The sequence below is a fragment of the Phyllobacterium sp. 1468 genome, from assembly GCF_031455525.1.
Lineage (GTDB): Bacteria > Pseudomonadota > Alphaproteobacteria > Rhizobiales > Rhizobiaceae > Phyllobacterium.
In genome coordinates, this window is the sequence record NZ_JAVDSX010000004.1 from 1 (window position 1) to 57,671 (window position 57,671).

The window sequence follows — 57,671 nt, forward strand, 5'->3', positions numbered from 1 at the left end:
CAAGCACCCTGGCAAAAAGGCTCCGTTGAGAACATGAACAAACGTGTGCGACGCTACCTGCCGCGCGACACAGATCTGCTGTCACTTCCACACCAGTCAGTCCGATCCATCTGCGAGCGACTTAACGCAACCCCACGAAAGTGTCTCGACTACAAAACACCAACCGAAGTGTTCAGAGACCAGCTTGTTGAAATCATATCGCCACCACTATAGCCTACCCTCGCCCGCCGTTGCATTTGAAGTAGAACCCACAGCCCGACAATTCATTGCCGCGTTGAGCGGGATTCTATCCGAACCATTTTCCGCTGATTGAGAGGGTTGCACCAATGTCCCGTATCCTGTTGAACAGGCGTAGTTTTCTTGCGTCGACCGCGAGTGCCGGAGCGATGACGGTTTTGCCTGAATGGGCTCGTGCGCAGAGTGCTACGTCTGTAAAAGGCGGGCGTCTCGTCGTTGCCGGGGATAGCGAACCGGCCAACCTCAATCCCGCTATCGTCGCTTCAAACGGTGTGTTCTTCGTCGCTAGTAAGGTCATCGAGCCGCTGGCCGAACAGTCCTATGATGGAAAGGATGGTCTTGATCCGCGACTTGCAACCTCATGGGAGGGATCGACCGATGGACTCACCGCGACGTTCAAGCTGCGCGAAGGGGTCACCTGGCACGATGGCAAGCCGTTCACCTCGGCGGATGTGGCGTTTTCCGCAGTGGAAGTCTGGAAGAAGCTACAAAATCTCGGGCGGGTGGTGTTCAAGAACCTCGAAAGTGTCGAGACGCCGGATGATCACACCGTTGTCTTCAAATTTTCACGCCCGACGCCATTCCAGCTTATCCGCAACGCCCTGCCTGTGGTCACCTCGGTCGTGCCAAAGCACCTTTATGAGGGCACAGACATCGCCAAGAACCCGGCCAATCAAAAACTCGTCGGCACCGGGCCGTTCAAGTTCGGCGAATACAAGCCTGGCGAATATTACCTCCTCAAGCGCAACGATGCCTATTGGGAGAAGGATGAGCCGCTCGTCGATGAGATTGTCTATCAGTTCCTGCCGGATCGTGCGGCGGCAGGTAATGCGCTCGAAGCCGAGGAGATCCAGCTAGCGGCTTTCTCCGCCGTTCCGCTCGCGGACCTCGAACGCATCTCCAAGGTACCGGGGCTGAAGGTCTACTCTAACGGTTATGAAGGACTCACCTATCAGTTGATTGTCGAAATCAACCATCGCCGCAAGGAACTCGCTGACGTCAAAGTGCGTCAGGCGCTAGCGCATGCGATCGATCATGATTTCGTCGTCAAAACCATCTTCCTCGGCTATGCCAAATCTTCGACCGGGCCGGTGCCAGCCTACGACAAGACATTTTTCGAACCCGATGTGACGAAATACACTTTCGACCCTGCGAAAGCAGAGTCCTTGCTGGATGAGGCTGGCTACAAACGCGGTGCGGACGGAAATCGCTTCAAGTTGAAGCTGTTGCCCGCGCCTTTCTTCAATGAAACCAAGCAATTCGGTGATTATCTTCGCCAAGCGCTGGCCAAGATCGGCATTGATGCACAGATCGTCAGCAACGACACGCCAGCCCACCTGAAGGCGGTCTACACGGATCATGATTTCGACATTGCCGTCGCGACGCCGGTCTATCGCTCCGACCCGGCAATCTCGACGACGATCCTGTTTGAGAGCGGTCTGCCAGCGGGCGTCCCCTTCTCCAACCAGTATGGTTATACAAACGCGCAAGTCGACAGGCTGATCAAGGATGCCGCCTCGGAGATCGATGCCGGCAAGCGCGCCAGCCTATATAAGGAGTTGCAGAAGAAGGTGGCCGACGACCTGCCGCTCATCAATGTCGCCGAGTTCTCCTTCATCACCGTGGCGCGCGACAGCGTGCAGAATGTCTCGAACAATCCGCGCTGGGCTGTATCGAACTGGTCGGATATGTGGTTGAAGGAATAATCTGTTCTCAAACCGGCAGGTCATCCATAAACGGATTGAGATATCGGACACCGAGCGGGCCGAAAATCCTTGATATTGGCCGTCAGTACCGTCATGTCGTTGGCAGAAGCGATGGATGCGATCGCGTGTATATTTCTGTTGACAGGGACAAGTTGCGGGAACATCAAAAGCTTCGTCTGACGCCGGAGTTCTCCTTGCCGCCCCTCGTTTCCTTTTTCCTGAGACGTCTCGCAACGGCGCTTCCGGTTCTCGCGGTGGTGCTGGTTGGAAGCTTCCTTGTGCTTGAGGCTGCTTCCGGCGATGCGGTGGATGCCTATGTGGCGCGATCCGGCAGCATGGATGCGGAACAGATCGCACAACTGCGCCAGGAATGGGGCCTGGACCAGGGGCCGGCTCACCGCTTCAAGGCCTACGCATCGGCGCTCGCCCGAGGCGATCTTGGTTGGTCCACAGCCTTCGAACGGCCCGTTGCCTCGGTCATTTTGGAGCGACTACCGATTACGTTGCTGCTCATGGGCGTGGCCACGGCGCTGGCCTTCGTGCTCGGGTCGCTGCTGGGCGTCATTGCAGGAGCATATCTTGGATCGTTTCGCGACCGTTTTTTGTCGACCAGTTCGCTCGCACTTTATGCGGTTCCGGGCTTCTGGCTAGGTCTTGTGCTCATCGTGATCTTCGCTGTCGATCTGCGCTGGCTGCCGAGCGGCGGCATTGAATCAGTCGCATCCGGTAAGACGGGCCCAGCGCGCGTGGCCGACATCGGTGCCCATCTGATACTGCCGGTCGCGTCGCTCGCCATGGTCTATCTTGCGCTTTATTTGCGCCTGATGCGCGACCGGATGAGCGAAATCTGGCGCGATCCCTTCGTCAACGCATTGAAAGCGCGTGGGTTGAGCCGGAGGCGGATCGTTTGGCGGCATGTGGCACGCAACGCCGTCTTGCCGGTCGTTACCATGCTCGGCTTGCAGGCAGCGGCGATGCTGGGCGGCAGCGTCGTGGTGGAGAGTGTGTTTGCTATTCCGGGCTTCGGCCGATTGGCGGCAGAAGCAGTAGCACGCCGCGATACACCCTTGTTGCTCGGGGTCATCCTGGGCAGTGCCATCACCGTGATCATCGTCAACCTCCTCGTCGATCTCGCCTATGGCAAGCTTGATCCACGCGTGAGGGTCGGGCGATGACGTTTTGGCGGATGCTGAACCTGGAAGGACGCGCAGGCGCGATCATGCTCGCGGCTCTGGTCGCGATGGCGCTGCTGACGCCATGGATCGCGCCCGGCGATCCACTGGCGATTACCGGCGAGCCTATGCTGCGACCCTTCGCATCCAGTGCACACATATTTGGTACCGATCGTCTTGGCCGCGACGTGCTTGCCGGGCTATTGCATGGCACGCGCACAACACTGCTCGTCGCTTGTTTCTCGGCGGCCGTTGCGTTGATCGTCGGCAGCATCATTGGCACGCTGGCCGGATATTTGGGTGGTCTTGCCGACACGGTGCTGATGCGCATGACGGAGGCGTTCCAGACGGTACCCAGCTTTCTGTTGGCCCTCGCGGCAGTCAGTGTCACTGGCCCGAGCGTTCCGACGCTGATCTTCGCCATCAGCCTTGGAACGTGGACGCAAGCGGCCCGGGTAACGCGGGCCGAGGTGCTGTCATTGCGCGAGCGCGATTTTGTTGCCGCCGCGCGCACACTTGGTATGCGCCCGCTCGAAATCGCCTTTCGCGAAGTGCTTCCCAACGCCTTCGGACCAACGGCATCGCTCGCGGCCATTTCCGTCGCTGCCGCGATTCTCATCGAAGCTGCACTATCGTTCCTCGGATTCGGCGACCCCAACCGGGTGACCTGGGGCAGCATGATTGCCGAGGGCCGCACAGTCTTGCGTGCAGCGCCTTATCTTTCGATCGTTCCGGGAGTAGCACTGGTGGTCACGGTTCTCGGCGTACATTTGCTGGGGCGAGGGCTGTCACGGACCGAAAGATTGCAGCCATGACAGAAACTTATCTGCGTGTCCGGAATCTTCGTGTGAACTATGATCAGACCGCCGCCTTGCATGATGTGTCTTTCGATCTTGCGAGGGGCGGTAGGCTGGCAGTGATTGGCGAGAGCGGCTCGGGAAAGTCCACGCTCGCCATGGCCATTGCAGGGCTGTTGCCCGGATCGGCGAGAACAGAGGGCGCAATAGAATTTCCGGGATTCTCGCATGTGCCAAAACTCGGCAAGGACATTGGCGTGCTGTTTCAGGACCCGAGTGGCAGTCTCGACCCGGTGATGAACATAGGCGACCAAATCGCGGAAGTGGTGATGACGCATGAGGGTACAGATTGGATATCGGCGCGGGTCCGGGCGGTGGAACTGCTCGACCGCGTGCGCATCCCGAAAGCCCTGTCGCGGCTCAACAGCTATCCGCACGAGCTTTCCGGCGGGCAGAAGCAGCGTATCGCGCTTGCCGCTGCCTTGGCGGGCAATCCCTCGCTGCTCATCGCCGACGAGCCAACCAGTGCTCTCGACACGGTCGTCCAGAGACACATCGTCAATCTGCTCGATGAACTGGTGCGCGATAGTGGCCTGACGCTGCTGTTCGTCACGCACGATATCGCGCTGGCTTCAGAGCGGGCCGACGAGATTGCCGTGCTTTACAAAGGTGAGCTGGTAGAAGCGGGCTCCACCGCCAAGGTGCTTGGCCAACCGGAGCATGCTTATACGAAAGCTTTGATCGGTACGCATATTGCGCTGGATACGCCCCGCCGCAAGCGGTTAGCCGAGATCGATGCGAGCAAGCTGCAATGACCGAAGGCGCGCGCGCATTGCCGGTATTGGAGGTCGACAATCTTGCCAAGCGCTTTGGAGATCGTGGCGCGGCAGGGCTGAAGGATGTGACTTTCGCTGTCGCGCAGGATGAGACCTTGGCGATCGTGGGCGCTTCGGGTTCCGGCAAGACGACGCTGGCGCGGCTGATCATGCGGCTTGCAAACCCGGAGGCGGGTTCGATCCGACTTCATGGCCGGGATGTCACGCGGTTGCATGGCGAACCCCTGCGGCGCATGCGTCCTCGGTTCCAGATGGTGTTTCAGGATGCGTTGGCTGCGTTCAATCCGCGGGCCAGTGTCCGCCGCATTCTCGAAGATCCCCTGCGCATCCATGGACTTGCCGAGCCTAAGGACTTCGACGCATCCATTGACACTGTTCTCGAACGCGTTGGGCTTGGCACCGAGTTCAGACAACGTTTGCCGCTCGAACTTTCAGGTGGCCAGCGCCAGCGGGTCGCTATCGCCAGGGCGATCCTGACCAGGCCCGATCTCATCGTACTCGACGAACCTGTCTCGGCCCTTGACGTTTCAGTACGCGCGCAAATCCTGAACCTACTCCTTGATCTGCAGGACGAGACGGGTGTTGCCTATCTCTTCATTTCCCACGACCTTGCCGTCGTGCGGGCGTTCGCCGATCGCATGATCGTCATGGAAGAAGGCCGTATCGTAGAGGACGGCACCACGGAAGGGGTGCTGGCCGCGCCACAAGCGAAAGCGACGCGGATATTGATCGACGCCGTCCCCCGATTGATCAGATGAGACCGTACTGTTCCGCCTTGTTGCGCAGGAAGGGCAGGCCATTTCCCATGACTTCTGCCTCATCCTTGGCGACCGGACGCCATACCGCCAGACCGTAGGCAACTTCCGGCGGCATATTGATGAAGCTTTCCATGGCCAGTCCACCCTTGAAACCTATGGCCGCGAGTGCCGCATAAATCTCGTCCCACGGGCAATTGCCGTAGCCCGGCGTTCCCCGGTCGCTCTCGGAAAGGTGGATGTATTTCAGGTGTTCGCGCGCATCGAGGATGCCATTGGCAGCGCCTTTTTCTTCGATGTTCATGTGGTACGTGTCGAGGTGGACGAAGATGTTGTCGGCACCAACGCGCTCGATCATCTGCACGGCCTGCCAGCCAGTATTGATCAAATGGTTTTCGTAGCGGTTGACCGCCTCTACGCCAAGCTCGATGCCAAGGCTCTTGGCATGTTTCGCCGCGGCTGTGAGCACGCGTGCGATGTTTTCATATTCGCCTTCCGTGGGCGGCACGCCTGTCCGCTCGCCGATGCCGCCAAAGATGACGCCTGAAAGCGCGACGGCGCCCATCTCGGCGGTCTTGTCGATGGCAACCCTGAGGTGTTCGATTGCAGCGTCCGGACGAACGGAGGCCCAGGCCGATTCAGGCAGGCCGAGCGAACAGACTGCCGGCAGTTCATGCTTGTCCAGAAGCGCGCGCGTATGTGCGGCGTCGACGGCGGGAGCGTTAAGCAGCGCAATCTCGATGAAATCCATCTTGTATTTCACCGCTGCCGCAATGGCCTTCTCGGCGCCGGCGCGATCCCAGTTCATCGTCCACATGCTGGTGTGAACGCCAAATCCGTGAACAGACATTTTCCTATCCTTTTCTGCGATTGAAAATCATAAGCTGAGCGGCGAACCAACGCAGGATCATGACGGCGATCAGGAGAATTCCCCAGACTGCCGTTGCCAGATGCTGGTTGGCTCCCATGAGGTTGAGTCCCGATGAAAGAAGCTGGAGCACCACCAGGGCGACGAAAACCGGGATCACACGTCCAAACCCGCCGAACGGATTGACGCCGCCAAGGAAGCAGGCGAGCACGGTGATCAACAGGTAAGACTCGCCATGGCCGACGCGTACGGAATTGAAACGCGCCAGCATGATGATGCCTGCGACCGCGGACATGGCGCCAGAGAGGGTGTAGACGAGCACCAGCACCTTGCGGGTGTTGACGCCGGAATAGCGCGCTGCGTCGATGTTGGAACCAATCATATAAGTGTTGAAGCCGAGCTTCAGCCGCGTCAATAGAACATGCCAGACGAGGACGCACACGATGAATATCAGCAGCGGTATGGGAATACCTGCAAGGCTGCCGTGACCTATTGGCTGCAGGAAGGCGGGAAAGCCCGAAATATCGCCGCCACGGGTCAGGAACTCGCCAAGACCTCGAACAAAAATCATCATCGACAACGAGACGAGAATAGGGTGCGCGCGGGTATAGGCGATGACCAGCCCCATCACGACCCCGGTCGCGGCGCCAACGGCGATTGCCAGGATGCATCCAAGGATGAACGAAGCCATGCCAGCGTCCACGCCACCATTGGCCTGAAGCACCCAGGCGACAGTGAGACCCGCGAGGTTCGCCGTGAAGGTAATGGCAAGGTTGAGGCCGCCTGTCAAAACCGGCAGCAGCATCGCAAGAGTGAGCAGGCCGAGTTCAGGCAGCTGGAACGCCACCGATCCGAACGTTGCAGAGCTGAGGAATTGCGGAGACGCGAGACTGAAGAACAGCATCACGGCCACAAAGGCTAAGCCCGGGCCCGCTATCTCGGGGCCTAGAAGCTCTTTTATGCGGTTGACGGCCGTATTCATCGGCGGGCTCCTCGCATGAACGGCAGCAACTTTTCGATGCTTGTGTTCGACAGCGTGATGGCGATCAGGATGATCGCGCCGACGATCATCTTGAAGGCGAAGGGCGATACGCCAAGAAGGTTCAATCCATTCTGGGTGATGGCGATGAGAAGGACACCGAGGACGCAGCCCAGAACCGATCCCTTGCCGCCGCCAAGCCTTGCGCCGCCAAGAACGACCGCGGCCAATACGTCGAGTTCCCGCCCGTAAAGAGCATTGGGCACGACCTCCTGCGCGTAGTGGGCCTGGATCAAACCGGCGATTCCAGCCATCATTCCGAGCCAACCGAACGCGATGAATTGCATGGCGCCGATATTGATGCCGAAGCGGCGAGCGCCCTCCGGATTATCCCCGAAGGCGTAGAGCTGCCGCCCGGTCGTGGTCCGGGTTATGAACAGCCATGTCGCAACGACACAGATCACCATGACGAGGACGGGCAAGGTTATCTCCGCCCATGTTCCGTCGGCCATCTCGTGTTCGAACAACACCACCCTGTCAGTCAGCCAGTCCGGCAGATCGTAGATCGATACGCCCTGCGTGAAGAACATCAAAAGTCCGAAATAGATGTTGAAGGTGGCGATGGTCGCGACGATCGAGATGATGCGGAAACGGTGGATCAGGAAGGCGTTGAAGGCCCCGAGCAATATGCCGAGGCTGCCGGCGATAAGGAGCCCGCTGATCCAGCCGCCGCCACCGATGTAACCGAGGATCAGCGCCGTGACATATTGCACAACGGACGCGGCAACCGCGAACGAGATATCGATGCCGCCCGCAATCAGCACGACCAGAAGCCCGACGGCGAAAATGATGTTGACGGAACTCGTGTTCAACAGATCGAAGGCGTTGCCCAGGGAGAAGAAACTGTCCGTGGCCAGCGAAAGCACCACGCAGATGGCCGCTATCACCGCGAGCAACGCGAACTCGGTCGCGTGGGATTGAACGAGCTTACGCATAGACGGCGGCCTCGATGTCCTGAAGGCTGCACGACTGCGGATCGAACCATCCAGCAATCTGGCCTTGCGCCATGTGCAAGACCCGGTCCGCGTTGAAATAAACCTCAGGAACCTCATCCGAGATCAGGATAATGGCGAGGCCGCTTTCGGCGAGCTTCGCCACGATTTCGAAGATGCCGGCACGCGCGCCCACATCGACGCCGACGGTCGGCGCATCGAGGATGAGGAGCTTCGGATCGGTGGCCAGCCATTTGGCGATCGCAATCCGCTGCTGGTTGCCGCCCGAGAGGGTCGAGACCGCATCGCTTTGCCGGCCGATCTTCACACCGAGATCGGCGATCCACCGCGCAACCAGCTGGCGTTTTCGGTCATCGGACAAGAGCCCCCCGGATTTGATGCGATCAAGCGAGGCGATCACCAGATTGTCGGCGATCGATTGCGGCTGAATAAGCCCAAGCGACAGGCGGTCTTCGGAGAGATAGGCGATGCCCGCCTTGATTGCGTCGCGGTTGGATGAAAAGCGCACCGGCTTTCCGTGCAAAGAGACGGATCCGGACTTGGGTTTCAGCATGCCAAAGAGCGCGAGCGCGAGTTCCGTGCGTCCTGCACCGAGCAGGCCGGTTATGCCGAGCGTTTCACCGCTCCGCACGTTGAATGAAATATCGTGAAACTGACCGGGGCGCGAAAGCCTCTTGACCTCGAGAACGATCGGATTATCGCGAACAGACTTTGCCCGCACCTGCTGATCGAAATTCTTGCCGGTCATGAGCTCTGTCACACGTGATTGCGTCATGCCTTGCACGGGGTAAACACCCACCAGGGCGCCATCACGCAATACAGTGAGACGGTTGGAGATTTCCAGCACCTCAGCCAGACGATGGCTAACGAATACGACTGCGACACCCGACGCCGACAATGAGCGGACGATCTCAATCAGATGATCGGTTTCGGACTGCGTCAGCGAAGCTGTCGGTTCGTCCATGAAAACGAGCTTCGCTTCGCCCACAAGCGCGCGGGCAATAGCCACGATCTGGCGTTGCGCAATCGAATAATCTTTCAAAGGTGCATCGACATCCAGCACGACACCGAGGCGCTTGAGCGCTTTGACCGCGATATCACGCATAGTGCGGTAGTTGACGAACCGCGGCCAGCGGCCAATCACGGTCTGGAAAGCGATGTTCTCCGCAACGGTCATTTCAGGAAACAAGGCAAGATCCTGCCAGATCACCTGAATTCCGCTGGCTTGGGCAGTGACGGGAGACATATGCGAATAGGTTTGCCCGTCATATTCGATCGCGGCGCCGTCCTCCGGACGATAGACGCCGGTTATGATCTTGATGAGCGTACTCTTGCCGGACCCGTTTTCTCCCGCAAGACAATGGACTTCTCCCGGCAGCACTTCGAAGCTCACATTCTTGAGCGCCTTGATGCCGCCAAAGGTCATATTGATGTTGTGCAGCGACAAGAGCGGCTTCACACCACCAACCGTGCTCGGAATATCTGCCATTACAGGTGCCTGTCAAAATCGGAGACTTGACGCTGCCGGCGTAGTCACACCGGCAGCAGAACCAGTGCTGATCAAAGACCCATCTTGGCCAGATCGGCCACGGTTTCCTTGTTGATCGGCACCAGCTGGTCGACGATGATATTGTGGTTCTCGACGTCAGGGTGGATGACACCGAGACCTTCGATATCGTCACCATCTTTCAGTTTTTCACCCTTCATCAGCTTGTCAGCAAGCGTGACAAAGACTTCGCCTGCCTGCTTCGGGTTCCACATGAAGCCGCCGGAAATGGCGCCGGACTTGATAAGCTTCTGTCCTTGACCTGGCGAAAACGGTCCCAGCACGAAGATTTCACCAGTCTTGCGCCGTTCTTCGATAGCCCGTCCCGCACCGATCGGCCCCTGGCTGCCGAACGCCAGAAAGCCCTTGAGATCGGGATGTGCAGAAATGAGGTCGAGCGCAGTCGAGCGGCTCTTGTCCACATCCTCGGCAACACCGTAGCGCTCGCCAACGAGCTTCATGTCCGGATAGTTCTTCTTGATATATTCGTTGGCAGCATCAGCCCACGCATTGTGCAGTGGAACAGTCAGCGATCCAACGAAAACGGCATATTCTCCCTTGCCGCCCATCTTTTCGGCGAGAAGCTTGGCATGCGCTTCACCGAAGCCTGTCGCGGAGGCGAGTTCGAAATCCCAATCAGCGCCTTTTTGGCTCGGCGACTCGTGGGTGATCACGATGATGCCTTTTTCCTTGGCCTTGCTGAGCACCGGCTCCAGAACTTTCGCATCGTTCGGCACAACGCCGATGACCTTCACGCCTTGCGCAATCAGATCTTCGATCGCGCGAACCTGGAGCGCCGGATCGGCACTTGTCGGCCCGACCATGAAGGCGTCGACGCCAAGCTTTTTGCCCTGTTCCTTGATGCCTGCATCCATGGCGTTGAACCATGGAATACCACCGATCTTGACGACGATACCAACCTTGCCACTGTCGGCGGCAAGGGCCGTGAACGCGCCTGCCAATGACAGCGATGCCGCAACAGCGGCGATTACAAATCTTTTCATTGTTTCCTCCTCCATGTGCTCCCCACGGGAGCTTAGCATCCAATCGGGCGGCGGTCATGAGCAGAACCGGAATGGCCCTGGAGAACCTTCGCTCGATCACCGCCTCCTCACACTGCGATGTCCGCGCCACCGGCGTTGCATTTTTGCACAATCGATGGTGCAATGAATATCATTTAGTTTGCCACTTTCGTCAAGCGGTGTTTGGCGCTAGAGCAGCCGGAGGAGAAATCATGGAACATCTGCCGAAGAAAAAGGCGACGATCTACGACCTTTCGGTGCTTTCCGGAAGTTCGCCATCAACGGTCAGCGCGGTTCTCAACGGCAGCTGGCGCAAGCGGCGGATCAAGGAAAGCACGGCTGCGCTGATACGCGAACTGGCCGACCAGCATCAGTACACCGCGAATCTTCAAGCTCGGGGGCTGCGCAGTTCGAGGTCTGGCCTCGTCGGCCTTTTGTTGCCTGTTCACGATAACCGGTATTTTTCGTCGATGGCACAGTCATTTGAAGCGCATGTTCGCAGCCGTGGACTGTGTCCGATCGTCGTCAGTGCGTGCCGTGATCCGGATGAGGAAAGAAGAACGGTGGAAACGCTGATTTCCTATTCCGTCGACGAGCTGATCGTGGCCGGCGCCACCGATCCCGACGGTGTCCATGCCGTTTGCATCGGATCCGGTCTCAAACACGTCAATATCGATCTGCCAGGCAGCAGGGCGCCCTCTGTGATCAGCGATAACTATCAGGGCGCGCGCATGCTGACGGAGGCGATAATTCGCCACTTCAGCGATGATCTGAAACTTGGCCCCGATGAACTCTATCTGTTCGGCGGGCGCGACGATCACGCGAGCCGGGAACGTATTCGCGGATTTCGCGCCATCAAACGCGAGTTGATGCAGGGCGATTCAGACAAATGCATAGAGCCGACCGGCTACTCCCCCAACATGGCGCAGGTTGCTTTCGAACGCTTCTACGAGCGGGAAGGGAAGCTGCCACGAGGATTGTTCATCAATTCGTCAATCAATTTCGAAGGCCTTCTGAGGTTCATGGCCCAGCACCCGAACGAGGCGTTCGTCGACATCGTCGTTGGCTGTTACGATTACGATCCGTTCGGATCGTTTCTGCCGTTCCCGGTCATCATGATCCGTCAAGATATCGAAGGGATGATCACAAAGGCGTTCGAGATCATGGCGGAGAACCGTCCGTCGGTGCAGACTTACCTCATTCAGCCGGAACTTGTGCCGCCGCGCACAGCGCTCAAAGGGCCCCTCGACGCCATCAAGGATATCGCGTAGACCTCACCGGAGGATATCAAAACCACCGGCTGCGCGAAACGAACGACGCCCCACCGAAGCGGGGCGTCAAAGTCTTGATGGAAAAGTGTTTGGGCAGGACGTCGCGCGGCTACAAAATACCCCCGATATCGGGAAACTACCTGCAACGCGCCGTATAAATATGACCGCGACTGTTACGGTATTGACAGTTGCCGTTTCGCAGATTTCGAACCAGCAGTCCGCCAAGGGCGCCAGCCCCCGCGCCAATCAAAGCCCCTTTGCCGCCACCGGCGATTCCGCCGATTGCCGCGCCTGCCACCGTGCCAATACTGAGATCTTTTTCTGTCGTCGTGCAGGCCGAAAGCATAAACAATGCCGCCACAGCGGCAATCAATGTTCGCATATCAACAATCCCCCTTTGCGATTCCAAAATTTGCTTGGCCCCCACGCTGGAATAGCGAAGCCGTCGATATCTTACGTCGCAAAAACCACGTTAGGCAATAGCGCTGGAATCCGCAGCGCAGTGGGCGGCGTCGGGCGATCCGCGTCCAGTTGAGACGTTAAAGGTTAAGGTGGTTAAGAGGTCACAGCATTGACGACCGGCCAATGGCGCGGTCCACACAGGCGCATAATGACCAATCGTAGCGTGGGGTGATTTCACTGGTCGGAGTGAGAGGATTCGAACCTCCGACCCCGTCGTCCCGAACGACGTGCGCTACCAGGCTGCGCTACACTCCGTGACCAGTACGCGGGGTATATAACGTCCGGTTTCAGCACCTGCAAGTTGTTTCCTGCACCCCTTTTTTATTTATGGCGGCCGGAACTTGAGGTCACCTGTGAAACTGCCGATTTATGCACTGTGATCGGGTAGCAAAGTCTAGTATCCATTCGAAAAGCAAAGTTTGAGGCACAAGAGCAGCGGGAATGCGATCGATGGCGGCAAAAAAGCAGAAAATCATCAGCTTTGTCATGAGCGGTGGTGTCGGTTCGCGGCTCTGGCCACTGTCGCGCGAAGATTTCCCCAAACAATTCCACAATATTTCCGGGCAGGGCTCGATGCTGCTGCGCACAGTCAAGCGAATGGGCGCCCGGATCGAAGGGAGTGCCGTCCCGGTTTATCTGCTGGCGTCGGAGCGTCATTCGGACCACATCAACCAGGATCTGGCTGGGGTGGACCTCGGCGGCGGCAGGCCTATCCTTGAACCTATGGGCCGCAATACCGCGTCCGCAGTGGCACTGGCAACGGAGATAACGTTGCGCGAGCACGGCGATGAACTCGTGCTCGTGGTTCCGTCCGATCACGAGATAACCACCGATCGGGATTTCTGGAACACGATCGAATCCGGTATCAGCGCCGCCAATGACGGCCGGATCGTCGTCTTCGGTATCCAGCCCGATCGCGCAGAAACCGGATACGGCTATATCGAAACCAGTCTGCAGACCGGCGATATTCGCGACGTCGTGCGTTTTGTCGAAAAGCCAAACGAGGCGACGGCGAAACAATATCTGGAATCGGGGAATTTTCTCTGGAACGCCGGCATTTTCTTCTTTCGGGCCAGTGTCATGCGCGACGTCTTCAAGTCGCATGCCGCCGAAATCTGGGACAGCGCGATTGCCGCGCTCGATAAGGCGGATACAAACATATCCGGCACCTATCTGCCGCATGACCTTTACGCCGCCGTGCCATCCATTTCAGTTGATTATGCCATCATGGAACGAGCGTCGGACATTGCACTCGTTCCGGCACAATTCCGCTGGAATGATCTCGGTTCCTGGCAATCCCTGCTGGATGTCGGTTCCGTTGATGGCAACGGCAACGTGATTGTCGGCGATGTGGTGGCGATCGATTGCGAGCATAGCTATCTGCGCAGCGATGGCCGTCTGCTTTCCGCCGTCGGGCTGCGTGACACGGCTGTCGTCGCCACGGCGGATGTCACGTTCGTTGCGCCGGTGAGCGAGAGCCAAAATGTTCGCAAGATCGTCGAACAACTGGAAAAAACCGGCCGGCTGGAGACCAAATTCACGCCGGCACAGGACCGGCTTCCGCATGTCGGAGCCTACAGCAACAGGGTTCGTCACTGGCTCTTCGACGAAACACTGCCGCTATGGTCCACGGTGGGTGTCGATGACAGACACGGTGGTTTCCACGAGGCGCTTTCCTTTGACGCGATTCCCATCAAGAAGACCAAGCGCATGCGTACGATGGCCCGGCAGATCTACGCATTTGCCGTGGCGCATGAGATGGGCTGGGATGGACCTGCCAACGCGCTGATCGACCACGGGATCAGCTACATTAAGAGGGGCCGTACGGATCGCGGCGGCTGGACAAAGACATTCAACGAAGACGGCAGCGTTTTGGATCCCACCGAGGATGCCTACGATCAGTCGTGCGTATTGCTCGCGTTGGCCCATGCGCACAAGGCGGGGCACAAGGAGGCATTGGCGCTTGGTACCGAAACCTTTGTCTTTATCGACGACTATCTGGCCGACGCCCGGCTGACGGGTTTCCTTGAGACACCGGGCAATACGGGCCTGCGGCGGGCCAACCCGCACATGCATCTGCTTGAAGCCTTCCTTGCCTGGCATGAAGCGACCGGCAATCGCGACTATCTTCAAAGGGCCGCGCGAATCGTCGATCTGTTTCGGCACCACATGTTCGATGCCGAAACCTGGACGCTGGGCGAATATTTCAGCAATGACTGGTCGCGCGCACCCGGCGAACAGGGGGAATGGACGGAACCGGGCCATCATTTCGAATGGGCTTCGCTCCTGTCCGACTTTGCTCGGATTACGGGTCAAAAAGATGTCATCCGATATGGGCGCAAACTCTATGCGTCGGCGATCGCGAACGGTCTCAACCGCTCGACAGAACTTGCCTACAATGCTGTGTCCCGTCACGGTTTGCCGCTCGACACCAATTCACGCAGCTGGCCGCAGACCGAAGCCGTCAAGGCCGCCATTGCGCTTGATGGCAATGGCGGTCCGGACCTGAAGCCGGAAGTAGAGGCCCGGGTAGGGCGCCTTTTCCGCTGGCACATAGAGCCGGCACCAAAGGGGCTGTGGGTCGACCTCATCGATGAAACGGGAAAGGCCAAAGCCGAAGACGTTCCGGCTTCGATCTTCTATCATCTGGTGTGCGCGCTAACGCAATACGTGGCTTACGTCGGTAAGAAGCCTTAGCAGCCTGACGCTATGAAAGGCTCTAGTAAGGGCTCTCCACCTTGCCGGTTTCGACGTAGACCGACTTGATCTGGCTGTAATGATAAAGCGCGGCAAGGCCGTTCTCGCGGCCAACGCCGGATTGCTTGAAGCCACCGAACGGCATTTCTACCGGCGCAAGATTATAGGTATTGATCCAGCAAGTGCCGGCCTTGAGTTGGCTAATCACGCGGTGCGCACGCGACAGGTCATTGGTGAATACCCCCGCCGACAGGCCGAACTCCGTATCGTTGGCGCGGGCAATGACTTCGTCCTCCTCCTGAAAATCAAGGACTGCCATGACGGGTCCAAAGATTTCCTCGCGCGCGATGACCATGTTGTCGGTTACATTGGTGAAGATGGTCGGTTCGACGAAGCATCCCCCCTCGAAACCCTGCATCTTCGGAACGCCGCCACCGAAATGTAGCGTCGCACCTTCGGCTTTGCCCTTGTCGATATAGGATACGACCTTGTCGCGCTGGGAAGCGTTGACCAGCGGTCCGAGGTGAATGTCCGGATCGAGCGGATCCCCAAGGCGAATGGCCTTGGTGCGTGTGGTCAGACGGTCAAGGAACTGAGCTTTGATGCCGCCCTGTACGAAAACCCGCGTCCCGTTGGAGCACACCTGGCCGGTTGAATAGAAATTGCCAAGGAGTGCACCGCCGACTGCATTTTCCACGTCGGCGTCGTCGAAAATGATCAACGGAGATTTGCCGCCAAGTTCCATGGTCGCGTGCTTCATATGCGATCCGGCCTGGGCCAGCACGCGCTTGCCGGTCGGGACCGAGCCGGTCAGCGAGACCTTGGCGACGAGCGGATGATCCACCAGCTGCGACCCGACATCGCCAAAACCCTGCAACACGTTGAACAGGCCGTCGGGCAAGCCAGCTTCCTTGTAGACTTCAGCTAAGGCAAGGGCCGACAGCGGTGTGTTTTCGGACGGCTTGAAGATCATGGCATTGCCGGCAGCAAGCGCCGGTGCCGATTTCCAGCCTGCACCCTGAATCGGGTAATTCCACGCACCGATTCCGACGCAAACGCCCAAAGCTTCGCGGCGTGTGTAGGCATAGGATCCGCCAAGTTCAATCATCTCGCCATTGAAGCCGGCAATGATGCCGCCATAGAATTCCAGCGCATCGGCAGCGGATGCGGGATCGGCAACCAGCGTTTCCTGAATAGCCTTGCCGGTATCGAGCGTTTCAAGTTCGGCGATTTCGGCATTGCGCGCGCGCAGGATATCGGCGGCGCGGCGCAGGATGCGGCCGCGTTCGACCGGCTTCAGCGCCGCCCAAGCCGGTTGCGCGGCGGCGGCAGCCTGCACCGCCTGCTCGATCAGCGCCGGTGTCGCGCCAAAGAGCCTCGCGATGATTTCGCCCGTTGCAGGATAAATAACATCAAGCAGCTTGCCGTCCTTGTCCTCGACGAAGCGGCCATTGATGAAATGCGATGCCTTTGGCTGCGCGCGCATGGTGTTCTCCTGTGTTCAAATAGTTATCAAGCATAGGCGCTGTGCTTGGTTGGACAAGCTCACCCTGAGGGAGCAATTGCATAAATAAATACCAACGGCTTTGTCTTTGGCTCCCTGCCTCGACAACATCCCTCATGGTGAGCTTGTCGAACCACGCACAGCAGCGATGCAAGCAGAAAAAGTCGAAGCATGGCTATTCATCTGTCACTCACCTGCCAGCGCGGATTGATCCACGGCTCCTGGTTGGAACGAGGCAGGGGATCGCGGTCAAGAATATGATCGGAAGCCTTTTCGCCGGCCATGATCGAAGGGCCATTGAGGTTACCATTGGTAACGCGCGGGAAGATCGAGCTATCCGCAACACGAAGACCTTCGACGCCGATCACCCGGCACTGCGGATCGACCACCGCCATAGGATCGCTTGCAGAGCCCATTTTGCAGGTACCGCAGGGATGGAAAGCGCTCTCTGCATGTTCGCGCAGGAAATCGTCGATTTCTTCATCCGACTGCACATGGGAACCTGGTGAAATCTCCTTGCCGCGATAGGGATCTAATGCCGCCTGTCCGAAGATCTCGCGCGTCAACCGTACGGCGTGGCGGAAGTCCGCCCAGTCGTCGGGATGCGACATGTAGTTGAAAAGGATTTTGGGTTTCTCGAATGGATCAGATGAGCGAAGCGTCACGCTCCCGCGCGACTTCGACCGCATCGGACCAACATGCGCCTGGAAACCATGACCCTTTACCGCGGCCCGGCCGTCATAGCGGATAGCCGCCGGCAGGAAATGATATTGGATGTCCGGGTAGTCGACACCGGGTTTCGAACGGACGAAAGCTGCGGATTCGAAATGGTTGGTTGCACCATGGCCCGTCTTGAAAAACAGCCATTCGGCGCCGATCATGGCCTTCGAGAAGAGCCCGAGTTTGGAATTGAGCGTGATCGGTTTCAGACTTTCCTGCTGGATGTAGACCTCCATATGGTCCTGCAGGTTTTGGCCGACGCCGGGCCGGTCGGCAACGACGTCGATACCATGCTCTTTCAAATGGGAGGCGGGACCTATACCCGACAGCATCAGCAGCTTGGGTGAGTTGATGGACGAAGCGGCGACGATCACTTCGCGCCGGGCGCGTATCATCTCTGTCCTGCCGCGCCGGGTAATTTCGACACCGACCGCCCGACCGCCCTCAATGATTACACGCCGGGCGAAACCATTGACCAGATTGACGTTTTTGCGTTTGAGCGCCGGGCGAAGATAGGCATTGGCCGCGGACCACCGGCGGCCATTGTGGATGGTTTGCTCCATCGCCCCGAAGCCTTCCTGCTTCGAACCATTGTAGTCTTCGGTGACTTCGAAACCCGCTTGTTGGCCAGCCTCGACAAAGGCGTGGAATAATGGATTGTCCCGGCGCCCGCGTTGTATATGCAAGGGGCCATCCGAGCCCCGCCATCCCGGCTCGCCGCCATGCGAATGTTCCATACGTTTGAAATAAGGCAGCACGTCTGCATAGGACCAGCCGCTCGCGCCGCTTTCCGCCCAATGGTCGAAATCATGTGCATGGCCGCGCACATAGACCATGCCGTTGATCGAGGAGGAGCCGCCGATGACCTTGCCACGCGGCGTGACCAGACGGCGTCCGCCAAGGTGCGGCTCGGGTTCGGACATAAAGCCCCAATCATAGGTGCTCATATTCATCGGGAAGGACAGTGCCGCCGGCATCTGGATGAATGGGCCGATATCCGTACCGCCGAATTCGATGACGATCACCGAATATTTGCCGTCTTCCGACAGGCGGTAAGCCATCGCGGAACCCGCAGAACCAGAACCGATGATGACGAAATCTGCTTCCATAGTGCTTGTCATGCTCATTCGCCCCGCGGATAGCGGGCGTTCTCTTCCAGAACGTTCAGGTCCATATGATTGCGCATGTAACGCTCGGAGGCCTTCTGCAGGGGCTGATAGTCCCACGGATAATATGAGCCGTTGCGGAGCGCTTCATAGACCACCCAGCGCCGCGCCTGACTTTCGCGCACCGCTGCATCGAACTGAGCCATATCCCAGCGTTCCCGGGCTTTCGCCGTGAAATCTGCGACCAGCTTGGCATGTACCGGATCGGTCGCGAGGTTCGTCATTTCATCTGGATCCGATTCGAGATCAAAGAGTTGCGGCGGGTCGATCTCGCAATGCACGAACTTGTAGGCGCCTTCGCGGATGCAGACGAGCGGCGTGTTCGAGCCTTCCGCCGCGTACTCCATCAGAACGGGACCGACGCGCGTCTTGCCTTGCATGACAGGCGTCAGATCCTCGCCATCGGTCCATGGCAGGATTTCGGCGATGTCGATCCCTGCAAGCGCGCCGAGTGTCGGATTGATATCGAGTGTCGACACCGGCTCCAAGATCAATTGGGGAGCAATACCTTTACCCGCAATCATCAGCGGAACGCGCGCGGACCCTTCGAAAAAATTCATCTTGAACCAAAGGCCACGCTCGCCCAGCATGTCCCCGTGGTCTGACGTGAACACGACGATCGTGTCGTCCAGCATTCGTGTGGTCTGCAGGACATCGAAAATTTCGCCGACTTTGTCGTCGATATAGGAGATATTGGCAAGATAGCCCTGACGCGCCCGCCGAACCTGGTCTTCTGTGATGTCAAAGCAATCATGCTCGCATGCTTCGAGCAGCCGCTTTGAATGCGGGTCCTGTTCTTCAAATGGAAATGCACCGACCTTCGGATCGAGCGCAGGCGACCCTTCATAAAGGTCCCAATATTTGCGCCGCGCCACATAAGGATCGTGCGGATGCGTGAAGGAGACTGTCAGGCACCATGGCCGGCGCGATGCATCATCCGATTCACGCGACAGCTGGTACAGCTTTTGCCGTGCGTGGAACGCCACCTCGTCGTCATATTCCATCTGGTTGGTGATTTCGGCAACGCCCGCGCCGGTGACCGAGCCAAGATTGTGATACCACCAGTCGATGCGTTCTCCCGGCTTGCGATAGTCCGGTGTCCAGCCGAAATCGGCCGGGTAAATGTCTGTTGTCAGGCGCTCTTCAAACCCATGCAGTTGATCCGGGCCTACGAAATGCATCTTGCCGGAGAGGCCGGTATAGTAGCCAGCACGGCGCAGGTGATGTGCGTAAGTCGGGATATCCGAGACAAACTCTGCCGCATTGTCATAGACCCGGGTGCGCGATGGCAGCTGACCCGACATCAGCGAAGCCCGGGCAGGGGCACACAGCGGCGAGGCAGTGTAGGTATTGGCGAAGCGGGCCGAACGCTTGGCCAATGCCTTCAGGCGCGGAGCATGGATGAATTCCGCCGGACCGTCAGGAAAAAGTGTTCCATTCAGCTGATCAACCATTAAAATAAGTATGTTCGGTCTCATACAGGCTCCGGCAGGCAAAATTCGTCTCTATAGCATTTTCCATATGGTAATGATGGTCGCTGTTTCAGTTACGCCATTGCGCACCGCATGACGACCGATATTTCTGGCTGATACCATCTGTGCATGCAATCACCTTGAATCACTCGGTTTTCATGGTTAGCTCAAGAGAAAGAGATTTTGGAGGAATGGAAATGACTGCCTGTATCGTTGGATGGTCGCATCTGCCGTTTGGAAAACTGGAAGGCGAAACCGTCGAAAGTCTGATCATCAAAGCTGCGGTAGGGGCGCTTGATCATGCAGGCATCGGTCCCGAAGACGTCGACGAGATCGTGTTGGGCCATTTCAATGCTGGTTTCTCTCCCCAGGATTTCACCGCCAGCCTGGTTTTGCAGGCGAGTGATGCCTTTCGCTTCAAGCCCGCGACGCGTGTTGAAAACGCTTGTGCTACCGGCTCGGCGGCGGTGCATCAGGGCATCAAGACTATTCGTGCGGGCAACGCCAAGGTCGTACTTGTCGTGGGTGTCGAGAAGATGACATCGACGCCCGGTCCGGAAATCGGCAAGAATTTGCTCAAAGCGTCTTACCTTCCGGAAGAGGGCGAGATTCCCGCTGGTTTCGCCGGAGTCTTCGGCCAGATCGCAGCGGCCTATTTCCAGAAATACGGTGACCAGTCCGATGCGTTGGCAATGATTGCCGCCAAGAACCATAAGAACGGCGTGAACAACCCCTATGCGCAGATGCGCAAGGATCTCGGCTATGAGTTCTGCCGGCAGGAGAGCGAGAAGAACCCATTCGTTGCCGGCCCATTGAAGCGTACCGATTGTTCTCTCGTCTCTGACGGCGCGGCAGCGCTGGTCCTGACCGATACGCAGACTGCCTTGAAGATGAAACGCGCTGTGGCATTTCGTGCGGCTGCCCACGTTCAGGATTTTCTGCCGATCTCCAAGCGCGACATCCTGCTGTTCGAGGGCTGTTCGGAGGGCTGGAAGCGCGCGCTCGACCAGGCAGGCGTGACCCTTGATGATTTGTCCTTCGTCGAAACGCATGATTGCTTCACCATTGCCGAACTGATCGAGTACGAAGCCATGGGACTGGCGAAGCCGGGCGAGGGTGCCAAGATTGCACTTGAAGGCCAGACAGCGATGGACGGGCGCCTGCCGATCAACCCTTCCGGCGGGCTCAAGGCCAAGGGGCATCCGATCGGAGCTAGCGGCGTCTCGATGCACGTGCTGTCATCGATGCAGTTGACCGGGGAAGCGGGTGGCATACAGGTGCCGGGCGCCAAGCTCGCAGGCATCTTCAACATGGGCGGCGCGGCAGTCGCCAATTATGTTTCGGTGCTGGAGCGGATCAAATAAGCAGCTTATAAAGCCTTCGACCCCGGCTGATTCCGGTCAACGCTTGTAGAGATGATGGTTTGATGAGCAATCCGGTTCTGGTTGAAGTTTTTCGCGGCGAAACGGTGGAGAGCCGCCATCGCGGCGCGGTGATCGTGACCGATGGCGATGGCAGGATCGTGTTCTCGCTGGGCGATATGGAGCGGCCGACCTTTCCACGCTCCGCGATCAAGGCCATTCAGGCGCTGCCGCTGGTCGAGAGCGGCGCCGCGGACGCCTATGGCTTCGGCAACGAGGAACTCGCCATGGCCTGTGCATCGCATTCGGGCGAGCCGCAACATGTGGCGAAGGCCGCAGATATGCTGGGCCGCGCCGGGCTTGATGTTTCGGCGCTGGAGTGCGGCTCGCATTGGCCGGCGCAGCAGCCCGTGCTGATTGCACTGGCGAAAAGCGGCCAGGAGCCGACGCCGCTGCATAATAATTGTTCCGGAAAACATGCAGGGTTCCTGTGCACATGCCGGCATCTTGGCATCGAAACCCAGGGCTATTCGGCTCTCGGCTCGCCCGAACAGGATATGGTACGCGATGCGATGGAAAGCGTTACTGGCGCTCCGCACACGCTGGATCGTTGCGGAACGGATGGCTGTTCCATCCCCACCTATGCCATTCCATTAAGAAACCTGGCGCATGGCTTTGCCCGCATGGCGACGGGAGTGGGGCTCGAGCCGGCCCGCGCCGCCGCTGCACGGCGCCTTGTCGACGCGGCGATGGCAGCACCATACTATGTCGCGGGTACCCATCGCGCCTGTACGGTTTTAATGGAGGTGGCGCCAAACCGTATCTTCGTAAAGGGCGGTGCCGAAGGTGTCTACGCCGGTGCCTTGCCAGAACTCGGCCTCGGAATCGCTATCAAGTGCGATGACGGGAACGCGCGCGCATCCGAGGCAATCATCGCCACGGTTCTCGCCCGGATCTATCGCAACGAGGACGAACTGGAGTCGAAGCTCGACCGGTTTGCCGATCGCGAAATGCGCAACTGGAACGGCATTACGTATGGTGTCATCAGCCCGACAGAAGCGCTGACGGACGCCGATATCAATTGACGATATTCCGCTCGACAGTAAGGTTTGGATAGATGTCGGCGCTCTTCTGGGTCAAATCCTTGACCGTGACGTCAGTCCAGCTATGACCAACAATGCCGCCATTCCTGGAACCCTGGATAATGTTGTCAGAAATGATGGCCGATCCGGCGCCCTCGACGACACTGACATAGATACCTTCGCCTGACGAGCGGACGATGTTCCCAGTCGCAATCACATTGCGCATGTAAGCGCCCCAGCCGAGCTGTATCCCGTAAAGTGGGGCGTTTTCTACCACATTGCCGGTAACCGAGATGTCGGCTTCAACGCTGATGCCGATGCCGAAGGTGCCGGGATACGGGCCCTTGGTCGAGAGGTTGCGCACCAAATTGCCGCTGCAGGTCCCGAGCCGCCCGCCGCTGTCGAAATTGACCATCGATATACCGTTTGCAGCACCATCGACGAGATTGTTGGCGATGACCGCGCCTTCGAAAGCGAACTCCGAATAAATCGCGGTTTCGCCGCTCGCACTGCAGTTGTTCCCGGTGATCTGCAAATTGCTGGCGCTATTGCCGCGGATCGCGGTGAAGGCGCTGTCGTTGATGATATTGTTGGAAACGACGACATTGTTGGCGCGAAAGATATTGATGGAGTTGCCGTTCTGACCGGTGCCGCCCGCATCCGCCCTGGTTTTGCCAATGCGGTTGCCCGTAACGATCGTGCCGTCTCGGCCTTGCTCGTAACGCTGAACGAGAATGCCGCCATTGCCGCTATCGTGGATCTCGTTGCCGGTGATCTCCAGTCCGGTGGAGTCCGCAGCAAATATCGCCGCATCGCTGGCGCCGGAGATACGTGTACCCTCAATACGCCCACCGCATTTGAAAAGGTCCACGGCATTCTTGCGCGCACCGATAATCTGGCAATCGTCCAACACAAGATGAGCAACGTTGCTGGCTTCGAGGAGGCCCCGCACGCTCTCGCCTAGCGGCCTGCCGTCACCGTCGATTACAAGTCCGTTGAGCTGAATATGGCTGGACCTATCGGCCCTTATCAGGCCAGATTTTCCTCCGAACAGAAGACGCGACTTGCCGGAAATACCCAGTAGATTGACATAGGCGGGAAACTGCAGCCCTGAAACAATATAGACCCCAGGTGGTAGGAATATCTGCTGACCGGACGAACTTGCTTCGGTCAGCAACGCATTCAGCTTGGTCGTCTGATCGTCCGGGCCTCCAGGGATCAACCCGAATTCCACACCGTTGATTGTTCCTGATGTGCTCTGGGCTTGCGTGGCACGCGGCAGAATGCCGGCGCCGGCAAGCGAGGCCAGACCGGTCAGGACGAAGCGTCGGTTGATCATATTGTTATCCGCGGAAGAGAATGAGAGGGGTGCTTGAGGATTGCACTTGCTGTGAGGCCTAGCAAGGCCTACCTTCGTTCGATGAGCAGAGCCTTCACAAAGGAAGACGACAGCAACGCCTCGATCGATGTCGGCGAGCGCCCCATAAGCCCGCACCGGAATCTGGTAACGGAGAAGGGCCTCGCGCACATTGATGCCGAACTCGCGGCGGCGCATGAGGTGCTGGCGAAAGGCAATGCAGAGGCTGACCGCGATCTGATTGCGCGGGCCTCGCGCGATCTGCGATACTGGAACGCACGCAGGGAATCGGCCGAAGTCTCACGCCCCGATCCGCATAGCGATGTGGTCCGGTTCGGCATGACAGTCACAATCGCCGATGAAGACGACAAGTCGCAAACCTGGGCAATTGTCGGCGAGGACGAAGCGGATGCGAGCCATGGCAAGATCTCGCATGTGTCACCCATGGCGAAGGCGATGTTCGGTAAATCCGTTGGCGACAGTTTCGTGCTGAATGATCGCGAGTGGGAGATAACGGCGATCGATACCGCACCTTGAAGTTGACTCCTGCTTTGAGCAGAGGGCATCAAGAGATTCAATTTAAAGCGTTTTTTGTACTTGCTCAATGTATGCGCGGAAGAAGGCTGCCGCGCCGCACAGTAACGTTCATTGCCTTAACTCCGATGTTATAAAGAAAGGAGCATGCAAAGCTGGAGTTTGTGGTCTTACAGCCAGCCCTTTTTGCGGAAGATCAGGAGCGGGATAACCGCTGAGGCAATCATCAGCGCGATAGCCATCGGATAGCCCCAGACCTCATTGAGTTCGGGCATGAAATGAAAGTTCATGCCGTAAATCGATGCGACCAGTGTCGGCGGCATGAAGGCCACAGCAGCGACGGAGAAAATCTTGATGATGGCGTTCTGCTCAATCGAAATGAGTCCAACGACCGTATCAAGCAAAAAGGTCACCTTGTTGGAAAGAAAATCGACATAGGTGCTCAGCGATTGCGTGTCGCGCTCCAGCGACTTGATCGTGGCCCGTATATCCTTCTTGTTGAGGGTCTCGTCCGGAATGGCAGCCGTATAAACGAGGAGGCGGCTGACGCCGGCGATGCTTTCCCGAATTTTGGAAAGAAACGCGCCTTGAATCCCGATATTGTTGAGACTGTCCCTGAAGTTCTTCGTTGTCATGGGCTTATCATTTTCCGACCGCCGGAAGATCGCGTGAGAATTCACATCGATATCGCCGGCAACACCCTCGAGAATGTCCGCGATGCGGTCGGTCACGGCTTCGATCAATCCGAGGAGAATGCTGATGCCGCCGCATTTGGGCGTAATGAGGCCATTCCCCGGCTTTGTCGCGCGGCCAATGAACAGACTGAACGCTTTCGGTTCCGTATAGCGTACAGTGACAAGCAGCTTTCCTGTGAGAATGAAAGATACCGGGGCGATACCGTGATGTTTCAGTTCGGTTGAGTGCAGGATGGAAGCTGTCAGGTATTGCGCGCCATTCTCGGCGTAGAAGCGACTGGATTCCTCGATCTCGATCATATCCTCGTGGGTCGGAATGGTCGCTTTGGTCCAGTTCTCGACCTGGACGTCCTCTTCATGCGTTGGGTTGATGAGGTCGATCCAGACTGCGTTGGGTGGCAGCTCTGCTCCCGCAAGCGCAGCACTGGGCATCAGATAATCGTCTTGCAGCGCGTAGACATAAATCATTTCACAATGAATCCAGCAAGGTATCGATCAGTTTCTCGGCGGCCTCGCCGATTACAGTGCCGGGAGGGAAAATAGCCGTTGCGCCTGCTTTGAGGATCGCATCGAAATCCTGCGGTGGTATGACACCGCCAACGATAATAAGAGTATCTTCGCGCTCGCCGCGTTTCAGCGCCTGCTTGAGTTCCGGTACAAGCGTCAGATGTCCAGCTGCCAGCGATGAGACGCCAACGATATCGACATTGCTCTCGATGGCGAGGTCCGCAACTTCTTCAGGTGTCTGGAACATGGCGCCAACAATGACCTCGAATCCGAGATCACCGAAGGCAGTTGCAATAACTTTCTGGCCACGATCGTGGCCGTCCTGGCCCATCTTTGCGACAAGAATACGAGGCTTCCTACCCGTGCGTTTTTCGTAAGTAGCCGCTTTGGCTTCAACGCGGTCTATAAGTTCGTTTTTGCCGGCCTCCTTACGGTAAACACCGGAAATCGTGTGGATGTTGGCTACATGCCGCCCATAGGCCTTCTCCAGCGCCAACGAGATCTCGCCGACCGTTGCGCGCGCCCGCGCTGCCTGGATCGCCAGATCGAGCAAATTGCCTTTGCCTGCCTTGGCAGCGGCCGTCAGCGCAGACAAGGCCTCATCGACTGCGGCAACGTTGCGTGTTCCCTTCAACTGTTGCAGCTTGGAAAGCTGGCGGGCCCGCACTTCCGCGTTGTCGACTTTCAGGACGTCGACTTCCATATCTTCGGCTGGGCGATAGGAGTTGACGCCGATAACCGGCTGCCGCCCACTATCGATACGTGCTTGCGTGCGGGCTGCGGCGGCTTCGATGCGCATCTTCGGAATGCCCTGTTCGATGGCCTTCGCCATACCGCCCAGCGCTTCCACCTCGTCGATGTGGGCGAGGGCACGGGCGGCAAGGTCATGCGTGAGCCGCTCGACATAAAATGAACCGCCCCAGGGATCGATCGTGCGCGTCGTGCCGGACTCCTTTTGCAGGACCAGCTGTGTACTGCGGGCTATGTGAGCCGAGTGATCGGTTGGAAGAGCCAGCGCTTCGTCGAAAGAGTTGGTGTGCAGCGACTGCGTATGCCCCTGTGTCGAAGCCATGGCCTCGATCATGGTGCGCACGATATTGTTGTAAGGGTCCTGTGCTGTCAGCGACCAGCCCGAGGTTTGCGAATGGGTGCGCAGCGAGAGCGAACGCTCGTCCTTCGGATTGAAGTTCTTCTTCATCAGAACCGCCCAAAGCAGGCGCGCGGCACGCAGCTTTGCAACCTCCATGAAGAAATTCATGCCGATCGCCCAGAAGAAGGAGAGGCGCGGTGCAAAACTATCGATATCCTGACCAGCCGCAACACCGGCGCGCGCATACTCTATACCGTCGGCGATCGTGTAGGCGAGCTCAAGGTCGGCGGTCGCCCCCGCTTCCTGCATGTGATAGCCGGAAATCGAGATTGAATTAAACTTCGGCATATTTTCTGACGTGTAGGAAAAGATGTCCGAAACAATCCGCATCGAAGGCTGCGGCGGGTAGATATATGTGTTGCGCACCATGAACTCCTTCAGAATGTCGTTCTGAATGGTCCCGGCGAGCTGTTTTTGGCTGACGCCCTGTTCTTCGGCTGCAACGATGTAGAGCGCCAGAATTGGCAGCACTGCCCCGTTCATGGTCATCGAAACGGTCATTTCGCCAAGCGGAATACCCTCGAATAGCTGTTGCATATCGAGAATTGAATCTATGGCGACGCCTGCCATGCCGACGTCGCCTGCAACACGGGGATGGTCGCTGTCATAACCGCGATGGGTGGCGAGATCAAAGGCGACGGATAGGCCTTTCTGGCCGGCGGCAAGATTGCGCCGGTAAAAGGCATTGGATTCCTCGGCCGTCGAGAAGCCGGCATATTGCCGGATCGTCCAGGGCTGCTGGACGTACATCGTCGGATAGGGACCGCGGATGAAAGGCGCGGCACCGGGAAAGCCATCGAGATGCGGTAGTCCGCGCAGCGCCGCATCGCCATAGGAGCGCTTGACCTGGATACCCTCGGGCGTCTTCCAGGTTGCATCCTCTGGCACGGGAGCGAGGGGCTTCGGCTCTTGCCAATCGATCTTGGTGAAGTCCGGAATTCTCATTTTATTCAGATGCCTGCAAGGGTTTCATCGATGCGCGGGAAGGTTAGCGGTTCGCAATGAACGACGCCATCCGTCGGTAAAGGCATATGGGGTGCATTAAGCACGGTGACCGGCCGATCTTGCCGGGCAGGGAAGAGCGTCGTGCCTACGATGGCGCGTTTGCCGGAAAGGTAAACCTCTCTTCGGGCGTTGCGGGCCGCAATGATACGAGCCTGGAACTTGCCATCGACAAGGCTTTGCAAAATGCCGCCGTCTTGTTCAAGCGCCTGAAATTCCTTCCATGCCGCCTCACACAGATTCTCCGTCAGACTTTCCACCGCACCGGAACCGCAAGCCGGATCGGCAACGAAGGCCAGATTGCTTTCTTCCGCAATGACAAGCTGTGTGTTGCGGCCGAGGCGCCGTGCAAAGGCATCGGGCAAGCCATGGGCAATCGTATGGGGCAAAACCGCAATCGAATCCGCTCCGCCGGCAGCTGCACCGAAGGCTGCAATCGTGTTGCGCAATATATTGGTTTCGGGATCGCGCTTCGTGATCATCCGGTATGATGTTTCGGCATGGATCGTTGCCTGCGAGGGGCGCATGCTGCCGCAAGCCTCCTGTAGACGCGCCCACAGACGCCGCAAAGCCCGGATCTTGGCGATCGAAACGAACTGATCCTGATCCACCGAAAGTGCAAAACCGATATGTGGAGCCGCATAGACAATGGGCTGCCGTGCCTCTTCAAACAGCCGGAAATGGCCAGTGGTGATGGACAACATCGCACCGAGTTCTTGCGCCTCTGTGGCACCCGCGTTGTGGTAGACGCGGCCGTCCGCCTCAAGCACGATTCCAGGCAGATCGGATGAGAAAAAGCCGGAAAGCGATTGTGGCAGCGAGGCTTTTAGCGCTGCAAGGCTCATGCGCAGACGGCCCGTTCCCGCCAGAGTAGCGGCGGGATCGATGCCAAGCGAGAAGCTCAGCGTCTTCGGATTGACATCCCGGGGACGCATGTAATCCACGAACCAGTCGGCACAGGCACGGCTTTTCGGATGCACGTCCATGCGCAGATGGATCATGTCGAGATGAACGCCATAGAGCACCTTGTCGACCGCCTCACGGGTCGAGGGGAGGCCATAGCCAAAGGCATTCGGCGCGCCCTCGAACACCAAAGCAATGCCGGTGGCTCCATTCTCCAGTTCTTCCAAAAGCTGCCTGTTGGCGCGAACCGGATCCGGATCATCGATACGCTGTACGATATGCCAAGGCTTCGAGGGATTCTTTCGCGGGGTCAGCAGTGCGTCGCGCCGTCGTTCATAGAGAGGTTCGATGGCGATGGCATCATCGGTCTTCGAGATCAGGGATTCATCGAAATCCGCGCCTTTCAGGGCTTTTTGCGCAAGTTTAACCCAGCCATCCCGGTCAATCGGCGCAAATTCAGTTTCCTTGAGCAGTGACGCGTCCATGCTTTCTCCCTGTTGCGCGCATTGTTTTTTCGACTTTAGGAGGAGTCATGCTGCTTCGCAACAAAGCAAAGTGCCGCTGACACAACTTATTGAAAACAATATACTTTTCGGTAGTTCCGGTTTCGGGTGGCTGGAGCGGAGCGGGCGTGAAAGGCTGGTGCCAACTTTAACGCGAAAGGTCAAACAATGAACCTGCTTATCGGAAAGACGGCCATCGTGACTGGCGCGAGTTCTGGCATCGGTTATGAAACAGCAAGGCTTTTTGCCCGCGAAGGCGCGAATGTCATCGTGGCCGCACGACGCCAGCACGAGCTTGGCAAGTTGGTCGCAGCGATCGAATGGGACGGCGGAAAAGCCATCGCTCTGGCAGGTGACGTCCGTGATGAAGCCTATGCCAAGTCATTGGTCGAATTGGCGGAAAGCGTCTTTGGCGGGCTTGATATCGCTTTCAATAATGCCGGCACAAATGGAGAAATGGGATCGACTCCGGGCGTCTCCCTCGAAGGCTGGCACGAGGCTCTGAACGTCAATCTCACAGGCGCTTTCCTCGGAGCGAAATACCAGATCCCCGCGATGCAGAGGCGAGGAGGTGGCTCGCTGATCTTCACTTCGACCTTCGTCGGCCACACGGTGGGAATGCCAGGCACCGCGGCCTATGCAGCCAGCAAGGCAGGGATCATCGGCCTGATGAAGACACTCGCCGCGGAGCATGGTCCTCAAGGGATCAGAGTGAATGCGATTCTGCCCGGCGGAACCGCTACGAGCTTGGCAGAAGCTTGGGTCGATACAGCGGATAAGCTGGCTTTTGTTGAGGGATTACATGCACTTAAGCGTCGTGCGACACCGGGGGAAATCGCGAGGTCAGTCCTCTATCTCGCGTCCGATGCTTCAAGTTTTACCACAGGCTCGGCCATGTTGGTCGACGGCGGTGTCTCGATCAACCGAACCTGAAGAGATGATCCGGAAAGTTTTGCTCTGCTTTAATCAAATTTTTCAAAATATTCAGCTTGATACCATGTTTGCCGAGGAGCCCAGAAACAGAAACGCGCGCCGAAAAGCGCGCGCCTTCAGGGTTGGCGATGGGGCCGGCTTAAACGAACTGGCTCAGGCCCGGAATGGAATTCACCACGTCGTCGACTGGGCCGCTGCCGGCCTTTTCACGAGCAAAAGCAATGGTTTCCTTGGAAATGCCGGTGATTTCGCCCATGCCGAGGCCAATGCCCATCAGCTTGGAACCGAGCCCCATGACGCCCGGCATCAGGCCGGAAAGTCCTCCGCCGCTGTTGTTGGCCTCGGCGATGGCAGCTTCAGCACCGGGCACTCCGGCAATCAACTGGTCAACCTTGTCGGCTGGCGCTTCTTTCTGCAGGAATGCCAGAATGAGGCCGACAGCCTTGCGGGCCGTGTCCGGATCCGTGCCTACATTGGCGGAAATGCGCGCGATAAGTTCGTCCATTAGTCCAATCTCCCGTCTGATGTGAATTACGTTTACGTAATATGCGGGAATAGTCCTCCGCACAAGCTCTAAGTCAATCTGGATCATTCTCTCAACCGCGTACAATCAAATTGCAATCGGACGACGAAATTCCTGCACCAGATTCGCACTTTCCTGCATGGGAATGACGGAATCTTGTGCAGGAATCGCATTTTTCTGTCCCATTCGTATTCCGGACTTGCCGGGCGCCTGCAATTTTCCAGACACGATAAAGCCTTGGCCATTGTCGCGTGGAGTTTGGCTGTTTATACCGTGGATAAAGTGACCGTTGCGACGAGGACGAACGACATGGCCGATGACAGTATTTTCCTTGGTGCAAGCCGCAAGCCCGACGATACCTACCAGCAGGCAGAATCGTTGCTGCTGAAATTCGGCAACCGGCATGGCCTGGTCACTGGCGCAACCGGTACGGGTAAGACGGTCACGTTACAAGTTCTGGCTGAAGGCTTTTCGAAAGCCGGCGTTCCGGTTTTTTGCGCAGACATCAAAGGCGATCTGTCGGGTATCGGCGCCAAGGGCGAAGACAAGGATTTTCTCGTCAAGCGTGCCGCCGACGTCAAACTCGACCCTTACGAGCATTCTGCCTCGCCGGTCATCTTTTGGGATATTTTCGGCGAGCAGGGGCACCCGATCCGCGCCACGATCTCGGAAATGGGTCCCCTCTTGTTCTCGCGCCTGATGAACCTGACGGAAGCGCAGGAAGGCGTCCTCAACATTGCTTTCAAGATCGCCGACGAGGAGGGGCTGCTCCTCCTCGACATGAAGGATTTGCAGTCGCTGCTGGTCAATATCGCGGAACGTGCCGAAGAGATCTCCGCCCGCTATGGCAATGTCACGAAGCCTTCGGTCGGTGCGATCCAGCGCTCGCTCCTGGTGCTGGAACAGCAGGGCGGCACGAAATTCTTCGGCGAACCGGCGCTGAAGATCGCCGACATCATACGCACGGACACCAATGGCCGCGGTTTGGTCAGCGTCCTTGCTGCCGACAAGCTGATGATGAACCCGCGGCTCTATTCGACATTCCTGCTTTGGCTGTTGTCGGAACTCTTCGAGGAACTTCCGGAAGTCGGCGATCCGGAAAAGCCGCGCCTGGTGTTCTTCTTCGACGAGGCGCATCTGCTCTTCAATGAGGCGCCGAAAGCGTTGCTGACCCGCGTCGAGCAGGTGGTGCGCCTGATCCGTTCCAAGGGCGTCGGCGTGTTCTTCATCTCGCAAAACCCGCTGGACGTGCCGGAAACCGTGCTGGCGCAGCTCGGCAACCGCTTGCAGCACGCGCTTCGGGCCTACACGCCGCGCGAACAGAATGCGGTGAAGACGGCCGCCGACACGTTCCGGGCCAACCCGGCATTCAACACGTTCGAAGCGATCACCAATCTTGCCACCGGCGAGGCGCTGGTCTCGACATTGGCCGACAAGGGCGTTCCGTCCATGGTGCAGCGGACATTGATCCGCCCGCCGGCAGGACGCATCGGGCCGCTGACCAGCGACGAGCGCCAGACACTGATCAATGCGAGCCCGGTAGCGGGTCTCTATGACGAGATGGTCGACCGGGAATCCGCCTACGAGCTTTTGCAGAAGAAGGCGCAGAAGACGAAGACCGAAGCGGAGGCGGCGCAGGAGGCCAGCGCCGATAGCACGGGCGGCTGGCGGCTGCCCGATTTCCTTGGCGGCGAACCGAAAACCGGCCCGCGCGGGGGCCAGGTGAGGGGCCGGCAGACGGTGGCCGAAGCTGCGATGAAATCCGTTGTCCGCTCCGTCGGGGGTTCGCTGGGCCGCGCGCTGGTGCGCGGAATATTGGGTAGCCTCAGCCGGCGGTGAGCCCCGGGTGCAATTTCCACGATTGAACTATCAATATAACAATCTGAAATTGTGTGTTTTTTTGCAACATGCGTATTAATTAGCCGCGCCTCCAATTCAGGCAGTTGACACATCGGTGTACAACCGCAAACTCGTGTCAACTCTTATTGCACTTCATATTGCCTGATTTTTTTAAAGGACGCTTTTCATGTATACATTTTCAGGGGCGGATTCCGCCCGTTCTCCGCGGTTCCCTTCATTCCATCGCGCTCGCCGCAAGCTGCTCTCGTTTGCCTCGGCAACTGCGATCGCCATCGCATTGCCAACAGTTCCCGCACTGGCGCAGGAGGCGGGCAAATATTTCAACGCGGACGGGACGAAAACCGATGATCTCGAGAAGGCGGCGGCAAGCTGGCGCACACCCGAGTTCCTTAAGGATCACGCCCTGGCGGGTGTGAAGGCAGAATATGCCTATGCCTTTGGCTTTACGGGCAAGAGTGTCAAGCTCGGGGAAGTGGATTCGGGCGTCTTTGTATCGCATCCGCAATTGCAAGGCAAAGTCACGTCCTTGACAGTGGAAGGTGTATACAGCGCTGACGGTGAACAGTTGGATGGATGGGGCAAGACCTGGAAGAAGGGTGATCCATTCAAGATATTCGGAGACTACCATCCCTTCTTCAACGACAGTCATGGCACATCCGCTGCAGGAGAGATGATCGCCATCCGCAACGCAACTGGCGACGCGAGCCAAGACCGGATGCACGGCATTGCCTTTGATGCGCACCTCTATTCAGCCAATACAGGCGGCACTGACGATACGGTTTATGGACCCAATGTCGACTACGGTTACTTCAAGGAAGCCTATGGTGTTCTTGCCCGCAACGGTGTTCGCGTGATCAACTCAAGCTGGGGGCAGGAAGCTTCCAAGGTCGGGGATTATGGAACACTCGATGGTCTGATCAAGCTCTACAACAGGTTTATCGGAAAGAAGACTTTTCTCGATGCCGCTTTCGAGGTTTCGAAGGAATTTGGCACCATCCAGGTCTGGGCCAATGGCAATAACTATCTTAACAACCCGCGCGCTGTCGTGGCCATGCCTTATTTTCGGCCGGAGGTGGAGCCCTATTGGATTGGCGTTACTGGCGTCACCAAGAATGGGAGCACCATATATGATCGCTGCGGCGTCACCAAATACTGGTGCATGGCTGGTCCAACGGAGGGGATTTCAACAACATCTGTAAGCTTGACGGGCGGTGACGACGACCATGATGGAGGAAGGCACAAACCGGAGGAACTGGCACAAAAACCATTGATGCCAGCATATCGGTCGACCTATAGCGGCACATCGGCTGCGGCTCCGAACGTGACGGCATCATTGGGGCTGGTGATGGAGCGGTTTCCTTATCTCACCGGCACGCAGGCGCGAGATGTCTTGTTTACCACGGCGGAGCATCTTAGCAAGGGTGTTGTCAACGACAACATCGAGGCACCCAATGCGGTGTTCGGTTGGGGGCGGCCTGATCTGAAGAAAGCAATGAACGGCCCGGGTCAGTTCCTCGGGCGCTTCGACGCCAATCTGGGTGCGGACATTACCGACACCTGGTCAAATGACATCAGCCAGGCCGCGCTTGATCAGCGCAAGACCGAAGAGGCCCAGGAGATTGCCGATTGGAAAGCAGAAAAAGCCGCCCATGGATGGAACGATGGTCAATCCGATGCGATTGTGCTGGGGCTAAAAGCAAATGTGCCTGATCTTTTGAAAGCACTGGTTGCGGTCATTCCCACAGGAAAGTTTGAGAAAGAGCTGCAAGCCGTGCGGGACAACGAATTGGCTTCCGTCGTACTGGACCGTCTTATCGCTGACACTAGCTCGCCCACACTCTTCAAATATGCTTCCGATCCAACAATGCCGTCGATAGCAAAACAATTTGGTGAAGAATTAACAAAAATGCTGAACGACAAAGACTTTGCTATCCTTGATAGCGAGATCGCCGTGCCAAGGAATCGTTTGAGCAGCGCTGAAACCCGCGCGGCCTATTTCGCTAAGAAGACCTACGATGCCGGTCTCACCAAATCCGGTTTGGGCACGCTGACACTTGCGGGCAAGAACACCTATCGCGGCGATACGATCGTCGATGGCGGCAAGCTTGCCATCGCTGCAGGCGGCTCGATCATCTCAAACACTTTCGTCAATGACACCGGCCGGTTTTCGGTCGATGGAACAGCAGCCAATGCGACGATCAACCAAGGCGGCGACTTGCGCGTCAACCAGACCGGCATAATTGGCGATCTCACCTTCAACGGCGGTGCGGGTGTCGTTGACGGCAAGAGCGGTAATGCCGGCGTCAACGGCGGCGGCAGCCTGACCATCGGCAAAACCGGGATTGCCGGCGATCTTGTGCTGAATGGCGGCCTGGCTGCCGTTTATGGTACCGCGGGCAATGCGACGGTCAATGCAGGCGGCGGGCTTGGCGGCAAGGGCGGCACGGTCGCCAGCCTTGTCGTCAACCGGGACGGTCTGGTTTCTCCGGCCGGTCCGCTCAATAATAAGGAGCAGGATGACGGCCTGGCCAAATCCTGGCCGCCCCATGGCGCGGAAATCGGCGTCCTGACGGTCGCAGGAGACGCGACTTTCAATCCGGGGAGCCGGCTGAACGTCGGCATCATGGGGGATGCGAGCGGCGCCGACCTGCTTGAAGTCGGTGGAACTGCAACCCTGCTGGGCGGTATCGTTGCCGTGCGCCTTGAAAATCAGGTGGAGCTCCTCAATCAGGAAACGGTTGAAGGGTTTTTTCTGGACAAGTCGTATGAGATTCTCGACGCCGGAAAAACCGTTACGGGCCGGTTTGAAAGCGTGTTGCCGCAGTATAATTACGTGACCGCGGAATTGAATTACAGCGACGCGCACAAAGTGACCCTCGGCTTCGGACTGACCGATGCTGGGCGGGCCGAGGTAGATCGGCTGGCACGCGAAGAAAAGCTGCGCTTGCTGAAGGAGCGCGTTAAAAACCTCGTCCTGGTCGATGCGAAGACGCCCAACCAGATAGCCGTCGGGAATGCGATCAAGAGCCAGGAGCTTGGAAGTCCGCTGCTCAATACGGTGCTGTTCTCGGCGATCGGCGAAGTCTTGCCCTATGACAATCTCTCGGGCGAAGTCCATGCGACGCTTTCCGGCGTGCTTGCCAAGGATGCAAGCGCGATCGGCAATGCGGCGCAAAACCGTATCCGCGCTGCCTTCGACGGGGTCACCGTCACGGAGCAGGCGGTGATGGCGGCACGCTTGGCTTACGCTCCGGCGCAACGGGCCAAGACCAGCGACGCTTTTGCATCGGTAGCGCCGGCACCAGCCACGACCGCCCTGTGGGGCGAAGCTTATGGAGGATGGGCGCATGCCGACGGCGACGGCAATGCGGCGGGCTATAGCCGCAATACCGGCGGCTTCGTCACCGGGCTCGACGGTGTGGTCGCGGATGATTGGCGCATGGGTATGCTGGCCGGTTATGGCAACACGTCGCTGGATGGCCGGGCTTCGAATGCCTCGGTCGACAGCTATTCCGTCGGGCTCTACGGCGGTACCGCATGGGACAATCTGCGCCTGAGCCTTGGCACGGCCCTTACCCAAAACGAGATCGACACGGACCGTACGGCGGTGTTCGGCCATCTTCTCAACAGACACAGCGCTTCCTACGATGCCAGGACCGCGCAGATATTCGGTGAGCTCGGCTATTCGGTGAAGATGGCTTATGCCGATCTCGAGCCTTTCGCCGCGGCGAGCTATGTGCACCTCAAGAGCGATGGCTTTCAGGAAAGCGGCGCTGTCAGCAACCTCACCGGCTTTGCCGGCACAACGGACTTGACCACGACGACGCTCGGGCTTCGGCTATCGCGCGCGTTTTCTCTGTCGGATACCATCGGGCTGACGGCGCGCGGGCTTCTGGGCTGGAACCATGCCTTCGGCGATGTGACGCCCGAGGCGCGGCTTGCCTTTGCCGGCTCCCAGCCTTTCGACGTCCACGGCTTGGCTGTAGCGAGGGACGTCGGGCTAATCGAGGCGGGGTTCGACTTCACCCTGAGCCCGCCCTCGTCGGGAATCGGCAAAGCCACGACGCTCGGCCTCACCTATAGCGGCCAGTTTTCAGGAGAGGCCAACGACAATGCGGTGAAAGCCGATCTGACAGTGAGGTTCTAAGCGTAGAGGCGATTTAAACTACTCACAGCCCCAAGGGGGAGGTGGTGCGCCAGGACTGGCCACACACCTTCACCCTCGCCGAAAGTTTAAGGCGCCGATTTGCGCGCAGGTTCGTCTAGAACAATCCAGGCGGGTGCATGGTCGCTTGCATGGTCCCAGCCCCTGACGTGGCGATCGACGCCGGCACTCGTCAATCGGCCGGCGATCGATGGACTGAGCAGGAGGTGGTCGAGACGCAGACCGGCATTGCGTCCCCAGGCGTTTCTGAAATAGTCCCAGAACGTGTAGATCCTCTCGTCCGGATGGAGGTGCCGGATGGCATCTGTCCACCCTTGCGCAACAAGCGCCGCGAAGGCCTGCCTGACTTCGGGGCGGAAAAGCGCGTCGTCGATCCAGCGCTCCGGCTTGTAGACATCCAGATCGGTCGGCATGACGTTGTAGTCGCCCGCAAGCACGACTGGCGCGTCTGTCGCAAGCAGTTCCTGCGCGCGTTGCGAAAGGCGGTCATACCAGCGCAGCTTGTAATCGAATTTTGGACCCGGTGCCGGATTTCCGTTCGGAACATACATGCATCCGATCAGGACACCATTCACTGCCGCTTCGATGTAGCGGCTATGGGTATCGTCCGGATCCCCGGGAAGGTCACGCGTGGTCTCGATAGGCTCGGCGTCCCTGGCAAGAATAGCGACGCCGTTCCAGCTTTTCTGCCCGTGCCAGATCGCGCCATATCCCGCAGCGCGGATCGCTCGCTCCGGGAATTTCTCCCGAGGCGCCTTGAGCTCCTGCAAGCAGACGACATCCGGCTCGGCTTCCGCAAGCCATCGCAGGAGCAAGGCGAGCCGGCCGTTGATGCCGTTTACGTTGAATGTGGCGATCTTCATCTGTGCTTTTTTGATAATGCATCCGAGTCGTTGCCCGCATCATGAGATAAAGCCGGGCGCATTGGAAGCTGCGTCCGGCCGGTTGCGTCAAATCGAAGAGCGCCTGAGTTTCCTCATGCCTGCTTGGCCCGCCATACGATATCGCTGATGTTGAGCTTCTTCGGCACGATCCTAAGGTCGAAGAACTCGTCGGCCAGCGCCTGCTGATAGGCAATGGCTTCTGGCGTAACACCCGCCACCTTGCCGAGGTCCGCTCCCTCGCGTGACAGGACAACCTTCTCGATATCCTCCGGCACGCCGGTTATTTTCGCGAGGATCCGGACCGTTTCGTCGAGATTGTCTTGCGCTGACCGACCGACAAGCGCCAGCTCATCGAGGACATCCGCCAGAACATCGCCGTGCGAAGCGGCAAACGCGCCATTGCTGAGAAAGAACGACCAGGACTCGATGATGCCTTTCCCCGTTGCCAGCACCCGCGCTTCCGGGCGCTTCTCGGCCACGGCGAAATAGGGGTCCCAGATCGTCCAGGCGTCGATCTGACCTGCAGTGAAGGCAGCGGCCGCGTCGGGAGGGGAAAGGTCGGATGCAACGATATCAGTCACGGACAGCCCGGCCGTCCGCAAAGCTTTGACCGTGAAATTGTGGGCGCTGGAACCGCGTTTGAAGGCGACGCGCTTGCCCTTGAGATCGGCTATCGACCGCAATGGCGAATCGTTGTGAACCAGAATGGCAGAACCCGCCGGTGGGCCCCTATAGGTTCCCGCATAGACCAGATTGCCGCCGGCTGCCTGCGCGAAGAGCGGTGGCACATCGCCTGTCGGGCCGAAGTCGATAGCCCCGGCGCCGAGTGCCTCGAGCAGCGGGGGGCCGGAAGAGAATTCCGACCAGCTCACATCGATGCCACGGTGTTCAAAACGCTTTTCCAGTGCGCCGTTGCCTTTGGCCAGCGCCAGGACGCCATTTTTCTGCCAGCCGATGCGGAGTGTCTTTGGCGATTGCGAAGCTCCATGCGCTGCGAAGGGCAGGGCGGTTGCAGCGGCGGCACCACCCAGAAAAGCGAGAGTTTGTCTGCGATTGATCATGCGAGGCATCCCTTTCCCATAATGTTGGCTCCGGCAAAGGATGGCGCAATGGATCACCGTCGGCGACGTCAGAACGTGCGAACAATCGCGGGGATGGGGAAAATCATGCCTGTTTTGGCGTAGGCGGCGAAATCACTTCGCCGCCGGAAAGCCATTGGGATGCGCCGGCACAGCCTTGAGATAGGCGGCGATCGCGTCACGATCCGCAGGCTCGAGATGTGCCATATTGAGAACCACGTCCGTCATCGAGCCGCCGAGCGAGTCGAAATCCGGCGTGAAACCGCTCTCCAGCGCATAGGAAATGTCCTTTTCAGACCAGGAATTGATCCCGCCTTCGCCTCCGGTGATGTTCGGGATGACGCCCTTGCCCTCCGGTGCCTTGGCGCCCGCCAGCCATTGCGTGTTGTCCGGCCCGCCAATGAAATCGCGAGGCGTATGGCATTCGCCGCAATGGCCCGGGCCCTCCACCAGATATTGACCGCGTTTGATTGGATCGGTGGCATTGGCCAGCGTGAGGACCGGCTGCGGCGAAAGGAAAAGCCGCTTCCACAGACCAATGCCGCGCCGGATCGTGAAAGGAAAAGCGAGCTTGTGCGACCCGGCGACATTATCGGATGGAGGCAGCGTCTTCAGGAAAGCGTAGAGATCGGCGATGTCCTGCACCTGCATGCGCGCATAGGATGTATAGGGAAAGGCCGGATAAAAATGCCTGCCATCCGGCGAGACACCTTCCATCATCGCATTGGCGAGGTCGGCGAAGGACCAGTCGCCAATGCCTTGCTTCGATGGGGAAATGTTCGGCGTCACGAAGATGCCGAACGGCGTGACGAGGTTGACACCGCCCGCGAGCACCAGCCGCGCATCGCCCTTGGAACCCGGGGCTGCATGACAGGAGGCGCAGCCTCCTTGCCAGAAGATGCCCATGCCGCGTTGCGCATCGCCGGGAGCTGCCGCGGCAAGCTTTGCCGGGTCGACATGGGAGGGCGCCGAGAGCAACCAGAACCCAGCCCCGCCAATCAGCGCCAGAATGATGATGAGCAATGCGAGCTTGCGCATCATGAGTTAACGACCTAGTCTTTCTTGATGCGGAAAGCCTTGTGGCAGGAAGCGCAATTTTCGGCTACCTGGTTGAAGACGACCTTGAAGCTATCGAGGTCCTTCGGGTTGGCTTCGGCTGCCGCGGCCGCGTCTTTCTGGTACTTCGCTACGGCGGCGGCAAAGCCGGCATTGTCTTCCCAGATCTTCGGCGAAGCGGTCGTCTTGCCTTGGTCGGAACCGGCAGGGAACAGCGTCGCCACATCGATCTTCTGCGCATCCTCGTTCAGGTGTGTCAGTGCGGCCTTTACCGCATCGGCGTCGAACGGTTTTTCGCCCTTGATGATGGGTGTGATGCTGCCGACGGTCTTGCCCTGATCCTTCATGAGCGCCTGGCGGTCAGCGAGCGCGTCGGCGCTGGCCGGTGCCGAAAGTGCGATGGCAAGCAAGGGCGCCGCAGCAAACGAAATCAGTCTGTTCATGGGTGTCTCCGACTCTTGTGGCTAAAGTAGTGTGGCTTCAAGGGCTTCCGGTGGGCACTCTAGATTATACATTGCAAAAAGCACGCGGCCGTTTCGATCACATTTTCGTTTGTAGGCAAGTCAGGGCCTGTTTTCATTCACGCTCTGACGGCCTGCTCGAAAGCCACCATTTTCGTCTGGTCATATGTATCTCGACAACCCCCTAAAGCAAAAAAGCCCCGGCGTCAGACGCCGGGGCTGGTTCTCCTGTCAGAACTGTAGATAGATCCCGCTCCTGCGGTAGCGATAAGGGTCATCCCAGGTTCGATAGTATGGGCGATCCCCGTAATAGGGGCGGCGGTAATACCGGTCGCCATAGTACCTGCGATCCCAGCGGCGATGGTGCCTGCGTTCCCAACCGTAGTGCCTGCGGTCCCAGCGGCGATAATGCCGGCGATCCCACCGGTCGCGATAGTGGACGGTTTCGACATTCGGATTCGGCGCAGCCTTCGAGGTTTCGACTGGCTGCTGAATGGTCACAGGCGCGGCGCTCGCCGTCTCGAGTGGAACAAGTGTCCCGATCGACACCAGAACCGCGCTTAGGGCTGAAATCAACTTTCTCATTTATTATTCCTCCAGTGAAAGCCCCGTTTTTGCCAAAGGCGTTCAACACGTAATCGTCCCTGAGATATTAGACATAAGTCCAATTCTCTGAACCTTGGATGAATAACGGTCAGCAGTGGGGCAGGGATCAAAACGAGGCGATCACTTTTGAGAACTTGTTGTTCCAATGCGTGAAAAAGCAGACTGTCCGGTCGGTTCGTTCGCGAACCTGCAAGCGCCGCAGTGCCTTGAAGATGCCGGTCATCATCGACTGATAACCGGCACATATGTTTGTATGTTCTGTCTTATGCGTGCTTGTAGACGGGCTTTCCATGATGCCTGTGCCATGCATGATGCTTCGGATGATGCACGACGTGATGATGATAATGGTGATGATGATAGACGCGGTGGTGCCTGTGATGAACCGGCTCAGCAGCGCTTGCATTCGTGGCAAGCAATGGTGCGGAGACGGCGAGGGCGATAGCGAGGCCGAGAGCTGAATAAAGAGACGATTTCATATCCTTGGGTTTCCTTTGGTGGGTAACAGAAGAGGAGGGACTGCAACGCGCAGGTGTAGAATCGGTCCACCTGCCTCTTTATCGGATGCGGATGTTTCGGCGCTATTTCCCGCATGTGGTGTTTGGTTTCTGAAATGTTTCTCAAATAGGGCGGAGATTCTGTAACTGCAGCAATGGATTGGCCGCACGTATTTCAAAGCGATGAACGCAAAGCGGCCCCGCCAATGACGGGGCCACTTCAGTGCAACAAGCAACAATTGCCGCCAGGATAGTTATGGAAGAATTAGCGCCCACCCGCCTCGCTTGTCGCATGGTCCTGCGTAAAGGCCTGGCGTAGATGCACGGCCTTGGCGGCAGCATTCTCAATATATTCCGTGGGGCAGCGCAGCATTTCCTCTCGGATGCACCGCTCGACTTCCCTTGCTGCCTCCAGATGCTTCTCGAGCAGCGCGGTGTCGACGCCGGCCGCCTTGAGACTGGTGCATGAAGAAACAAGTCGTGCCACTTCGGCCCTAGCCTGTTCATGATAATCAATGGCGATCATCAATAGAATCTTTTCCATCTTGGCCTTTGTGGAGTTGTCGTTAGTGGCAGGGGGCGTCGATAGTCGCCGCGCTTGAAAAATCGAGTTTGCTTTCATCCCGGCGTCTTGACGCAAGTCGCTGGCAAGCGAAAGTGACAGCGCTGTCCCCTTGTCAGAGGACAAATTAGGACAGTGAATTGAATTCAAGTAATAGAACAATTCCCAAATGAATGTTTTCAGTAAATAAACAAAATAAACTTTGCGCGACGCATTCGCGTCAAAATATATCTTAATATTATCCGGTTTGCCAGCTTTTACACTTTGATTTTACAGTGGCTACGATTTTAAAGAGTGTGTTTCATATCGAGTCGTCAAGATGAATGCCCTGCTACGTGATGGTCGGCAATAAGTCAACCGCAATCGGTGCCGTTTCGCACGACTCGCGACGAAAGTGCGGCGCTTTCCCTATATGCACGAAGCCGAATCGGGCTATAAAAAGTGCTTTGAACTAAGGCACTTATTTCGAAAGTTTTTTTTTGACAACAGAGCATTCAATACAGGACGTATTGATCGTCGAAGACCAGCATTTGATGCGCCTGGCACTGGTGCATGAATTGCAAGCTGCGATTCCCGCCTGTGTCGTGCACGCCGCCGCAACATTGGACACAGCGCTGGCGCTGATCGAGGCCAATCAGTTTGCGCTGATCCTTATCGATCCTGGGCTGCCAGGTTACGATCCGCAATCCGGGACGGATCGTCTGAAGACCATAAGCACCCTGGTTGAACGAACGCCCGCTGCCATCCACATCGTTATCACCGGCGCCGAGAGTGCACAGGAGTGGGAAGAGGTCCGGGCTATTGGCGTAGCCGGCTACATTGCCAAAAACAGCCTGAAACCCGGTACCATGACGGCCATTCTGCAGACGATAGCGGATCACGGTTGTTGCGTGGGCTTGATGCACGAAACGAGTATGCCGCCGGAAGTCTACCATGCGGTACTTTCTCCGAGGGAACAGGAGCTTGTCCAGTGGATGATGCAAAGGCCGGCGAATATCAGCCGCAAGGCTATATACGATCAGCTTGGCGAGCATCTCAACATCGATGCGGCTTCCGCGGAGCGCTATTACAAGCGAGCCAAGGCCAAGCTCTTGAAGTTCGGGCAGTTGCCGGATTCCATATAGGACCAGTTGCGAAGTCTATGGCGGTGGTCATTTGGCGCGATGTTCTGCGCTCCGGCGCTCAATACTCAGTACGATGGCTCGTCGCAAGGATGATCGCGAAACCACGCCATGTCTGTCGCCGCAGCGGCTTTCAAAACGGACTCCTAGCGCCTCCCAACGGCGAAGTCGCGCAGGTACTTGTAGATCGGCAAACAGCGTTCGATCGTCTGACGAACACGTAAGGGATATCGATCCAGATCGATTCGTCCGGCATTGGGCTCGAAACTCGTGCTACTGGACGCAGCCCGGTGCCAGTCCTCCCGCCCGATCCAATCCGACCGGCCCCCCTTCTGCCAGTTCAATGCGTGAAGCATCGGATCGAGGCCAAGTGCGCCGAAGTAGGCAGTGACGACGCGCGCAGGATCCTGCCGCAGCGTTTCGCCATCGATAACGACTGGAAGGCGGCCGGTCCTTGTTCTGACCTTCTCAAAAAGCTCCAGCTGACTGTCGAACCCGGCGTCTTTCTCCGTATAGTCATTCAGCATCGTGTATAATGAAGGGATTGAAAGTCGCGGATCCCTGATCAGAAACGTATTCTCGCCTCTCTCGAAAATCTCGTCGCCAACATACCCAACGACATGATGAGCCATCTCTTTGATGAATACTTGTCGGATGGTACTCTGGTGCACCAGCAATTCGGTTACGCATGAGAAATCGGTATCCGCAATGTATTTACTATTGGTATCATTCAGATAATACTTGTAATATGGCTCGCCGTGAACAAAGAAATCACCGCGCTGATCCATCATTTTTTCGAAAGCGGTAGATAATGATCTTGGTATGCACCATAAATTTAATAGCATTATACACTTACATAGATATATATTGATAATTAATTTAGTTATGAATTTTTCTTTTAGGCGTTCCTAGGGCGCCATATAAGTCAGATATTGATAGTACTATTTGCTCATTGATGCAATTTCTCATTTGTGCATAGATTGTGAAATGTGAGGTGAATTTATAAATTTCAAACTGCTGTGTCAGTTACCAATAATAGTAACGAAGATCAATATTTCTTTATAACAAGTAATTTTGCGAGTTGTACTTTGACAATCGTTCTTCAGCATTTTTTTTGCACGAGTACATGCCGGAAAGGCACCTTCCTTTCCCGTCGGTGCGGGGATCTTGTTGCGATCTGGCTTGTACTCATGGCGTTGTTTTTTACGATTGCCGCCAAGGCTCAGTCTCCGGATCCCGAAACCCTGACGGTGGGGCGGGGAGCCGGTCAGTCGGAATTAATCTATAATATCGATCAACTGCGCGACGAATTCACGTTGCATGAACAAGTCACCGCAACGCCTTGGAGCGGACATAAGGCCATCGGTTTTCGCGGCCCCCTGCTTAAGGATATTCTGTCCAAAAGCACCATCTCCGGGGCGAGCGAGTTTGAAGTACAGGCCTACAATAATTTTCTTGCACGGGTGACTGCTGCCGAGATCGATGCCTATGCGCCCATTCTTGCCCTCGAACAGAGATGCGAGGATGCCGATAGGGTCAGCGGGCTTTGTTCGGATAGTCAATCTTATCGGCGGCTGTCCGTCGAGGACGGAGGCCCCCTTTATTTGATCTGGCCCCTTAAGGATTTGCCCCCAGCCTATGTGCTCGGGCGTAAGTCCATATGGGTCTGGTTTGTCGTGGCGGTACGACCCGCTCAATGAAGCGTCCGTTTCGCGCATTATTGCCGTTGGCGCTCTATGCCGGGCTGTTCCTTTCGCTCGCCTTGAGCGTATGGTCACTGGTTCGAACTGAAACTTACCGGCAAAAGTCGGAAATTATTACGAGCCAGGCATTGGAAATCCGATCGCGTATCTGGCAATCCCGGGAAGACATAGCGCGGATTGCGGGCGCTCTGGAACTCGCACGGCAAACTGGAAGGAACGTACCTCAGCTGGCGACGTCCGTCCGGTTGTTGCGGTTCAATCTTTCATTGCTGTCGCACCTGGAATATGTCGAATCCTTTCTTGGCACCGGCAACCAGATCGAACTCGACGGCTTAATCCACGGGATAGATGATGTGCTTCTGCCGGTGGTACTTCACGGGGGAGACTATGGCGAAGCACTTAAATCTATCGCTTCGGCCGAACGTTATCTCGTGCGCTTATCGAGCACGACCGTCAATTCGAGTCAGGGACTAACCCTGGAGGCACAGATCGCGAATGACGCGGCTCTTAATCGATTGCGCATGTTTGCAGCATTCTCAGCTCTGTTACTGAGTGCCATCGCCATACATCAGTACAACAAAACGACCCGCGAGAAGGACCAGCACATAAAATCGTTCTCGTTGCTTTTCGCCCATATGACACGCACGCGCATCGCCGCCTTGCGGCTTTTTCTCAGTTACCTGAATGACAGATCACTTCCAACGCCAGAAATGACCGACGCCGCATTGCATACAATTCTGGAGCTGGATTCGATCAATGAAGGTTTGATGATGATAGGCCATGCCCCCGCCAAGGTGCCGCCTGCACCACTCGGGCAGATCTTCGACAATATAGTCGCGAACTGTAATACCACGCTGAATGTAGACGCCGGTGATGAAGTGCGCGCTGTCAATGTTCCCGCTTCGCAGTTCCATCTGCTCATCGATGAACTCCTGCGCAATGCGATCAATGCGGTCGCAGGGCGGCCGGATCCCGTGATTTCCATCGAGGCAAGGGTGCAAAAACGCTTCCTGCGCCGTTCGCAACTGATCCTGACCATCAGCGACAATGGGGGAGGAATGAGCCCGGATCTGCTGGCCAAGGCAAAACAGCCATTCTTTTCCACCAAAGCTGGCGGACATGTTGGCCTTGGCCTCACCAACTGCGTTGAACTCATGAAGACCATGGCAGGGAGACTGGACATAAGTTCCACGGCCGGTGAGGGAACCTCGGTCAGAATCTACTATGCGATCTGAAAGACCGTCCTAGATGCCAATATGGTTATTCGTTATCTCGCGCAGGACGATCGCCAGCAATCTGCCAAGGCCACGCAGTTGATGGAGAATTTGAGCAGCGAAATCCCAGGATTCTTGATCGAACGCAGTTGCGACAATGCAAAATGTAGCTATACGGCAACCTTCGATGCAACAGCGGCAAAGACGGCCGGCGTGCGATTGATCGACTAGCCGATAAAAAAGCCCCGCCGAAGCGGGGCCTTTATTGATCGACGGGCCGCTTACTTGGCCTTGCCGTAAAGTTCTTCGACATATTCCCAGTTGATCAGATTGTCGACGAACGCTTCCAGATATTTCGGGCGGGCGTTGCGATAATCGATGTAATAGGAGTGTTCCCAAACGTCGACGCCGAGGATCGGCGTTGCGCCATGAACCAGCGGGTTTTCGCCATTCGGGGTCTTCGAAATTTCGAGCTTGCCGTTCTTGACGGAGAGCCAGGCCCAGCCGGAGCCGAACTGCGTGGTGCCGGCAGCGATGAAATCGGTGCGGAACTTGTCATAGCCACCGAGATCGGATTCGATAGCCTTTTCGAGTGCACCCGGAAGCTTCTTGCCGCCGCCGCCCTTCTTCAGCCAGTGCCAGAAATGCAGATGGTTGTAATGCTGGCCTGCATTGTTGAAGAGGCCGGCATTCTTGCCGTAGGACTGCTTGACGATCTCTTCGAGCGAAAGATTTTCGAGACCGGCTTCGGCAGCCAGTTTGTTGCCGTTGTCAACATAAGCCTTATGGTGCTTGTCATGGTGATATTCGAGCGTTTCGCGCGACATATAGGGTGCGAGCGCATCGTAATCATACGGCAGTGCGGGCAATTCGAAAGCCATGGAAGTCTCCTCTTCGATTCAATTGTGACTGGATTGGCTGCCCGGGAGGGGCCCCGGAATGGGATGGTCGCCAATCCTGACAAAACCTGCGTTTGTTACATAGGTCCGTATTTCTTCAGGAGCAATGCGAAACGGATCAATATTTCAAATCCCACCAATTCGGCAGCTAAATTATCTGCGTGGAGTGCGCGTACTCCCAATAAAGCTCCCGGGCTTTCTTGGCGATCGGACCCGGCTGAAGATCGCGGTCTTCGATACGGATAACGGGAACGACCTTCGAATGGTTCCCGGTCGAGAAAATCTCGTCGGCATTGAGAAAATCCTGCACGCTCAATGTCGTCTGCGTGGTGCGGAAACCATAATCGGCCAGCACATCGATCGTGCGCGAACGGGTGATGCCGGAAAGGAATGTTCCATTGGGCGCCGGCGTGAAAATATGGCCGTCCTTGACCATGAAAATATTGGACGTGCCGGTCTCGGCGACATTGCCCAGCATGTCCAGCAGCAGCGCGTTGTCGAAACCACGCGAACGCGCTTCGAGAATGGCCCGGGCATTGTTGGGATAAAGACAGCCCGCCTTGGCATTGGTTGGCATGGTCTCGATCGTCGGGCGGCGGAATGGCGAGACGCTGAGCGAAAAGCCGCTCGGCTCGATCATCGGCGCCTCATAGAGGCACAGGCAAAACCGGGTTGAGTCCGGATCGGCGGGGACGCCCATATAGCCGCCATGCTCGCCCCAGTACATTGGCCGGATATAGACGGCAGTCTTGCCGTCGAATTTCTTCAGGCCATCCTTGGCGAGGCCGATGATTTCCTCGGTGCTCATGGTCGGCATCAACCCCATGGCGATGGCCGAAGCGTTGACCCGGGCCGCGTGCTTGTCGAGATCGGGCGAAACCCCTTCGAACCACCGCCCGCCATCGAAGACCGTCGAGGCCAGCCACATCGCATGACTGCGCGGACCGATCAGGGGCACATTTCCTTCGTACCAGTCGCCATCGACATAGGTCCATGTCACTGTTTGGGCTTGAGTATTAACCGCCATGATACTGATTCCGTCTCACTGGTAATTTTTGCCATCGAAGTGCTATTTTGCACCAACGTCAATGCGCCGAATTTAATACGCAGTCGAATCACAATGCGTAAGCGATTTGCAACCGACACCGCATCGGCGTCCTCACAAAGTGTTTATCCGAACTTGAACGGCCAATTCCGTTGCGCGTCGGCTTTTTGTTGCGGCGCGGCAACAGTCGGCCGACTGCCTTTTTTGTGCCCTATTGTCAACGGTTGGCCGCCATATTCATTGTGCGTTTAGGCGGCGCAACTTCGCGTTTTCCCATTCCCGTCACCAACCTGGTTCAATGATGCAAAACACACTTTCCCGTCGCGGCTTCCTGGCTGCATTGACTGCAACCGCCGCAGCCGGTCTCGCAGGCTGCGCACAGATCCGCGACGACAGGCCAGTCATCCAGGTCGATGACTATGGCAACCCCCTCTCGACGCCGCAAATGGATGTCGACCCGGCTTTCGCTTCGTTTCAATCCATGTATTCGGCACGCGAAGACGATGGCTATCAGCTGCCGGCGATCCCGATCGAAAAGATGGACAAGCGCTATCTCCGGCAGATCGTGCAGGATCCGACCGGCGAACAGCCGGGGACGATCGTCGTCGATACGACCGATAAATTCCTGTATCAGGTGCGCGAAGGCGGACAGGCGATCCGCTACGGCGTTGGTATCGGCAAGGAAGGTTTTGCCTGGTCGGGCCGCGCCGTCGTCCAGTGGAAGCGCCACTGGCCAACCTGGACGCCGCCGGATGAAATGGTGGCCCGCCAGCCCGAACTGGTACAGTACAGCGCCAGGAATGGCGGGATGCAGCCTGGGCTTAAAAATCCGCTCGGCGCCCGCGCACTCTACCTCTTCAAGGATGGCGTCGACACGCTCTACCGCCTGCACGGTTCGCCGGAGTGGTGGTCGATCGGCAAGGCCGTGTCCTCCGGCTGCGTGCGCCTGATCAACCAGGACATCATCGACCTTTATGACCGCGTGCCGAACAAGACGCCGGTTCTCGTCACCTAGAGCAAGTTTGCCTATTCAAACCCAGCTCTGTCGCGGATGGCGAGGCCATCCACGGAGGCGGCGAGGCCGATAACAGCTGAAATTTGTTCCAGGCCACGCTCGAGACGGACGTCACAAGGCCGGTGGATCGCTCCATCGGCCTTTTTTGCCGGCCTTTGCCGAAGCCAAGGCTGGCCATCAGATTTATGAGTTCACGACCTAATTAATTCTCTTGGACTTAAGGTGAATTGACAGGCGCAAGGCCAACAGAATTAATTCCGAAACCCGGCTTTAATCGTTTGAAATCGCCCTTGGAGGAGCGCGGTTTTAAAAGCGGGTGGGTTTGCAACCCCCGGCGCGTCAGACGCGTAATCCCTTTCTGTTCGGAAATATTTTTAAAAAATTCATTTGGAGGAAACAATGACATTACGACGCATATTTATGGCGGGACTTCTCGCCTCGACCATGCTGGCCGGTTGTAGCGATGACAAGAGCCCGCCAACCGATACCATATCGCAAGGCACCTATGATCAGCGGAACTCCCGTGTTGAAGCGCTTGAGGCCGGGCGAAAGTCCGATTGGGCGACGATCGCCGAACTGCGCGACAGCCTCAAACAGTTCAGAGCCGACATCGAGGCGCGGGTTACCGGGCTTGGCAAAAGGCTCGACGACGTCGATTTGCGGGTTTCCGCGATCGATGCAAATCAGAAAGCACTTTTGAACTTGCAGCCGCAGGTCGACAAACTGCAGGAGAAGGTTGCCGCTCTCGAAGCCCAACCCAAGATCAGCGAGGACGATGCCGCCCGCATCGCCGGTCTGAAGCAACTGTCCGGCGATGTGAACGGGCTGCGCACCGATTTGGATGCCGCGGTTGCTGCGTCCGCAAAGGACATCGGCGCGATCAAGGATGAAATTGAGAGCCATCGCCTGGCACTGGCCAAGACCACTGATGCGGATACGGTCACGGTCTTGACCAACAAGATCGCCGCGCTTGAAAAGGAACTCGACCTCGTGGCGAAAAGCGGCACGAATGCGGTTGAGGCCTTCAAGACGCGCATCGCCGCGCTGGAGGATGAAGTCAAAAAGCTGCGGAACCTGCGTGTGGATGTGCCACTGACGCAGTTCGTCAACCTGTTCGTTGGAACGAAGCTTACCGAAACCGGCGGCGGGCACTCCGGCAATGTCAATCCCGGCGCGCAGACGCCGTTCGGCATGGTCAGCTTTGGTCCGGACACGAAGGGGGAAGGTAAGGGCTGGGGCTATGGGTCGGGGGGCTATTATTATGGCGACAGCACGATCCGCTATTTCAGCTTGACTCATCTGAACGGTCCAGGCTGCCGCGGCCAAGGCGCCGTTGCTATACTGCCTAAGGATGAGGGCACTGCGATGACCACTAAAGGCATCGCCTACAGCCACTCAAAAGAAGATGCCGAGCCCGGTTATTATCAGGTGAAGTTCGACAACGGCATCAACAGCGAATTTACGGCAACGACACGCACAGGCATGTCGCGCTTCACGTTTGACGATAAGGACAAAGCTTTTCTCATCATTGATGCAAGTCGCAATAACTCAAACCAGGGCGGCGGCCAGACGCCATCCAACATAGAGATTGCAACAGACAACAAGTCCGTTTCGGGTCAGGCGCTCGCGCCTGCTTTCTGTGGCGGAACTTGGAAACAGCCCGTCTATTTCTATGCGACGTTCGATAAGCCGTTGAAGGCATCCTCCATAGCCAACGCGGCGGCGACGCTGCAGTTCGAACTGACGGATGCAGACAAGAGCGTGCAAATCAAGATCGGAATTTCTTCGGTCAGTGTGGCCAATGCCAAACTCAATCTCGAGACGGAAAATGCCGGCTGGTCATTAGATGCTGTAAAAAAACAGTCTTCGGATATCTGGAACCAGCGACTCAATACCATCCAGCTCGATCTCGCCGACCCGGAGGAATTCAGGAAGCTGCAGCAGGACAAACAGGCCGACGCCACCAAAAAGCTGAAGCAGTTCTACACGGCTCTCTATCGCGTTTATAGCGGCCCGACGGTCTTCAGCGATGTGAACGGCGAGTATCGCAGCATGAAACAGGCCGGCGGCGGCGATCTGCCCGTACGTGCGACGGAAAACGTCGCGAACTACAAGTTTACGGTCGACGGCAAGGATGCCGGCTACAAGACGCACTATTCCGGCTTTTCCATGTGGGATACCTATCGCTCGCAGGCACAGCTTCTCGCATGGATCGCCCCGGATGAAGCCAGCGAAATGATGCAGTCGCTGGTCGCCGATGCCCAGCAATGCGGCGCATTTCCCCATTGGGTTGACGGCAGCGAGGATACAACCCCGATGAGTGGCGATCATGCGCCCAATGTCCTTGCCGGTTCCTACATGTTCGGTGCGAGACATTTTGATCTCGACAATGCCACCAAATATCTGCGCCAGTCGGCGACCACTGGGGGTTCATGCAACGACAAAGCGAATCCTGACAAAGACTCGTTCCAAGCCTATAGCACCAAGGGATATGTTCCATTTATAAAATACGACGACCATTCAGCTTCTCGTACCCTTGAAATGGTCATCACCGATCAGTCGATTGCCAGCTTGCTCGACGCTTTGCCGACCAAAGGTGCCGATAAGGCAACCATTGACGACCTGCACATCCGCGCTTCCAACTGGAAGAACATCTTCGACGATTCAGTGCACAAGCTAAGGCCCAAGGATCAATCTGGCGCATGGAAGGACGGTGAATTCCACGAATTGACCGAGGCGAACTATATTTGGTCGTTCGGTCATGATTGGACTGCGCTCATCGACAGGCTCGGCGGTAAGGAGAAAGCTATCGACCGGCTGAACACCCTGTTTTCCTACAAGTCGTTCAGTCCTGCCGACGAACCTTCTGGAAAAGATCTGAACGGCGGTGAAACTTCCTCCAATTATTACATCGGCAACGAGCCAGCCTTCTCGACGCCCTGGGCCTATAATTGGGCCGGCTCGCCCAAATATGCGCAATACATCATCCCGGTCATCATGCGGAAAAATTTCTCGCTCAATCCGGGGGGGCTTCCAGGCAATGACGACATGGGGGCTCTTTCGGGCTGGTATGTCTGGTCGGCGCTCGGGCTTTATCCGGTCATCCCCTCCGCGCCGGGCATGGCAGTATCCACACCGCAATTCTCGGGCGCTACACTCTGGCTCGGCAATGGCAAGAGGTTTCGCATCGAGACCGACAAGCAGGCGCTGCTCGACGATGTTCGTTACATCAGCGCAATGAGATTCAACGATGCGGAATACAAGGGCACTTGGCTGCCGCTCGACAAGATCAGAAACGGCGGCAAGTTGAGCTTCACGCTTTCCGACAAGCCGACGGAGTGGGGCTCGGCGCCTGAACTGACGCCGCCTTCAGGGCCATCGGCCGATTATAGCAAGGCGACGGCAAAGGAAGCTTCCAACGTCCAGATGATCGATGCGCTTGAGCAGTAGACTTGGCGGCAAGCCGGTCTTTGCACCAGCGCTGGCAGTCAAGCCGGTTCCTTGCAAGAAGGGCATGGTTGGCTGGGTTGACCAAAAAGGGCCGCTGCACGCGGCGGCCCTTTTCGCGTCAGGCCGCTTGAGCCTCGCGGTAAACCTATCTCTTCTTGCAACTGATCAGGACTGAATTTCCGTCGGTGTATTTGCTGCGCAGGGTGTAGAGCCAGCCTTGGCACTCCGGCATCGAGGTGAAGCAGCGAAAGAAGGAAACGGTCGATTGGTCGCCGCCCATGGAAAGGATTGGATTGTCGGTCGTACCGGTATATTGCCCGACGATGATCCCGGAGCCGCGCGGCGGGGTGTTGCAGCGTTGGCCGGCATATTCGCTGACATTCTTGCGAACAGCCTGTGCTTGCGACATGCCGGTGAAAGCGAGGATGGGCTGCGCCAGGACACCAAGGCCGAGTAACAGGGCGAATGCGCTTCTCTTCATCAAGGTCGTAAACTCCTAAATCTCATTGAAATGGCGCCTGAAACGGCAAGAAGATGCGAGGAGAAGCGTGACGGGCGGGGTCTTTCCCCCGGCCGAGCGGTTCGACACTGCAGCTTGCAGCCGGATCAGTGTCCGCAGGATATGGTCCATCTTCCCGGCAACAGCGTCGCAAGGGACTTGAAAATGGATAAACATTTCCATCGCCCTTGCTCCTTGTATCCGAAAAGATGGCCTCATACCAATTTCCATCAGATTTATGAGTTCACGACCTAAAATCTCCGAGGCTATTCAAGACAAACCAATCGTCCGAATCCCCCGAGCGGGCGTCGTGTGTTTATAGCTCATTTCAACGCGCAGGTAACTGTGCGAACGCCGGAGCACGGCGAAGTGATAGGCGCGTCAGGCATTATCGTCCTGCTGTCAGCACCTTCTGGCAGGCAGGTGATAAGCGGGCGAGATTGTTCCGCAAGCACTCGATACCACGACCGCCGCCCAAGGCGACCGAGCTGCAAAGCCGGCGGAAGTCCGGACCGCATGATTGGCGGACGATCATCATTTCCTGGCGCGGCGTGAAAGACGGGGCGGGCGCGGCCGTAGCGGCCGGGGCGGCGGGTGCGGCCGGGGCAGTTGCTGTTGCAGGAGCAGTTGTCGTCGCGGGGGCCGTGGCAGAACCGGCCGGTGCTGATTTGCCGCCTCCGAGCGCCGCCAGTGCGGACTGGCAAGCGGCAGAAAGCGACGAGTTATGCTGCTGCAGACAGGTGAGCGCGGCCTTGCCTCCAGGTTGCACACCCGAACATTGCGCCATGAAATCGGAACGGCATGCGGATTTGATGGCGCTTTGCTGCGCTGCTGTTGGTTGCTGGGCCGCTGCGGCACCGGCGATAACGCCGGCCGCACAAAGCATGGTTAGAAACAGGCCGCCTCTGCGGTCTGTGCATTTTCTGGTTTCTTCGAACATCGAACCTCTCCCTGGGGAATGCGATCCCAGGGAGAAATTGACAGGCAGTACGGGCGAAGGACAGTACGTTACAGTAACGAGAGCCCGGACGCGGCGAGCGCCACGTGCACGTCCCTTTCGTTCAAACGCCAGCTTTTCCGACCAGTTTCAGGGCATAGGCATAGACATAGGCGACCTCTTCCAACCGCGAGAAGCGCCCCGAGGCACCGGCGTGTCCGGCATCCATATTGATGCGGAAGAGCACCGGATTGTCGTCCGTCTTGATCTCGCGCAGCTTCGCCACCCATTTTGCCGGTTCCCAGTAAGTCACACGCGGGTCGGTGAGGCCAGCGACCGCAAGGATCGGCGGATAATCTTGCGCGACGATATTATCGTAGGGCGAATAGGAGGCCATGTAGGCGTAGTCGGTGGCTGAGGTGATGGGATTGCCCCATTCGGTCCATTCCGGGGGGGTGAGCGGCAGCGTGTCGTCGAGCATGGTGTTGATGACATCGACGAAGGGCACCTCGGCAATGACGCCGCCAAAATTGCCTGGCGCCATGTTGGCGATGGCCCCCATAAGCAGACCGCCCGCCGAACCGCCCTGCGCGACGATGCGGTCATGGCGGGTGAACCCTTCCGCGACGAGATGTTCGGACGCGGCGATGAAATCGGTAAAAGTGTTCTTCTTCTTGAGGCGCTTGCCGTTTTCGTACCAGTCATAGCCTTTGTCCTTGCCGCCGCGAATGTGGGCGATGGCATAGACGAAGCCACGATCGGCGAGGGACAGGCAATTGGTGTTGAAACTTGCCGGAATGGTGATGCCGTAGGAGCCATAGCCATAAAGCAGGCAAGGCGCCGAACCGTCGATCTTCGTGTCGCGATGATAGACGATTGAAATGGGAACAATCTCGCCATCGGGTGCCGGGGCGAGCAGGCGGCGCGTGATATAATCGTCCGGATCGTGCCCGGAGGGGACTTCCTGCGTTTTTAGAAGCGTGCGCTCCCGCGTGCGCATATTGTAGTCGTAGAGCTGGGTCGGCGTGGTCATGGACGAATAGGAAAAACGGATGATGTCCGTGTCATATTCGGCGCTGCCCTGCAGACCAAGCGCATAGGCTTCTTCATCAAACGATATCGAATGTTGCTCGCCCGAATGGCGGTCACGAATAATGATGCGCGGCAAGCCGTTCTCACGCTCGAGCCAGACGAGATGGTTGCTATACGCCGAGTGGCCGAGGAGCAGGCGTCCGGCCTTGTGCGCAACGACCTCGGTCCAGTTAGCCTTTTCCGGCGCATTTACCGGCGCGCTCATGATCTTGAAATCCTTGGCGCCATCGGCATTCGTGAGGATGTAGAAGACATCGCCGCCCTCGGTAAGGCTGTATTCGACGCCGGTCTGCCGTTCGATGACGAGTTTCGGTTCGGCGCTATCGTCATTGGCTGGCAGCAGCCACATTTCAGAGGTTTCGTGATCGTGGATATCAATGAAGACAAAATCATTGAGCGTGCTGCCACCGACGCCGAGGAAGAAACCGGGGTCTTTCTCCTCATGGATCAGGCGGTCCTCGCTCTCGGGCTGGCCGAGTTTATGGTAGAACAGGCGGGACGGGCGATGGTTGGCATCGACGCGGGTATAATAAAAGCCATTCGACTGGGCATTCCACACGCCGCCGCCGGATGTATCGCTGACGGTCTCGGCGGTATCCTGCAGAGTCGCAAGGTCGCGCACCTTCAGCGTGAAGAACTCGGAGCCCTTGTCATCGAAGCCCCAGATCATCTTGCTGTGATCGGGAGAGTGATCCGCCGAGGCAAGCCGGAAATAGGCCTTACCCTCGCCTTCGAGATCGCCGTCAAGCAGCATGGTCTCCGCGCCGCCATCGCGCGGCGTGCGGAAAAAGCGTGGCTGCTGTCCGCCGGTCTTGTAGGAGGTGCCATAGGCGTAAGGGCCGTCTTTTGACGGAACAGACGAATCATCCTCCTTGATCCGGCCCTTCATCTCGTCGAAAAGCCTGGACTGAAGATCCTTGGTGTCGGCCATCAGCGATGACTGGTAAGCGTTTTCCGCTTCAAGATGGATGCGAATCGCCGGATCCAGCGTGGAAGGGTCGCGAAAAACATCCTGCCAGTTGTCAGCGCGCATCCAGGCGTAATCGTCTGTACGGTTGATGCCGTGGCGCGTATCGGATATGGGGTGCTTCTCGGACTGCGGCGCGAGGATGCTCAAAAAACGGGGCGTATTCGTCATGGAAAAACTTTCAAGGGATGAACCGGCGGATGCAACAATCGGCCGGAAGGGGCAATCGTTAAAGGTGTAAAGCAAGTTGCGGGCTGGTCAATCCTGATCAAAGACCAATGCATTGCCATTCATGCAGTAACGCAGGCCAGTGGGGGGAGGGCCGTCCGGGAAAACATGGCCAAGATGCGCATCGCAATCGGCACATTTTATTTCGGTTCGCAACATGCCATAGGAGCGATCCTCGATCGCATTGACGGCATCAGGCTCGATCGGGGCCGTGAAACTCGGCCAGCCTGTACCTGATTCATATTTGGTTTCAGAGCGGTAAAGCGGACGATCGCAGCAAACGCACTTGTACAATCCCTTGAGTTTGCTATCGAAGTTCGGACTGGAAAAGGCACGCTCCGTCCCATGATTTCGGGTGATTTGATATTGCTCCGGCGTGAGCTGTTCACGCCACTCGGCGTCTGTTTTAACGACCTTGAATGTCTTTGTGTTCATCGTTGGTTCCTTTTTACGCAAATGTAGGGATGAACACTACACATCGCAATATCTGTTATTATAGAATGCTTGAAGCATTGCGCCCCATTCCTCATTTTTGCCATTTTTTGTCTTAGTGGTATGGCGCAAATCATTTTGCATTCGCATTTTTGTTACTGCGCGGGCATTCAGGTTCCAGCTTTCTTGGGTCTATCTCCTACTGCTTACGGTTAATCTCTACCTTGGGGATTATTTGAAATATTTCTTTCGTAGGCAAAGTATTGATTTGACATTTTCAACGAAATCCGGAATAGATTGTTACCAATGGCGTAGGAGACTTCGCCTGTTATCGACTTTATATTGGTGATTTTAATCTACCTATCCAGATTTCAAATTAGACGAAGGAATTGGACTTAGATGACCACGTTCGACAATTCAAACACAACTGGTAGTGACGTGCTGCTGGAACTCACAGCAGAATTGGTTGCTGCTTATGTGAGCAACAACTCAGTGCCGGCCGGCGATCTGCCCGGCCTCATCTCGGATGTTCATGCTGCCCTTGGCCGGGTTGGCGGTGGTCTGGAAGCGGTAACTGCCATCCAGGAAAAACCCAAGCCAGCCATCAATCCGAAAAAGTCTGTCGCGGATGATTTTATTGTCTGCCTCGAAGACGGCAAAAAGTTCAAGTCGTTGAAGCGCCACCTGATGACGCACTACAATCTGACCCCTGAACAGTATCGTGAGAAGTGGGACCTTGATCCTTCCTATCCGATGGTCGCTCCGAATTATGCAGCAGCCCGTTCGCGTCTGGCAAAGAATATGGGCCTGGGTCGCAAGCGCAAGAAGGCCGCTTGAAACCTTTGCCAACCTGATGCACATCTGATGCGCGGTTTTTGCCACGGTGATCCGCATCTTGGGTGGTCTATGAAATAAGGATGAAACGGCGCCGAGAGGCGCCGTTTCGTGTTTGCGGGTGGCATCGCCGGCGACGATCATTCACCGACAGCGTCTTCCCGCAACGATGACTTCAATGTATCGAGCGCCTGCTTCAACCCAATGTGGCGATTGAGGTCGTAACTCCAGTGGCCTTTAACGCCTTTGAGGCGCTCACGCTCGATCAGGCGCTTCAGCCGCCTGCACATTTGAG

Annotated in this window: 50 protein-coding genes and 1 tRNA gene (1 of these 51 running past the window's edge); 21 read left to right on the forward strand and 30 right to left on the reverse strand. The window is 57.3% G+C overall.

Annotation, left to right across the window (positions count from 1 at the left end; genetic code table 11):
- The 6 genes from J2X72_RS11995 to J2X72_RS12020 all read left to right on the forward strand — a co-directional run.
- On the forward strand, positions 1–213 hold a 213-nt coding region (locus J2X72_RS11995), incomplete at its 5' end, for a transposase (RefSeq protein ID WP_405044702.1).
- Between the two features lie 113 nt (positions 214–326).
- A complete protein-coding gene (locus tag J2X72_RS12000; protein WP_310072233.1) occupies positions 327–1,943 on the forward strand; it encodes an ABC transporter substrate-binding protein in 1,617 nt (538 codons plus the stop codon).
- Positions 1,944–2,137: 194 nt separating this feature from the next.
- A complete protein-coding gene (locus J2X72_RS12005; RefSeq protein WP_310073010.1) occupies positions 2,138–3,118 on the forward strand; it encodes an ABC transporter permease in 981 nt (326 codons plus the stop codon).
- Entirely contained in the window at positions 3,115–3,930 is an 816-nt protein-coding gene (locus J2X72_RS12010; protein ID WP_310072235.1) for an ABC transporter permease, read from the forward strand. The genes J2X72_RS12005 and J2X72_RS12010 overlap by 4 nt, the downstream gene beginning before the upstream one ends.
- A complete protein-coding gene (locus J2X72_RS12015) occupies positions 3,927–4,727 on the forward strand; it encodes an ABC transporter ATP-binding protein (RefSeq protein WP_310072237.1) in 801 nt (266 codons plus the stop codon). The genes J2X72_RS12010 and J2X72_RS12015 overlap by 4 nt, the downstream gene beginning before the upstream one ends.
- Positions 4,724–5,506: an ATP-binding cassette domain-containing protein gene (locus J2X72_RS12020; RefSeq protein ID WP_310072239.1), complete on the forward strand. Its 783-nt coding sequence runs from the start codon at positions 4,724–4,726 to the stop codon at positions 5,504–5,506. Before J2X72_RS12015 ends, J2X72_RS12020 begins: the two co-directional genes overlap by 4 nt.
- Here the strand turns inward: J2X72_RS12020 and J2X72_RS12025 are convergent.
- From J2X72_RS12025 to J2X72_RS12045, 5 genes are all read right to left on the reverse strand, one after another.
- Positions 5,499–6,353, reverse strand: a complete 855-nt coding sequence (locus J2X72_RS12025) for a sugar phosphate isomerase/epimerase family protein (protein ID WP_310072242.1) — start codon at positions 6,351–6,353, stop codon at positions 5,499–5,501. The genes J2X72_RS12020 and J2X72_RS12025 overlap by 8 nt on opposite strands.
- 4 nt (positions 6,354–6,357) lie before the next feature.
- A complete protein-coding gene (locus J2X72_RS12030) occupies positions 6,358–7,353 on the reverse strand; it encodes an ABC transporter permease (protein WP_209997629.1) in 996 nt (331 codons plus the stop codon).
- The gene (locus tag J2X72_RS12035) at positions 7,350–8,345 is read right to left on the reverse strand and encodes an ABC transporter permease (RefSeq protein ID WP_209997627.1); all 996 of its coding nucleotides are present in this window, start codon (positions 8,343–8,345) and stop codon (positions 7,350–7,352) included. The genes J2X72_RS12030 and J2X72_RS12035 overlap by 4 nt, the downstream gene beginning before the upstream one ends.
- Complete coding sequence (locus J2X72_RS12040) at positions 8,338–9,852, reverse strand: sugar ABC transporter ATP-binding protein (protein WP_310072244.1); 1,515 nt, start codon at positions 9,850–9,852, stop codon at positions 8,338–8,340. Before J2X72_RS12040 ends, J2X72_RS12035 begins: the two co-directional genes overlap by 8 nt.
- 71 nt (positions 9,853–9,923) lie before the next feature.
- A complete protein-coding gene (locus J2X72_RS12045) occupies positions 9,924–10,913 on the reverse strand; it encodes an autoinducer 2 ABC transporter substrate-binding protein (protein WP_209997625.1) in 990 nt (329 codons plus the stop codon).
- A 230-nt stretch (positions 10,914–11,143) separates the two neighbouring features.
- Here J2X72_RS12045 and J2X72_RS12050 point away from each other — a divergent pair, with 230 nt between their 5' ends.
- On the forward strand, positions 11,144–12,202 hold the full coding sequence (locus J2X72_RS12050) for a LacI family DNA-binding transcriptional regulator (protein ID WP_310072246.1): 1,059 nt from the start codon (positions 11,144–11,146) through the stop codon (positions 12,200–12,202).
- Between the two features lie 136 nt (positions 12,203–12,338).
- Here the strand turns inward: J2X72_RS12050 and J2X72_RS12055 are convergent, their stop codons facing one another.
- Together J2X72_RS12055 and J2X72_RS12060 are read right to left on the reverse strand one after the other, a co-directional pair.
- On the reverse strand, positions 12,339–12,584 hold the full coding sequence (locus tag J2X72_RS12055) for a YMGG-like glycine zipper-containing protein (protein WP_209997623.1): 246 nt from the start codon (positions 12,582–12,584) through the stop codon (positions 12,339–12,341).
- A 258-nt stretch (positions 12,585–12,842) separates the two neighbouring features.
- Positions 12,843–12,919 (reverse strand) — tRNA-Pro (locus J2X72_RS12060).
- A 195-nt stretch (positions 12,920–13,114) separates the two neighbouring features.
- Here J2X72_RS12060 and J2X72_RS12065 point away from each other — a divergent pair.
- Entirely contained in the window at positions 13,115–15,361 is a 2,247-nt protein-coding gene (locus tag J2X72_RS12065) for an AGE family epimerase/isomerase (protein WP_310072248.1), read from the forward strand.
- 22 nt (positions 15,362–15,383) lie between these two features.
- Here J2X72_RS12065 and betB read toward each other — a convergent pair whose 3' ends face one another.
- The 3 genes from betB to betC form a co-directional block, all read right to left on the reverse strand.
- On the reverse strand, positions 15,384–16,847 hold the full coding sequence (gene betB, locus J2X72_RS12070; protein ID WP_310072250.1) for a betaine-aldehyde dehydrogenase: 1,464 nt from the start codon (positions 16,845–16,847) through the stop codon (positions 15,384–15,386).
- Positions 16,848–17,044: 197 nt separating this feature from the next.
- Positions 17,045–18,694, reverse strand: a complete 1,650-nt coding sequence (betA, locus tag J2X72_RS12075; protein ID WP_310073012.1) for a choline dehydrogenase — start codon at positions 18,692–18,694, stop codon at positions 17,045–17,047.
- Between the two features lie 14 nt (positions 18,695–18,708).
- Positions 18,709–20,229, reverse strand: a complete 1,521-nt coding sequence (gene betC, locus J2X72_RS12080; RefSeq protein WP_310072252.1) for a choline-sulfatase — start codon at positions 20,227–20,229, stop codon at positions 18,709–18,711.
- Positions 20,230–20,420: 191 nt separating this feature from the next.
- On the opposite strand from betC, the gene J2X72_RS12085 reads away from it, so the two are divergent.
- Both J2X72_RS12085 and J2X72_RS12090 read left to right on the forward strand, forming a co-directional pair.
- Complete coding sequence (locus tag J2X72_RS12085) at positions 20,421–21,587, forward strand: acetyl-CoA acetyltransferase (RefSeq protein WP_310072254.1); 1,167 nt, start codon at positions 20,421–20,423, stop codon at positions 21,585–21,587.
- Between the two features lie 59 nt (positions 21,588–21,646).
- Positions 21,647–22,669: an asparaginase gene (locus J2X72_RS12090; RefSeq protein ID WP_310072257.1), complete on the forward strand. Its 1,023-nt coding sequence runs from the start codon at positions 21,647–21,649 to the stop codon at positions 22,667–22,669.
- Here the strand turns inward: J2X72_RS12090 and J2X72_RS12095 are convergent.
- Positions 22,662–24,005: a TIGR03808 family TAT-translocated repetitive protein gene (locus J2X72_RS12095; RefSeq protein ID WP_310072259.1), complete on the reverse strand. Its 1,344-nt coding sequence runs from the start codon at positions 24,003–24,005 to the stop codon at positions 22,662–22,664. The genes J2X72_RS12090 and J2X72_RS12095 overlap by 8 nt on opposite strands.
- A gap of 81 nt (positions 24,006–24,086) precedes the next feature.
- Here J2X72_RS12095 and greA point away from each other — a divergent pair, with 81 nt between their 5' ends.
- Positions 24,087–24,560, forward strand: coding sequence for a transcription elongation factor GreA (gene greA / locus J2X72_RS12100; protein WP_310072261.1), 474 nt, complete (start codon positions 24,087–24,089; stop codon positions 24,558–24,560).
- A 167-nt stretch (positions 24,561–24,727) separates the two neighbouring features.
- Here the strand turns inward: greA and J2X72_RS12105 are convergent, their stop codons facing one another.
- The 3 genes from J2X72_RS12105 to J2X72_RS12115 are packed head-to-tail and all read right to left on the reverse strand — an operon-like array spanning position 24,728 to position 29,299.
- A complete protein-coding gene (locus J2X72_RS12105) occupies positions 24,728–25,720 on the reverse strand; it encodes a magnesium transporter CorA family protein (protein WP_209997616.1) in 993 nt (330 codons plus the stop codon).
- Position 25,721: 1 nt separating this feature from the next.
- Entirely contained in the window at positions 25,722–27,854 is a 2,133-nt protein-coding gene (gene scpA, locus J2X72_RS12110; protein WP_310072263.1) for a methylmalonyl-CoA mutase, read from the reverse strand.
- Between the two features lie 5 nt (positions 27,855–27,859).
- Positions 27,860–29,299, reverse strand: coding sequence for a methylmalonyl-CoA mutase family protein (locus tag J2X72_RS12115; RefSeq protein WP_310072265.1), 1,440 nt, complete (start codon positions 29,297–29,299; stop codon positions 27,860–27,862).
- Positions 29,300–29,485: 186 nt separating this feature from the next.
- Here J2X72_RS12115 and J2X72_RS12120 point away from each other — a divergent pair, with 186 nt between their 5' ends.
- A complete protein-coding gene (locus J2X72_RS12120; RefSeq protein WP_310072267.1) occupies positions 29,486–30,250 on the forward strand; it encodes an SDR family oxidoreductase in 765 nt (254 codons plus the stop codon).
- Between the two features lie 139 nt (positions 30,251–30,389).
- Here the strand turns inward: J2X72_RS12120 and J2X72_RS12125 are convergent, their stop codons facing one another.
- Positions 30,390–30,755: a DUF2267 domain-containing protein gene (locus tag J2X72_RS12125; RefSeq protein WP_209997612.1), complete on the reverse strand. Its 366-nt coding sequence runs from the start codon at positions 30,753–30,755 to the stop codon at positions 30,390–30,392.
- 327 nt (positions 30,756–31,082) lie between these two features.
- Between J2X72_RS12125 and J2X72_RS12130 the strand changes: the two genes are divergently transcribed.
- Together J2X72_RS12130 and J2X72_RS12135 are read left to right on the forward strand one after the other, a co-directional pair.
- Positions 31,083–32,612: a DUF853 domain-containing protein gene (locus J2X72_RS12130; RefSeq protein ID WP_310072269.1), complete on the forward strand. Its 1,530-nt coding sequence runs from the start codon at positions 31,083–31,085 to the stop codon at positions 32,610–32,612.
- Between the two features lie 187 nt (positions 32,613–32,799).
- Positions 32,800–36,780 (forward strand): autotransporter domain-containing protein, encoded by a 3,981-nt coding sequence (locus tag J2X72_RS12135; protein WP_310072271.1) that lies wholly within the window; start codon positions 32,800–32,802, stop codon positions 36,778–36,780.
- Positions 36,781–36,866: 86 nt separating this feature from the next.
- On the opposite strand, the gene xth is transcribed toward J2X72_RS12135, so the two are convergent.
- The 7 genes from xth to J2X72_RS12170 form a co-directional block, all read right to left on the reverse strand.
- Entirely contained in the window at positions 36,867–37,661 is a 795-nt protein-coding gene (xth, locus tag J2X72_RS12140; protein WP_310072273.1) for an exodeoxyribonuclease III, read from the reverse strand.
- A gap of 113 nt (positions 37,662–37,774) precedes the next feature.
- Positions 37,775–38,743, reverse strand: a complete 969-nt coding sequence (locus tag J2X72_RS12145) for an aliphatic sulfonate ABC transporter substrate-binding protein (RefSeq protein WP_310072274.1) — start codon at positions 38,741–38,743, stop codon at positions 37,775–37,777.
- 132 nt (positions 38,744–38,875) lie between these two features.
- Positions 38,876–39,802 (reverse strand): cytochrome c, encoded by a 927-nt coding sequence (locus J2X72_RS12150; RefSeq protein WP_310072276.1) that lies wholly within the window; start codon positions 39,800–39,802, stop codon positions 38,876–38,878.
- A gap of 11 nt (positions 39,803–39,813) precedes the next feature.
- On the reverse strand, positions 39,814–40,260 hold the full coding sequence (locus tag J2X72_RS12155; RefSeq protein WP_310072278.1) for a cytochrome c: 447 nt from the start codon (positions 40,258–40,260) through the stop codon (positions 39,814–39,816).
- A 249-nt stretch (positions 40,261–40,509) separates the two neighbouring features.
- Positions 40,510–40,863 carry a hypothetical protein gene (locus tag J2X72_RS12160; RefSeq protein ID WP_209997599.1) on the reverse strand — a complete coding sequence of 118 codons (354 nt, stop codon included), beginning with the start codon at positions 40,861–40,863 and terminating at the stop codon, positions 40,510–40,512.
- Positions 40,864–41,147: 284 nt separating this feature from the next.
- Positions 41,148–41,360 (reverse strand): hypothetical protein, encoded by a 213-nt coding sequence (locus tag J2X72_RS12165; protein WP_310072280.1) that lies wholly within the window; start codon positions 41,358–41,360, stop codon positions 41,148–41,150.
- 283 nt (positions 41,361–41,643) lie between these two features.
- Positions 41,644–41,922: a hypothetical protein gene (locus J2X72_RS12170; protein WP_310072282.1), complete on the reverse strand. Its 279-nt coding sequence runs from the start codon at positions 41,920–41,922 to the stop codon at positions 41,644–41,646.
- 497 nt (positions 41,923–42,419) lie between these two features.
- On the opposite strand from J2X72_RS12170, the gene J2X72_RS12175 reads away from it, so the two are divergent.
- A complete protein-coding gene (locus J2X72_RS12175) occupies positions 42,420–43,064 on the forward strand; it encodes a response regulator (protein ID WP_310072284.1) in 645 nt (214 codons plus the stop codon).
- Between the two features lie 143 nt (positions 43,065–43,207).
- On the opposite strand, the gene J2X72_RS12180 is transcribed toward J2X72_RS12175, so the two are convergent.
- Positions 43,208–43,906, reverse strand: a complete 699-nt coding sequence (locus tag J2X72_RS12180) for a hypothetical protein (protein WP_310072286.1) — start codon at positions 43,904–43,906, stop codon at positions 43,208–43,210.
- A gap of 345 nt (positions 43,907–44,251) precedes the next feature.
- Between J2X72_RS12180 and J2X72_RS12185 the strand changes: the two genes are divergently transcribed.
- Genes J2X72_RS12185 through J2X72_RS12195 form a run of 3 tightly spaced genes read left to right on the forward strand, consistent with a single transcriptional unit; the run spans position 44,252 to position 46,209 of the window.
- Positions 44,252–44,761 carry a hypothetical protein gene (locus J2X72_RS12185; protein ID WP_209997590.1) on the forward strand — a complete coding sequence of 170 codons (510 nt, stop codon included), beginning with the start codon at positions 44,252–44,254 and terminating at the stop codon, positions 44,759–44,761.
- On the forward strand, positions 44,758–45,999 hold the full coding sequence (locus tag J2X72_RS12190; RefSeq protein WP_310072288.1) for an ATP-binding protein: 1,242 nt from the start codon (positions 44,758–44,760) through the stop codon (positions 45,997–45,999). The genes J2X72_RS12185 and J2X72_RS12190 overlap by 4 nt, the downstream gene beginning before the upstream one ends.
- Positions 46,000–46,020: 21 nt before the next feature.
- Positions 46,021–46,209, forward strand: a complete 189-nt coding sequence (locus J2X72_RS12195) for a hypothetical protein (protein WP_310072290.1) — start codon at positions 46,021–46,023, stop codon at positions 46,207–46,209.
- Between the two features lie 50 nt (positions 46,210–46,259).
- Here the strand turns inward: J2X72_RS12195 and J2X72_RS12200 are convergent, their stop codons facing one another.
- Both J2X72_RS12200 and J2X72_RS12205 read right to left on the reverse strand, forming a co-directional pair.
- Positions 46,260–46,859, reverse strand: coding sequence for a superoxide dismutase (locus tag J2X72_RS12200; protein ID WP_209997586.1), 600 nt, complete (start codon positions 46,857–46,859; stop codon positions 46,260–46,262).
- Positions 46,860–47,025: 166 nt separating this feature from the next.
- Positions 47,026–47,904: a branched-chain amino acid aminotransferase gene (locus J2X72_RS12205; protein ID WP_310072293.1), complete on the reverse strand. Its 879-nt coding sequence runs from the start codon at positions 47,902–47,904 to the stop codon at positions 47,026–47,028.
- Between the two features lie 319 nt (positions 47,905–48,223).
- Here J2X72_RS12205 and J2X72_RS12210 point away from each other — a divergent pair, with 319 nt between their 5' ends.
- Complete coding sequence (locus J2X72_RS12210; RefSeq protein WP_112528079.1) at positions 48,224–48,937, forward strand: L,D-transpeptidase; 714 nt, start codon at positions 48,224–48,226, stop codon at positions 48,935–48,937.
- 399 nt (positions 48,938–49,336) lie between these two features.
- The gene (locus tag J2X72_RS12215) at positions 49,337–52,387 is read left to right on the forward strand and encodes a GH92 family glycosyl hydrolase (RefSeq protein ID WP_310072295.1); all 3,051 of its coding nucleotides are present in this window, start codon (positions 49,337–49,339) and stop codon (positions 52,385–52,387) included.
- Positions 52,388–52,532: 145 nt separating this feature from the next.
- On the opposite strand, the gene J2X72_RS12220 is transcribed toward J2X72_RS12215, so the two are convergent.
- The 4 genes from J2X72_RS12220 to msrB form a co-directional block, all read right to left on the reverse strand.
- Positions 52,533–52,868: a metallophosphoesterase gene (locus J2X72_RS12220; RefSeq protein WP_209997582.1), complete on the reverse strand. Its 336-nt coding sequence runs from the start codon at positions 52,866–52,868 to the stop codon at positions 52,533–52,535.
- 406 nt (positions 52,869–53,274) lie between these two features.
- Positions 53,275–53,826 (reverse strand): hypothetical protein, encoded by a 552-nt coding sequence (locus tag J2X72_RS12225; RefSeq protein ID WP_310072297.1) that lies wholly within the window; start codon positions 53,824–53,826, stop codon positions 53,275–53,277.
- A gap of 121 nt (positions 53,827–53,947) precedes the next feature.
- On the reverse strand, positions 53,948–56,053 hold the full coding sequence (locus J2X72_RS12230) for a S9 family peptidase (RefSeq protein ID WP_310072299.1): 2,106 nt from the start codon (positions 56,051–56,053) through the stop codon (positions 53,948–53,950).
- 87 nt (positions 56,054–56,140) lie between these two features.
- Positions 56,141–56,545 carry a peptide-methionine (R)-S-oxide reductase MsrB gene (msrB, locus tag J2X72_RS12235; protein ID WP_209997579.1) on the reverse strand — a complete coding sequence of 135 codons (405 nt, stop codon included), beginning with the start codon at positions 56,543–56,545 and terminating at the stop codon, positions 56,141–56,143.
- A gap of 396 nt (positions 56,546–56,941) precedes the next feature.
- Here msrB and J2X72_RS12240 point away from each other — a divergent pair, with 396 nt between their 5' ends.
- Positions 56,942–57,379 (forward strand): MucR family transcriptional regulator, encoded by a 438-nt coding sequence (locus J2X72_RS12240; RefSeq protein WP_112527519.1) that lies wholly within the window; start codon positions 56,942–56,944, stop codon positions 57,377–57,379.
- A 137-nt stretch (positions 57,380–57,516) separates the two neighbouring features.
- Here J2X72_RS12240 and J2X72_RS12245 read toward each other — a convergent pair whose 3' ends face one another.
- On the reverse strand, positions 57,517–57,671 hold the 3' portion of the coding sequence (locus J2X72_RS12245) for a cytoplasmic protein (protein WP_310072303.1). 148 nt of this gene lie beyond the right edge of the window; the window shows 155 of its 303 coding nt (coding positions 149–303); its start codon lies off the right edge, out of view — the gene reads right to left on this strand; its stop codon occupies positions 57,517–57,519.

Bases quoted from the DNA above. Each gene is read 5' to 3' on its own strand.
- msrB (WP_209997579.1), bottom strand. From the start codon at position 56,545: ATGAACACAAAGACATTCAAGGTCGTTAAAACAGACGCCGAGTGGCGT.
- J2X72_RS12165 (WP_310072280.1), bottom strand. From the start codon at position 41,360: ATGAAATCGTCTCTTTATTCAGCTCTCGGCCTCGCTATCGCCCTCGCC.
- xth (WP_310072273.1), bottom strand. From the start codon at position 37,661: ATGAAGATCGCCACATTCAACGTAAACGGCATCAACGGCCGGCTCGCC.
- J2X72_RS12105 (WP_209997616.1), bottom strand. From the start codon at position 25,720: ATGATTTATGTCTACGCGCTGCAAGACGATTATCTGATGCCCAGTGCT.
- J2X72_RS12230 (WP_310072299.1), bottom strand. From the start codon at position 56,053: ATGACGAATACGCCCCGTTTTTTGAGCATCCTCGCGCCGCAGTCCGAG.
- J2X72_RS12160 (WP_209997599.1), bottom strand. From the start codon at position 40,863: ATGAGAAAGTTGATTTCAGCCCTAAGCGCGGTTCTGGTGTCGATCGGG.
- J2X72_RS12210 (WP_112528079.1), top strand. From the start codon at position 48,224: ATGCAAAACACACTTTCCCGTCGCGGCTTCCTGGCTGCATTGACTGCA.
- J2X72_RS12095 (WP_310072259.1), bottom strand. From the start codon at position 24,005: ATGATCAACCGACGCTTCGTCCTGACCGGTCTGGCCTCGCTTGCCGGC.
- J2X72_RS12085 (WP_310072254.1), top strand. From the start codon at position 20,421: ATGACTGCCTGTATCGTTGGATGGTCGCATCTGCCGTTTGGAAAACTG.
- J2X72_RS12015 (WP_310072237.1), top strand. From the start codon at position 3,927: ATGACAGAAACTTATCTGCGTGTCCGGAATCTTCGTGTGAACTATGAT.
- J2X72_RS12065 (WP_310072248.1), top strand. From the start codon at position 13,115: ATGGCGGCAAAAAAGCAGAAAATCATCAGCTTTGTCATGAGCGGTGGT.
- J2X72_RS12025 (WP_310072242.1), bottom strand. From the start codon at position 6,353: ATGTCTGTTCACGGATTTGGCGTTCACACCAGCATGTGGACGATGAAC.
- betB (WP_310072250.1), bottom strand. From the start codon at position 16,847: ATGCGCGCGCAGCCAAAGGCATCGCATTTCATCAATGGCCGCTTCGTC.
- scpA (WP_310072263.1), bottom strand. From the start codon at position 27,854: ATGAGAATTCCGGACTTCACCAAGATCGATTGGCAAGAGCCGAAGCCC.
- J2X72_RS12020 (WP_310072239.1), top strand. From the start codon at position 4,724: ATGACCGAAGGCGCGCGCGCATTGCCGGTATTGGAGGTCGACAATCTT.
- J2X72_RS12050 (WP_310072246.1), top strand. From the start codon at position 11,144: ATGGAACATCTGCCGAAGAAAAAGGCGACGATCTACGACCTTTCGGTG.
- J2X72_RS12200 (WP_209997586.1), bottom strand. From the start codon at position 46,859: ATGGCTTTCGAATTGCCCGCACTGCCGTATGATTACGATGCGCTCGCA.
- J2X72_RS12115 (WP_310072265.1), bottom strand. From the start codon at position 29,299: ATGGACGCGTCACTGCTCAAGGAAACTGAATTTGCGCCGATTGACCGG.
- J2X72_RS12035 (WP_209997627.1), bottom strand. From the start codon at position 8,345: ATGCGTAAGCTCGTTCAATCCCACGCGACCGAGTTCGCGTTGCTCGCG.
- J2X72_RS12010 (WP_310072235.1), top strand. From the start codon at position 3,115: ATGACGTTTTGGCGGATGCTGAACCTGGAAGGACGCGCAGGCGCGATC.
- J2X72_RS12125 (WP_209997612.1), bottom strand. From the start codon at position 30,755: ATGGACGAACTTATCGCGCGCATTTCCGCCAATGTAGGCACGGATCCG.
- J2X72_RS12145 (WP_310072274.1), bottom strand. From the start codon at position 38,743: ATGATCAATCGCAGACAAACTCTCGCTTTTCTGGGTGGTGCCGCCGCT.
- J2X72_RS12240 (WP_112527519.1), top strand. From the start codon at position 56,942: ATGACCACGTTCGACAATTCAAACACAACTGGTAGTGACGTGCTGCTG.
- J2X72_RS12220 (WP_209997582.1), bottom strand. From the start codon at position 52,868: ATGAAGAGAAGCGCATTCGCCCTGTTACTCGGCCTTGGTGTCCTGGCG.
- J2X72_RS12185 (WP_209997590.1), top strand. From the start codon at position 44,252: ATGGCGTTGTTTTTTACGATTGCCGCCAAGGCTCAGTCTCCGGATCCC.
- J2X72_RS12155 (WP_310072278.1), bottom strand. From the start codon at position 40,260: ATGAACAGACTGATTTCGTTTGCTGCGGCGCCCTTGCTTGCCATCGCA.
- J2X72_RS12190 (WP_310072288.1), top strand. From the start codon at position 44,758: ATGAAGCGTCCGTTTCGCGCATTATTGCCGTTGGCGCTCTATGCCGGG.
- betA (WP_310073012.1), bottom strand. From the start codon at position 18,694: ATGGAAGCAGATTTCGTCATCATCGGTTCTGGTTCTGCGGGTTCCGCG.
- J2X72_RS12225 (WP_310072297.1), bottom strand. From the start codon at position 53,826: ATGTTCGAAGAAACCAGAAAATGCACAGACCGCAGAGGCGGCCTGTTT.
- J2X72_RS12045 (WP_209997625.1), bottom strand. From the start codon at position 10,913: ATGAAAAGATTTGTAATCGCCGCTGTTGCGGCATCGCTGTCATTGGCA.
- J2X72_RS12120 (WP_310072267.1), top strand. From the start codon at position 29,486: ATGAACCTGCTTATCGGAAAGACGGCCATCGTGACTGGCGCGAGTTCT.
- J2X72_RS12055 (WP_209997623.1), bottom strand. From the start codon at position 12,584: ATGCGAACATTGATTGCCGCTGTGGCGGCATTGTTTATGCTTTCGGCC.
- J2X72_RS12135 (WP_310072271.1), top strand. From the start codon at position 32,800: ATGTATACATTTTCAGGGGCGGATTCCGCCCGTTCTCCGCGGTTCCCT.
- betC (WP_310072252.1), bottom strand. From the start codon at position 20,229: ATGAGACCGAACATACTTATTTTAATGGTTGATCAGCTGAATGGAACA.
- J2X72_RS12040 (WP_310072244.1), bottom strand. From the start codon at position 9,852: ATGGCAGATATTCCGAGCACGGTTGGTGGTGTGAAGCCGCTCTTGTCG.
- J2X72_RS12180 (WP_310072286.1), bottom strand. From the start codon at position 43,906: ATGCTATTAAATTTATGGTGCATACCAAGATCATTATCTACCGCTTTC.
- J2X72_RS12130 (WP_310072269.1), top strand. From the start codon at position 31,083: ATGGCCGATGACAGTATTTTCCTTGGTGCAAGCCGCAAGCCCGACGAT.
- J2X72_RS12000 (WP_310072233.1), top strand. From the start codon at position 327: ATGTCCCGTATCCTGTTGAACAGGCGTAGTTTTCTTGCGTCGACCGCG.
- J2X72_RS12205 (WP_310072293.1), bottom strand. From the start codon at position 47,904: ATGGCGGTTAATACTCAAGCCCAAACAGTGACATGGACCTATGTCGAT.
- greA (WP_310072261.1), top strand. From the start codon at position 24,087: ATGAGCAGAGCCTTCACAAAGGAAGACGACAGCAACGCCTCGATCGAT.
- J2X72_RS12215 (WP_310072295.1), top strand. From the start codon at position 49,337: ATGACATTACGACGCATATTTATGGCGGGACTTCTCGCCTCGACCATG.
- J2X72_RS12150 (WP_310072276.1), bottom strand. From the start codon at position 39,802: ATGATGCGCAAGCTCGCATTGCTCATCATCATTCTGGCGCTGATTGGC.
- J2X72_RS12170 (WP_310072282.1), bottom strand. From the start codon at position 41,922: ATGGAAAAGATTCTATTGATGATCGCCATTGATTATCATGAACAGGCT.
- J2X72_RS12030 (WP_209997629.1), bottom strand. From the start codon at position 7,353: ATGAATACGGCCGTCAACCGCATAAAAGAGCTTCTAGGCCCCGAGATA.
- J2X72_RS12195 (WP_310072290.1), top strand. From the start codon at position 46,021: ATGGTTATTCGTTATCTCGCGCAGGACGATCGCCAGCAATCTGCCAAG.